Origin of the sequence: Mucilaginibacter sp., assembly GCF_039921305.1 — a bacterium.
In the GTDB taxonomy this organism is placed as follows: domain Bacteria; phylum Bacteroidota; class Bacteroidia; order Sphingobacteriales; family Sphingobacteriaceae; genus Mucilaginibacter.
Map to the genome: position 1 here is coordinate 1 of NZ_JBDSCA010000003.1, position 57,671 is coordinate 57,671.

42 protein-coding genes (1 of these 42 running past the window's edge) are annotated in these 57,671 nt (G+C 42.2%); 29 read left to right on the forward strand and 13 right to left on the reverse strand.

Annotation, left to right across the window (positions count from 1 at the left end):
- Positions 1–535 precede the first annotated feature (535 nt).
- The 18 genes from ABIN91_RS00100 (at position 536) to ABIN91_RS00185 (ending at position 31,329) form a co-directional block, all read left to right on the forward strand.
- A complete protein-coding gene (locus ABIN91_RS00100; RefSeq protein ID WP_348047139.1) occupies positions 536–1,645 on the forward strand; it encodes a Gfo/Idh/MocA family oxidoreductase in 1,110 nt (369 codons plus the stop codon).
- A 10-nt stretch (positions 1,646–1,655) separates the two neighbouring features.
- Positions 1,656–2,573, forward strand: coding sequence for a sugar phosphate isomerase/epimerase (locus ABIN91_RS00105; RefSeq protein WP_348047141.1), 918 nt, complete (start codon positions 1,656–1,658; stop codon positions 2,571–2,573).
- Positions 2,574–2,611: 38 nt separating this feature from the next.
- Positions 2,612–3,442, forward strand: coding sequence for a phytanoyl-CoA dioxygenase family protein (locus tag ABIN91_RS00110; protein WP_348047143.1), 831 nt, complete (start codon positions 2,612–2,614; stop codon positions 3,440–3,442).
- A gap of 26 nt (positions 3,443–3,468) precedes the next feature.
- Positions 3,469–4,299, forward strand: coding sequence for a sugar phosphate isomerase/epimerase (locus ABIN91_RS00115; protein ID WP_348047145.1), 831 nt, complete (start codon positions 3,469–3,471; stop codon positions 4,297–4,299).
- A 212-nt stretch (positions 4,300–4,511) separates the two neighbouring features.
- The gene (locus tag ABIN91_RS00120; protein ID WP_348047147.1) at positions 4,512–6,746 is read left to right on the forward strand and encodes a GH92 family glycosyl hydrolase; all 2,235 of its coding nucleotides are present in this window, start codon (positions 4,512–4,514) and stop codon (positions 6,744–6,746) included.
- A 178-nt stretch (positions 6,747–6,924) separates the two neighbouring features.
- Positions 6,925–9,525, forward strand: coding sequence for a galactose oxidase (locus tag ABIN91_RS00125; RefSeq protein WP_348047149.1), 2,601 nt, complete (start codon positions 6,925–6,927; stop codon positions 9,523–9,525).
- A gap of 508 nt (positions 9,526–10,033) precedes the next feature.
- Complete coding sequence (locus ABIN91_RS00130) at positions 10,034–13,057, forward strand: TonB-dependent receptor (RefSeq protein WP_348047151.1); 3,024 nt, start codon at positions 10,034–10,036, stop codon at positions 13,055–13,057.
- A 10-nt stretch (positions 13,058–13,067) separates the two neighbouring features.
- The gene (locus ABIN91_RS00135; protein WP_348047153.1) at positions 13,068–14,750 is read left to right on the forward strand and encodes a RagB/SusD family nutrient uptake outer membrane protein; all 1,683 of its coding nucleotides are present in this window, start codon (positions 13,068–13,070) and stop codon (positions 14,748–14,750) included.
- A 14-nt stretch (positions 14,751–14,764) separates the two neighbouring features.
- Positions 14,765–17,848, forward strand: a complete 3,084-nt coding sequence (locus tag ABIN91_RS00140) for a TonB-dependent receptor (RefSeq protein WP_348047155.1) — start codon at positions 14,765–14,767, stop codon at positions 17,846–17,848.
- Positions 17,849–17,857: 9 nt separating this feature from the next.
- Positions 17,858–19,603: a RagB/SusD family nutrient uptake outer membrane protein gene (locus tag ABIN91_RS00145; RefSeq protein ID WP_348047157.1), complete on the forward strand. Its 1,746-nt coding sequence runs from the start codon at positions 17,858–17,860 to the stop codon at positions 19,601–19,603.
- Positions 19,603–21,102, forward strand: coding sequence for a BNR-4 repeat-containing protein (locus ABIN91_RS00150; RefSeq protein ID WP_348047159.1), 1,500 nt, complete (start codon positions 19,603–19,605; stop codon positions 21,100–21,102). Before ABIN91_RS00145 ends, ABIN91_RS00150 begins: the two co-directional genes overlap by 1 nt.
- A 13-nt stretch (positions 21,103–21,115) precedes the next feature.
- Positions 21,116–21,709, forward strand: coding sequence for a D-sedoheptulose 7-phosphate isomerase (gene lpcA, locus ABIN91_RS00155; RefSeq protein ID WP_348047161.1), 594 nt, complete (start codon positions 21,116–21,118; stop codon positions 21,707–21,709).
- Between the two features lies 1 nt (position 21,710).
- Entirely contained in the window at positions 21,711–22,685 is a 975-nt protein-coding gene (locus tag ABIN91_RS00160; protein WP_348047163.1) for an ROK family protein, read from the forward strand.
- A 4-nt stretch (positions 22,686–22,689) separates the two neighbouring features.
- A complete protein-coding gene (locus ABIN91_RS00165) occupies positions 22,690–24,102 on the forward strand; it encodes a sugar MFS transporter (protein WP_348047164.1) in 1,413 nt (470 codons plus the stop codon).
- A 105-nt stretch (positions 24,103–24,207) separates the two neighbouring features.
- Positions 24,208–25,632: a glycosyl hydrolase family 28 protein gene (locus tag ABIN91_RS00170; protein WP_348047165.1), complete on the forward strand. Its 1,425-nt coding sequence runs from the start codon at positions 24,208–24,210 to the stop codon at positions 25,630–25,632.
- 19 nt (positions 25,633–25,651) lie between these two features.
- Positions 25,652–27,844, forward strand: coding sequence for a GH92 family glycosyl hydrolase (locus tag ABIN91_RS00175; RefSeq protein ID WP_348047166.1), 2,193 nt, complete (start codon positions 25,652–25,654; stop codon positions 27,842–27,844).
- A 31-nt stretch (positions 27,845–27,875) separates the two neighbouring features.
- A complete protein-coding gene (locus tag ABIN91_RS00180; RefSeq protein WP_348047168.1) occupies positions 27,876–29,321 on the forward strand; it encodes a hypothetical protein in 1,446 nt (481 codons plus the stop codon).
- Positions 29,322–29,331: 10 nt separating this feature from the next.
- On the forward strand, positions 29,332–31,329 hold the full coding sequence (locus ABIN91_RS00185; RefSeq protein WP_348047170.1) for a sialate O-acetylesterase: 1,998 nt from the start codon (positions 29,332–29,334) through the stop codon (positions 31,327–31,329).
- A gap of 85 nt (positions 31,330–31,414) precedes the next feature.
- On the opposite strand, the gene ABIN91_RS00190 is transcribed toward ABIN91_RS00185, so the two are convergent.
- Entirely contained in the window at positions 31,415–33,337 is a 1,923-nt protein-coding gene (locus tag ABIN91_RS00190) for a hypothetical protein (protein WP_348047172.1), read from the reverse strand.
- 385 nt (positions 33,338–33,722) lie between these two features.
- Here ABIN91_RS00190 and ABIN91_RS00195 point away from each other — a divergent pair, with 385 nt between their 5' ends.
- The 5 genes from ABIN91_RS00195 to ABIN91_RS00215 all read left to right on the forward strand — a co-directional run bounded on the left by ABIN91_RS00195 (position 33,723) and on the right by ABIN91_RS00215 (position 39,589).
- The gene (locus tag ABIN91_RS00195; protein WP_348047174.1) at positions 33,723–34,076 is read left to right on the forward strand and encodes a DUF1801 domain-containing protein; all 354 of its coding nucleotides are present in this window, start codon (positions 33,723–33,725) and stop codon (positions 34,074–34,076) included.
- A 190-nt stretch (positions 34,077–34,266) separates the two neighbouring features.
- On the forward strand, positions 34,267–36,483 hold the full coding sequence (locus ABIN91_RS00200) for a glycoside hydrolase family 3 C-terminal domain-containing protein (RefSeq protein ID WP_348047176.1): 2,217 nt from the start codon (positions 34,267–34,269) through the stop codon (positions 36,481–36,483).
- Between the two features lie 99 nt (positions 36,484–36,582).
- On the forward strand, positions 36,583–37,518 hold the full coding sequence (locus ABIN91_RS00205) for an alpha/beta hydrolase (RefSeq protein WP_348047178.1): 936 nt from the start codon (positions 36,583–36,585) through the stop codon (positions 37,516–37,518).
- 8 nt (positions 37,519–37,526) lie between these two features.
- Positions 37,527–38,780, forward strand: coding sequence for a glycosyl hydrolase family 28 protein (locus tag ABIN91_RS00210; protein WP_348047180.1), 1,254 nt, complete (start codon positions 37,527–37,529; stop codon positions 38,778–38,780).
- A 17-nt stretch (positions 38,781–38,797) separates the two neighbouring features.
- A complete protein-coding gene (locus ABIN91_RS00215; RefSeq protein WP_348047182.1) occupies positions 38,798–39,589 on the forward strand; it encodes a rhamnogalacturonan acetylesterase in 792 nt (263 codons plus the stop codon).
- A 25-nt stretch (positions 39,590–39,614) separates the two neighbouring features.
- Here the strand turns inward: ABIN91_RS00215 and ABIN91_RS00220 are convergent, their stop codons facing one another.
- Positions 39,615–41,228, reverse strand: a complete 1,614-nt coding sequence (locus ABIN91_RS00220; RefSeq protein ID WP_348047184.1) for a Na+/H+ antiporter — start codon at positions 41,226–41,228, stop codon at positions 39,615–39,617.
- A gap of 188 nt (positions 41,229–41,416) precedes the next feature.
- Here ABIN91_RS00220 and ABIN91_RS00225 point away from each other — a divergent pair, with 188 nt between their 5' ends.
- Both ABIN91_RS00225 and ABIN91_RS00230 read left to right on the forward strand, forming a co-directional pair.
- Positions 41,417–42,739 (forward strand): glycosyl hydrolase family 28 protein, encoded by a 1,323-nt coding sequence (locus ABIN91_RS00225; protein WP_348047186.1) that lies wholly within the window; start codon positions 41,417–41,419, stop codon positions 42,737–42,739.
- 368 nt (positions 42,740–43,107) lie between these two features.
- Positions 43,108–43,431 (forward strand): hypothetical protein, encoded by a 324-nt coding sequence (locus tag ABIN91_RS00230; RefSeq protein ID WP_348047188.1) that lies wholly within the window; start codon positions 43,108–43,110, stop codon positions 43,429–43,431.
- A gap of 103 nt (positions 43,432–43,534) precedes the next feature.
- Here the strand turns inward: ABIN91_RS00230 and ABIN91_RS00235 are convergent, their stop codons facing one another.
- Positions 43,535–44,080 (reverse strand): hypothetical protein, encoded by a 546-nt coding sequence (locus ABIN91_RS00235; protein ID WP_348047190.1) that lies wholly within the window; start codon positions 44,078–44,080, stop codon positions 43,535–43,537.
- Between the two features lie 28 nt (positions 44,081–44,108).
- A complete protein-coding gene (locus ABIN91_RS00240; RefSeq protein WP_348047192.1) occupies positions 44,109–45,110 on the reverse strand; it encodes a tetratricopeptide repeat protein in 1,002 nt (333 codons plus the stop codon).
- A 134-nt stretch (positions 45,111–45,244) separates the two neighbouring features.
- Here ABIN91_RS00240 and ABIN91_RS00245 point away from each other — a divergent pair, with 134 nt between their 5' ends.
- Positions 45,245–45,430, forward strand: coding sequence for a hypothetical protein (locus ABIN91_RS00245; protein WP_348047194.1), 186 nt, complete (start codon positions 45,245–45,247; stop codon positions 45,428–45,430).
- Positions 45,431–45,468: 38 nt separating this feature from the next.
- On the opposite strand, the gene ABIN91_RS00250 is transcribed toward ABIN91_RS00245, so the two are convergent.
- The gene (locus ABIN91_RS00250; protein WP_348047196.1) at positions 45,469–46,641 is read right to left on the reverse strand and encodes a chondroitinase-B domain-containing protein; all 1,173 of its coding nucleotides are present in this window, start codon (positions 46,639–46,641) and stop codon (positions 45,469–45,471) included.
- Positions 46,642–46,937: 296 nt separating this feature from the next.
- Positions 46,938–47,603 (reverse strand): outer membrane beta-barrel protein, encoded by a 666-nt coding sequence (locus ABIN91_RS00255; protein ID WP_348047198.1) that lies wholly within the window; start codon positions 47,601–47,603, stop codon positions 46,938–46,940.
- Positions 47,604–47,771: 168 nt separating this feature from the next.
- Here ABIN91_RS00255 and ABIN91_RS00260 point away from each other — a divergent pair, with 168 nt between their 5' ends.
- Positions 47,772–49,205 carry a DUF3943 domain-containing protein gene (locus ABIN91_RS00260; protein WP_348047200.1) on the forward strand — a complete coding sequence of 478 codons (1,434 nt, stop codon included), beginning with the start codon at positions 47,772–47,774 and terminating at the stop codon, positions 49,203–49,205.
- Between the two features lie 43 nt (positions 49,206–49,248).
- Here ABIN91_RS00260 and nagB read toward each other — a convergent pair whose 3' ends face one another.
- Complete coding sequence (gene nagB / locus ABIN91_RS00265; RefSeq protein ID WP_348047202.1) at positions 49,249–51,168, reverse strand: glucosamine-6-phosphate deaminase; 1,920 nt, start codon at positions 51,166–51,168, stop codon at positions 49,249–49,251.
- A gap of 130 nt (positions 51,169–51,298) precedes the next feature.
- On the opposite strand from nagB, the gene ABIN91_RS00270 reads away from it, so the two are divergent.
- A complete protein-coding gene (locus tag ABIN91_RS00270; RefSeq protein WP_348047204.1) occupies positions 51,299–51,751 on the forward strand; it encodes a cupin domain-containing protein in 453 nt (150 codons plus the stop codon).
- A 47-nt stretch (positions 51,752–51,798) separates the two neighbouring features.
- Here the strand turns inward: ABIN91_RS00270 and ABIN91_RS00275 are convergent, their stop codons facing one another.
- The 5 genes from ABIN91_RS00275 to ABIN91_RS00295 all read right to left on the reverse strand — a co-directional run bounded on the left by ABIN91_RS00275 (position 51,799) and on the right by ABIN91_RS00295 (position 56,328).
- Positions 51,799–52,833: a PmoA family protein gene (locus ABIN91_RS00275; protein ID WP_348047206.1), complete on the reverse strand. Its 1,035-nt coding sequence runs from the start codon at positions 52,831–52,833 to the stop codon at positions 51,799–51,801.
- 10 nt (positions 52,834–52,843) lie between these two features.
- Positions 52,844–54,199 carry a Gfo/Idh/MocA family oxidoreductase gene (locus ABIN91_RS00280; RefSeq protein WP_348047208.1) on the reverse strand — a complete coding sequence of 452 codons (1,356 nt, stop codon included), beginning with the start codon at positions 54,197–54,199 and terminating at the stop codon, positions 52,844–52,846.
- Positions 54,200–54,224: 25 nt separating this feature from the next.
- The gene (locus ABIN91_RS00285; RefSeq protein ID WP_348047210.1) at positions 54,225–55,586 is read right to left on the reverse strand and encodes a DUF1080 domain-containing protein; all 1,362 of its coding nucleotides are present in this window, start codon (positions 55,584–55,586) and stop codon (positions 54,225–54,227) included.
- A 114-nt stretch (positions 55,587–55,700) separates the two neighbouring features.
- Positions 55,701–56,168, reverse strand: a complete 468-nt coding sequence (locus tag ABIN91_RS00290; protein WP_348047212.1) for a hypothetical protein — start codon at positions 56,166–56,168, stop codon at positions 55,701–55,703.
- Positions 56,155–56,328 (reverse strand): hypothetical protein, encoded by a 174-nt coding sequence (locus ABIN91_RS00295; protein ID WP_348047217.1) that lies wholly within the window; start codon positions 56,326–56,328, stop codon positions 56,155–56,157. The genes ABIN91_RS00290 and ABIN91_RS00295 overlap by 14 nt, the downstream gene beginning before the upstream one ends.
- A gap of 227 nt (positions 56,329–56,555) precedes the next feature.
- Between ABIN91_RS00295 and ABIN91_RS00300 the strand changes: the two genes are divergently transcribed.
- Positions 56,556–56,864 carry a hypothetical protein gene (locus ABIN91_RS00300; protein ID WP_348047219.1) on the forward strand — a complete coding sequence of 103 codons (309 nt, stop codon included), beginning with the start codon at positions 56,556–56,558 and terminating at the stop codon, positions 56,862–56,864.
- Positions 56,865–56,947: 83 nt separating this feature from the next.
- Here ABIN91_RS00300 and ABIN91_RS00305 read toward each other — a convergent pair whose 3' ends face one another.
- Positions 56,948–57,671 carry the 3' portion of an MBL fold metallo-hydrolase gene (locus tag ABIN91_RS00305; RefSeq protein ID WP_348047221.1) on the reverse strand. 332 nt of this gene lie beyond the right edge of the window, so only the last 724 of its 1,056 coding nucleotides appear in the window; its start codon lies off the right edge, out of view — the gene reads right to left on this strand; the stop codon is at positions 56,948–56,950.

Below are 57,671 nucleotides of genomic sequence, written 5' to 3' on the forward strand. Positions count from 1 at the left end.
TACGCATCTGTTGTTTTTTTATAAACACATTTACTATTTGAACCAAAAAATTTATAAGTCTAAATCTGCTATCAGGCGCAAATCAGACAGGAAATGGTTCGAGATTTGTACAGTCGCCACCACAAAACCACCTTTACATATAAGTAAAGGCTGGTTTTGTTTTTTGCGACACTTTTAGTGTCAGTAATTAAAATAGGTTACCTCATCCCGGTTAGTCAATTCAAGCAGATTTGCTAATAAACCACCGGATAACTCAAAATCTTTAGATACAATAACTGGGTAGTATTTTACATTATTATGTAAATATCGTACATCATATGCTTTACCTGTCTGGTTAGCTTTGGTAAACTAACAAAACCAAAATTATAAACACAGCTCTCCAACATCCGGAGGGGTTTAACAAAAAGGTTTATTAAGGCCATTGCTTACTTGGTTATTTAAGGTAATAACTAAGTAAATGCTATGAGGTTATTATAAGCCTTTTTGTGACTCCTAAATAATCAACCTGGTTATTGGAGCTATTTTTAAATGAATTATGGGTGAATTTACATTAGACCTGGAAATAGCGGCGCAAATGCCTTCCCGAAAAGATTGGCGAATTGGAACAATCGGTTCAGGAGCAATTGTAAGGGGGTGCCACCAGGTAGCTTACCGCAATGCCGGTTTTAACTCCTATGGTATTGCATCGGCCAACAGGGCAAACGCACAAGTAGTTGCAACCGAATTCAATATTCCCAATGTTTACGATTCATGGCAGCAATTAATACAAGATAAAAACATCGAGATCATTGATATCGCCGTTCCGCCCGATAAACAGCTGGAAATAGTGCGCGAGGCTGTAAAGCAGAACAGCCATATCAAAGGGATACTTTGCCAAAAACCTCTGGCCATGAACCTTGAGGAAGCCAACGAAATTGTTATCCTGTGCGAGCAGGCTGGTATTAAGTTGGCTGTTAACAGCAATATGCGGTATGATCAATCTATCCGTGCATTAAAAACCCTGCTCAACAATAATTACTTTGGCGATATAGTGCTGGCTACAATTGATATGCGGGCAATCCCGCACTGGCAGGAATTTTTAAAAAAATACGACCGCCTCGAAATGCTTAACATGGGCATCCATCATATAGATACATTCCGTTACCTGTTTGGCGATCCGGAGAAGGTAACGGCAATAACCAGGAGCGACCCGCGAACCAAATTTCATCACATTGATGGTATTACCCAATATACGTTTCAATATACAGGCGGATTAATGGCGACAAGTTTAGACGATGTTTGGGCATGGCAGGGAGAAGGAACTCAAAAAGATATGTACATCAGGTGGCGTGTTGAAGGTACAGAAGGGATGGCTATAGGCGAGATAGGTTGGCCCAAGTTTCCGGAAAAAGGCTTGAGCACATTAAAGTTCACCACCCGTAAATTTCCCAACCAATGGATCGAACCAACCTGGGATACCGTTTGGTTTCCGGATGCGTTTGAAGGGACTATGGCTTCATTGCTCTGCGCTGTTGAGGATGACAAACTACCCGCAATAAATGGCCGCGATAACCTGCACACCATGGCAACGCTTGATGCGCTTTATTTATCAATAAAAGAAGAAAGAACTGTAAAACTATCCGAAACACTACAAAACGTAAAATAACATAAGAGAAATGATATCAGTAGGCATTTTTAATGGATACTATCCATACACCCTGGAGGAAACCATCAGTAAAGTAAAAAAAGACGGTTTCAATTGCATTCAGCTTGATTTGAGTTTTAAAGATTTTGACCTGAACGACCCGCACACCTTACCGCAAACTCTTACTATCGAAAAAGCCCGTACCATACGTAATGCTTTTCGCGATGCCAATATCGAAATTGTAGCCATTTCGGGATATACCAATTTGATCTCTCCCGATCCCGAAAAAAAGCGAAAGAATATTGAATATGTTAAAACATTGCTCCAATTCGCACGCGAATTTGGCACCCCTTACGTGATAAGCGAAACCGGAACTTACGAGCCAAGTAGCGATTGGGTGTTTCACGAAAAAAATGCTACTGAACAAGCTTTCCAGGAAATTAAGGCCGTGATCAAAGAGCTGGCAGAATTTGCCTGGAACCACGATGCCGTATTTTTAGTTGAGAACTATGTAAACAACGTTGTTGGCAGTGTTGATCAATTACTAAGATTATTCCGCGAGGTTGATCACCCGGGGCTTGGCCTTTTGATGGATCCTACCAACTATTTTAACGGCGCTAATATCAAAAATGTTGATGCAGAGCTCTATCGCATATTTGATGCTTTGCAGGATAGGATAAAAATCGCCCATGCCAAAGATATTAAACAAGCCGAAAGCAGTGTAGAAAAGCACGCAGCTATTGATGCGGTAGAATCGCACACATTCCGTGGTGCTGGTGATGTAGAATTGCCGGCGGCGGGTTTGGGCGTGCTCAATTATGAATTGTATTTAAAACTGCTTTCTAAAAAGCACCCCAATATTCCAATTATAATTGAGCACCTGGACGAGGAGGATATTCCGCGCGCTAAACGATTTGTAGATGAAGCCTTAAAAGCAATTGGCGCCTAAATAACCTAACAGAATATTTACCTGAAATATTGAATACCATGAAAGACATGAAATTAAGCGCCGGGCAAAAGGCTGCATACGATAAAGATGGTTACCTTGTTGTAAAAAACTTTTTAACTAAAGAAGAAGTTGGGTTGCTATATGGCATTGCCACAGGCGATGATGTGCTGAAAAATAAAGCTTTCGATTTTAACGACCAAGCCGGAAAGCGTACTAAGCTTACCCTTTGGTTTACACCTGGTGATGATGCTTATGGTTTGTTAACACGTAGTGAAGCTTTGGTACAGTCGGTTCAGGATTTGCTTGGTGAGGGCGAAGTATGCCATTTTCACTCCAAGCTCATGCAAAAAGAGCCGCAGATAGGTGGCGCCTGGGAATGGCATCAGGATTATGGTTATTGGTACAAAAATGGCTTTTTGCTACCAGAAGCTCTGATAAGTGTAATGCTTGCCCTTACCGAAGCAACCGTTAAAAATGGGTGTTTACAGGTGTTAAAAGGCTCGCATAAAACCGGTCGCATCGAGCACAATTTTGCAGGTGAGCAGCAAGGGGCCGATATGGATTTTGTAAACGAAGCGCTTGGCCGATTTGAGCGCATACCTGTAGAATTAGAGCTTGGCGATCTGTTGTTCTTCCACCCAAATATCTTGCACATGTCAGAAGCTAATACATCCGATAAGCCTCGTTGGTCGATGATATCGGCCTATAATCTAAGCTACAATAAACCTTTTAGGGAAAAAAACCTGTCGTGTATTACACCGGTAAAAACTGTACCTAACAATGCTTTTGTATCCCACGGGGCAAAAGGCTTATCTGCAGATAGGGATTTTCTTCAAAAAGAAGATGAAATAACCCTTAAGGTGAAGTGATATTATAGATATTTAGACTGACACAATTGGAAATTAATTTTTTTTGCCCCAGGTGGGGAAATGAACAAATAAGCTGGGATTTGTTTTGCCGAAAAGTAAAGGATGAAGGCTATAACGGCGTGGAATACGGCATTCCGAATGATGTTACGGTGAAGGAGCTTGATGAGGCCTGGAATAATTTTGAAAAATATGATTTGGCAGTTATCCCGCAGCATTATGGTACTTATGATTCGCATTTTGAGAAACATTTTGATAACTATGCAGGCTGGCTCGATATGGTAAAGCCGTATAAGGCGCTCAAGATCGATTCGCAAACGGGTAAAGATTATTTCACTTTCGAGCAAAATAGAAAACTGGTAGAGCGGGCCGATGAGCATTCGCACGCATGCGGAGTGCAAGTACTTCACGAAACGCACCGCAATAAATTTACTTTCGCCGCCCATATTACCTTTGATTACCTGAGCCAGATACCCGGATTGCGTATTACCCTTGATGCATCGCACTGGGTTAACGTAGCCGAATCTTTCCTGGAAGACCAACCGGATGCAATGGATCTGGCAATTAAGCGCACCGAACATATACATGCCCGTGTTGGTTACCCCGAAGGCCCTCAAGTTCCAGACCCCGCAGCACCTGAATGGGCCGAAGCATTGCAGCATCATTTAAACTGGTGGGATAAAGTTATTGAACGCAAACGATCCGAAACCGACGCCCTGGTAACTATCACTCCCGAATTTGGCCCTTATCCGTATATGGTACACCTGCCTTACTCACAAACACCTATTTCCAACCAGTGGGCAAATAATGTTTACATGATGAATTTACTCAAAAAGCGGTATAGTAAACTTTGCAAATAGCAAAGAAAGCTCTACTAAGGTTAATTGGCGCAAATTGAGCCAATTAATTTATAAATTATATATGCTATTAAACGCAGATCATTGTATTTGACGTGTTTTTCTTCTTTTAGCATGATTAAAATAAGGTTTAATTAATTTTTAATCAATTTTTAATTATTGAAAATTTCTTTGCAGCAATAATCTAAATTATAATTCTCTACCAATTATTGCTTATGAACCTTACTATACTACGGGTAGTTGTAAAAAACGGCCTTTACCTTTTTGCTGCATTGTTTTTTTGTTTTCGTGCTGCGGCTCAAACCAATCTATCGTATGTTGACCCAACAATAGGGGGAGTAGGCCTTATCCTCGAACCAACACGGCCAACTATGCAAATACCCAATAGCATGGTCAGGGTATTCCCGTACAGAAAAGATCAGCTTGACGATCAGATCGGCTACTTTCCGTTAACTATCGCATCACATCGTCAGTCTAATTTGTTTGCAATAATGCCTTACAGCGGTGCCATTAGTAATGCCTTATGGGATACCGGTTTTACTTATGATAAAGAGAAAATAACACCATATTCTTACTACTCCACGCTTGAGGATAGTCGCACACAGATCCTTTTTTCGCCGGCTGCCCGTAGTGGTTATTTCAAGTTTATTTACAGTAATAGCCCAAGCCCCCACATCCGCCTGTCAGTGATTAACGATGGGCAAATAAATATTGTTGGGAAGCGTGTGGTTACAGGTATTGAAAACTTTAAAGGCATGAAAGCTTTTTTTTACGCTGAGCTTAACGCGGATATAACCAGTATTCAGTATAAAAATGGAACTGATAAAAAAGGCTTATTAGTAGGCTTTAGTAAAAAGGATACCGTTATAAGTTTTAAGTACGGTATTTCATTCATTAGTATTGATCAGGCTAAAGCTAATCTGGATAAAGAAATTCCCCTTTGGGATATAGAGGAGGTAAGCAATAAGGCAAGTATGGCCTGGCAAAAGGTACTATCGCAAATTAATGTTACCGGCGGTACTACGGCACAAAAAAAGGTTTTCTACACAGCGCTTTACCGTTGTTATGAACGTATGGTTGATATTAATGAATACGGGCAATATTACAGCGCTTATGATCACCAGGTGCACCGGTCGGATTCTGCCTTTTATGCCGATAACTGGATCTGGGATACTTATATAGCGCTTGAGCCTCTGCAAACCATTCTGAACCCGGAAATGGAAACTAATAAGATCAAATCATATATTACCATGTACGAGCAAAGCAGCTGGATACCATCATTTGGTTTGATATATGGCGATGCGGCTTTTATGACGGGTAACCACGCCGCCGCATGGATAGCCGATGCCTGGTTTAAAGGATTGCATGGTTTTGACTTAAATAAAGCCTACGCAGGGCTAAAAAAGAATTCGCTACAAGCTACATTGCTGCCCTGGCGAAATGGCGCCGCTACCGAGCTCGATTCATTTTATAATGCTAATGGATATATGCCGGCTTTGAAGCCTAAAGAAGCAGAAACGTTTACCGCCGTTGATAAATTTGAACGTAGGCAAGCTGTTTCGGTAACTTTAGAGAACAGTTATGATGACTGGTGTGTGGCACAATTAGCAGCCGCAGCAGGTAAAAGGGACGACGAACAGTTGTTTTTGAAACGGGCCGAAAACTATAAAAATGTATTCCGTACCGACAAAGGGTTTATGTGGCCACGGGATAACAAGGGGAAATGGATAGAACCTTTTAACCCTAAACTAGCCGGTGGACAAGGTGGACGCGATTACTTTACCGAAAACAATGCTTACACCTACAACTGGGATGTTAAGCACGACCTGAAAAATCTATTTACATTAATGGGAGGTAGGGATAAAGCGCAGGCTAAACTGGATGATTTGTTCAGAGCCGATATAGGCGCTAATAAATATACCCTGTGGTATTCGTTTCCGGATGCTACGGGTTTGGTTGGCCAGTTTGTAATGGGTAATGAGCCGAGTTTTCATATTCCATATTTATACAATTACTTAGGCGCGCCATGGAAAACCCAAAAACGTATTCGTATGTTATTAGATACCTGGTATACCGATAACCTTTTCGGCATGCCGGGCGATGAAGATGGCGGCGGCATGTCGGCTTTCGTTGTGTTTTCGATGATGGGCTTTTTTCCGGTAACTCCGGGTATTCCTAATTATAATATTGGTAGCCCGGTATTCAATACCATCAACATCAAATTATCTAACGGTAAAACGTTTAGCATAAATGCTCACAATAACTCTAATGATAATAAATACATCCAGCAGGCTAAATTAAACGGAACGGTTTTAAACAAACCATGGTTCACTCACCAGGATCTGATAAACGGCGGCCAACTCGATTTTATAATGAGTGATACACCGAACAAAACCTGGGGGAGCAACGAGGCAGACTCACCGCCTTCATCTATTCTTTTTAAACCTTGAACAAAAACCTGATCATAAATACGCTATTCAACTACAGCACGGCAAGCAATATTAATGAGCTTGTTTTTAAAAACGGAATGGATTATATAATAACAATTCTTAATATTGAGGAAGCAATCAATTAAGATCTATTTACTATATTGGGGTATTCTGATAATTACAGGCTGTTATGAAGTGTATGGGACATAGAACTGTTATTTCTTATTTCTTTTTTTTATTTACATTTTATTCACAACAAGCCTACTCACAAAATTATGGTCTCCGTTTCTTAGGTCAGGATATTGCAGTGCAGGATAACCGCACCTCACTTGATCTTAGTCCCGATAATCCGCTATGTTTTAAACAGGATTTTGAACTGTCTTTTAAGATTAACTTTTTTAGCAATAGCAAGGCGTATTTTGGTTACATTATTCGCATTATTGATAATCATTCGCAGAATATCGACCTCATGATCTATGATCAGGAAGGTACACGATCAAAGGATTTCAAGATCATCATTGGTGAAAAATTTTCGGGTATATCTTTTAGGTTAGATAGCAATCAGCTTTTTAACCAATGGAATACATTTAAATTACGCTTTGATAAAGCCCATAACAGTTTAATATTTTACGCCAATAACAAGGTATTGGTTGAAAAAAATGCCGGTATTACTAATGCTGATTGCTTTAAAATGTTGTTTGGCGCTAATCACTATAATAAGTTTAAAACAATTGACCTGCCTGCCATGCGTATCAAAGATATCCGGATAGCAGAAGGAGGCAAACCCACCCATTTATGGCCACTTGATGAAGTTAGAGGAAATACAGCTACAGATGTGATCCAAAAAGTAAAAGCAAACGCTACAAACCCCAGGTGGATCAGATCTATGCATTATAACTGGGAGCAAACAAATAGTTTTTTGGTAAACGGCAATGCAAGTGTGGGCTTTAACCCCAAAACCGAGAGCTTATATATTATAAGTAGCAACGCACTATATACTTATTCGGTATTAAGTAATGGTTTGCAAACAACAGATTATAAAAGTGGCGAATATACCTTACTACAAGGCAACCAATCAATATACGATACGCTAACAAATAAGCTGATCAACTTGAATATTGATAAAAAGAAGATAGCCTCATTTAATTTTACCACTAAAAAATGGGATGATAAATTTGGTGAAAACGAGCGGATCACGAAATATTGGCACGCTAATAAATTTATATCTGATGTTGACAGATCACTGTATATATTGGGTGGCTATGGCGAACTGAAGTATAAAAACCTGTTGCAGAGATATGATTTTGCCAGCAAAGCATGGGCTGTATTGCCGGTTGATAGTAATGCCTATAGGCCACGTTATCTGGCTGCACTTGGTGTAAGCCCACACACTGGCAATACTTATATTGTTGGTGGCTATGGTAGTTTATCCGGTTCGCAAATGCTTAACCCAAGTAACTATTACGATCTGGTAAAGTTTAATGTTAGGGACAATACTTTCAAGGTAATGTATAAGTTTAAATACCCTGAAAATGATTTTACATTTGCTAACTCGTTGATTATTAATCAAAAATCAAATGAGTTTTATGGCCTTATATTTCCTAATCAAAAGTTTAATTCTCACCTGCAACTTATCAAAGGTTCGTTAACTACACCTGATTATCAGCTTGTAGGGAATAAGATACCGTACCAGTTTTATGATATCCGTTCTTTTGCCGATCTGTATTATTGTCCGGCAAGCAAAAAACTGCTTGCTGTAACGTTATATCGAAAAACCGATAAGCAAACCGAAGTAAAAATATATACCATAGATTTTCCGCCTAATATGCTGAATGCCGAACCAGAGAAAGCTGCCGTAAGCGAGCGTTCGGTCGGTTATGCCTATTATGGTATTGTGGTAATTGTATTGTTAGGTGGTTTGTATCTTATCCGCCTCTTGTTTAAAAATAAATCAGGGAAGGCATCTAAACCCATTTCTCCAGTTATTGTACCGGCATCCGGAATATTAAAAGAAGAAACGCCTGATATCAAGTCCGTTAATTTAATGAACGATGAGCGCGAAGATAAGGGGCTGGCTCAAAAAAACTCTATTTTTCTGTTTGGTAACCTACAAGTATTTGATGCCGAAGCCAACAATATATCCCGTTTGTTTACACCGGTGCCTAAAGAACTTTTTTTACTTATTCTTATTTACAGCATCAGGCGAAAAACGGGCGTGTCTTCCGAAAAATTGAACGAGATATTATGGTTCGATAAATCAAAAAAAGATGCTTTAAATAATCGCTCGGTTAATATTGCCCGGTTAAAAACGATACTCGAAAAAATTGACTTCTGTCAGCTATCGAAAACCACAGGTTATTGGAAAATTGAGATCGACTATAGTAAGGTACATGTTGATTATCAGGAATACTTAGATATTGTGAGCACCAAACAGGTACTTGATAAAGAAAAAATAGAACGGCTTTTTGCCCTTATTCAACGTGGTTCTATTTTATTGGATACCGATTATGAATGGCTCGACGAATTTAAAACCGAGGTAACCAACGAAATTATAGATAGACTGCTGTTGTTTGCAAGATCAGTTGATATGGCGGGCGATCCTGAAATTCTGATCCAGACAACCAACCATATTTTTCACTTCGACCCGGTTAATGAGGATGCGATGCAAATTCAATGTAAGGTGTTGGCCTCGTTAGGCAAGCACTCGGTGTCAAAGCATGTTTATGAGAAATTTTGTAAAGAATATAAGAGCATTTATAACGAAGACTACAATAAATCTTTTAATTCTATTATTGAATAAGCCCGGTGTTTAAATAAATGTTGGTTTAAAAACTGCATTACTATTATTACGGTAGTTTATTCAAATACACTGCCCATGTGTACCCTGTTTCTGCCTATTACCAAAAATGGCATGTGTTTTTATTAAGTAGTTTTTCATTTTTAATTCTATAATACCTCCTTTTTAGGCTATTTCTGATAAAATTTGGAAGCTTTTTCGATTTTATCAGCCTGTAATCTTTTTTTAATTTTTTTTTAATTGCTCTCCGTTTGATTTGTGATACCAATTTATTATTAACCAAACTTATGTTCAGTATCATGAAGAAACTTTCTTATTCACTTTCTTATTTTTTGTTGCGGTACGCTAATTTATCAAGTGCCGGTTAAGGCATGTTAGTACGCGCCTGATTAAACCAAGTATTGTATAGTGATGGGTACCTCCATTCATTTACAAACAACACCAATTATGTAACCGATTGACCTGATCTGAGAGACAGGTTTTTTAAAATTTTATTGTTTAAAGCTAAATTATGAAAAGATCTCTACCCGGAGAACCCGAGGTGTATTCCTTTAAGTTGAAGCGTATCCTCATGACTTTGCTTTTGCTCACAACCATTTGCTCCTTTACTAAAGCAGGCGCATACACTTTTAAATTGCAGCAAAGTACCGAAGTTTCAGGACGTATAACTGATAGATATGGAAAAGCCCTTGTAGATGTTAACGTGCAAAACCTAACCGCACAAAAAGCTACCATAACCAGTATTGATGGCCAATATAAAATTGATGCCAATAAAGGCGATACCTTGGTTTTAACATTAAAAGGATTTGCAACACAACAATTTATTATTGCCGATAAATTTGAATTGAATGTGGTTATGAACGAAGCCAGATCTGCATTGGATACTAACTACAATGTTTTATACCAATCGCAAAAAAGAGCATTATCGGTTCAGGCAGTAAGCCAGATAGGTAGTGAAGAACTTCAAAAAAGCACGTCGCCATCTTTCAATGGTTTATTAGCTGGTAGGATAGCGGGATTGTATTCATCACAATTAACCGGAGAGCCAGGTAATGATAACGTGACATTATCACTTCGTGGTGTATCGCCTTTGGTTTTGATAGATGGTGTTCCGCAAAACTTTACCTATATCAACCCCGAAATGGTTGAATCGGTAACGGTATTAAAAGATGCTTTATCTACCGCTATGTTGGGTATCCGTGGAAGTGGCGGCGCTATCCAGATCACTACAAAACGCGGTGCCGAAGGGCCGCAACGTATTTCGTTTACTGCAACATCAGGCGTGCAGCAAGCCATCAAAAGGCCACAGTTTCTTAACGCTTATAATTATGCATCGTTGTATAACGAAGCTTTGGTTAACGATGGTAAGGCCCCTGTATATACGCAACAGGACCTTGACCTTTACAAAAACGGTACAGATCCATTAGGTCATCCGGATATTGACTGGCAAAACCAGGTGCTTAACAAGCAATCGCCATATCAACGTTACGATCTTGCCATTACCGGCGGACGTAAAGCGGCACGTTATTTTGTTAACCTGGATTACATGAACCAGGAGGGCCCTTTTAAAACCGAATCGTTCAATACCTACAATACCAACAGTGGTTTACAACGGTACACATTAAGCTCAAATATTGATATCGACTTTAATAAGTACCTATCAACCAGCTTACACCTTTACGGGCAAATACTAAACGGTAACGATCCCGGCGCTACGGCGGTAAGTATTTTTAGTAATCTAATAGCTACACCTAACGGCGCTTATCCGGTTAAAAATCCTGACGGATCGTTGGCAGGTACAGAAGATTATCAATCAAATATTTACGGCCAAACTGTTCTTACCGGTTACCGCCCTTATACAAGCTCAAACTTTAATGTCGATCTTTCTTTAAAAGGCAACCTTGATCCGGTTTTAAAAGGCTTATGGGTTAAAGGCTTAGCTGCCCTATCGAACAAATTGTTGGAGAGTATCAATCGTAGCAAATCGCCACTTGTATATCAATTGTCTGGCGTAAATACCACGGGGCAAAACGTGTACTCGCAATATGGCACCATTTCCGACCAGGTAAATACAACAGCTTACAGCGGACGCCAGCGGTTGTTTTATACAGAGTTATCTGCCGGTTACAGCTACAAAATGAAAAATAGTGGTATTGATGCTTTGGTGCTTACCAGTGATGATAGTCGTATGATTGATGATCAATTGGTATCAAACCTTGTAGGCGTATCAGGCAGATTATCATACAACTACAAAGAAAAATACCTGGCCGAAGTTGCTGTTGGATATAATGGCAGCGAACGTTATCCTGAAAATCATCGCTATGGATTTTTTCCGGCTGTAGGTTTAGGTTGGGTGATATCTAAAGAAGATTTTTTAAAGTCAACCACTTGGCTTAATAATTTAAAGCTGCGGGCATCTTACGGTAAAACCGGAAATTCTAATGCCGGGTACTTTGATTATAATCAATATTACGAAACAGGCACGGCTTACAACTTTGGTAATACCAGCAGTTCGGCCCCGGCAATAAGGCGTAGCGACATAGCTAACGCCGACCTGAGTTGGGAAAAAGCCAATAAACTTAATATTGGTATTGATGCAACTTTATTCAATAACACATTATCGGTTACTGCCGAATACTACAATAACAAGTATTACGACCTATTACTAACACCCGGCTATGCCACTGCTGTAGCGGGGTTCACCTACCCGCTAAAAAACATAGGTGTTAACCGCAACACTGGTTTTGAATTGCAGTTGATGTACCAAAATAAAGCGGGCAGCTTTAATTACTTTATCGCGCCAAATATTGCCTTCTCGCAATCGAAAGTTATTTTCCAGGATGAGGTTTATCGCCCTTATGCTTACATGCTACGTACAGGTATGCCGGTTGGCCAACAGTTTGGTTACATCGCTGATGGCCTTTTCCAATCTAACGCCGAAGCCAAATCAAGCCCGGTACCTGTTGGTGCAAACCCAATTGCAGGTGATATTAAATACCGCGATTTAAATGGCGATGGTAAAATTGACCAAAATGATCAAACCGCTATTGGCAGCACATCACCAATAGTGTTTTATGGCTTGTACCTGGGTTTTAACGTTAAGGGGTTTGACTTAAGCGCACTTTTACAAGGCGTAGAGAACCGCAACCTAATGCTAACCGGCAATACGCAATGGGAATTTCAAGCTAATGGCAGAGGGCAGGCTTATGCAAATAATCTAAACCGGTGGACGCCTCAAACTGCCGCGACTGCAACTTATCCAAGGGTATCTATAGGTGCTAATTACAACAACCAGCAAACCTCATCATACTGGTTGCATTCCGGCGATTATATGAGGCTTAAAAATGTGGAGATAGGTTACACCTTACCGGTATTACTTACCAAAAAAGTTGGTTTGGCATCATTCAGAATATTTGTGAACGGTACCAATATACTAACCCGCTCTGATGTGAAAAACGTTGATCCGGAAGGATATGACCTGAGTTTGTACCCGGTTCAAAAAACGTTCATAGCAGGTGTTAATGTTAAATTTTAATGTAGCGATAATGAAAAAAATAATCTATATCATATTATTCTTCACCTTGTTTGTAGCAGCGTGCAAAAAGGGTTTGGAAACCGAACCGCTTGATCTTTTAACTGAAGACAGGATATTTGACCCTGTAGATACCAGTGGAACTTATGCGCAACAATACTTAAACGATATTTATGCCAATTTACCAACCGGCTTTAATCGTATTGGTGGTAATTTGCTTGATGCCGCTACAGACGACGCGATTCCATCTCAGGATGGTACCAGTATCGAAAACTTAGGAAAGGGCCAGATCAACAGTGGCACCAATCCGGATGATGCCTGGAGTAAAAATTATACCAGCATTCAAAAGGTTAACCTGTTTCTGTCAAAAATAGATATTGTTCCACGCGATGTGGCTACCAAAACACTTTGGAAAGCCGATGCCAGGTTTTTAAGGGTGCTATCGTACTTTGAATTACTAAAACGTTACGGCGGTGTGCCTTTAGTTGGCGATTCTGTTTTTAAAGCTACCGATAACATCCAGATAAAGCGTAACACCTTTGAAGAGTGTGTGAACTATATTGTAAAAGAATGTGATGCTATTAAAACCATTGAACGCCCTGACCCGGTATCATCTTCCGATTGGGGGCGCATATCAAGGGGCATTGTTTATACGCTTAGAGCTAAAGTATTATTATATGCCGCCAGCCCATTATTTAACGGTGGTAGCGGATCATCAAATGGTTTGCAAGGTTACCCCGCTTACGATAAAGAACGCTGGAACTTAGCCGTGCAAGCCGCCAAAGATGTAATAAACCTGAATGTATATGGACTGGAAACCAGTTATACTACAATATTTACAACACGCCGCAGCGCGCTTGCTAAACCAGAAGTAATATTGGCCTACCTACGGGCAGTAACAACCGATGTTGAAGCCAATAATGGCCCTATTGGTTTTACCAACGCCGCCGAAGGCGACGGAAAAACCAGCCCAACGCAAGATCTGGTAGATGCTTTCCCCATGTTAAATGGAAAGGCTATTACTGATGCTACTTCGGGTTACAACGCAGCCGCGCCATACACCGGTCGTGACAAGCGATTGGATAATACGGTGCTGTACAATGGGGTAACATGGTTGAGTAAACCCTTAGAAACTTTTGTAGGGGGTATCAGCAATCCTACCCGTAATGTGGTTAAAACTAAAACGGGTTACTACATGCGTAAGTTTATGGCCGATTTTTCTGCCGCGACGCAATATGCTAATAAGGATCACAACTTTGTGATATTTAGATATGCCGATGTAATGCTAATGAACGCCGAGGCCCTTAACGAATACAACGCCAGCCCAACTGCCGAAGTTTACCAGGTTTTAAAGGATATACGCAAACGTGCAGGTATTACTGTTGGTACCGATGGCTTGTACGGCCTTAAAGCTAATATGACACAGTTAGAAATGCGTGATGCTATTCGGAATGAGCGCCGTATAGAAATGGCCTTTGAAGAGCAACGCTTTTGGGATCTGCGCCGTTGGAAAATTGCCGAAACGGCATTAAACAAAAGTTTATCTGGTATGAAGATCACCAAAACAGGTACCGTGTTTACTTACGAAACAGTAGTTGCCGGACAAGTAATATTCCCCACAAGGATGTATTTATATCCTATACCATACAGCGAGTTATCAAAAAATAGAAGCCTTATTCAAAACAGCGGTTGGTAATAAAAAAACTAAAAATGAAAAAACTTTTATCCATAATTATAATACTATCCATGTGCGTGCTTACCGCTGTTGCACAGCAGAATACTACGATACAAGGTGTTGTAAGCGACAAGAGCGGCCCGCTTCCGGGTGCTGTTATTATTGAGAAGGACGTACCCGGCAATGGTACGTCAGCAAACATCGATGGTAAATTTACATTGACCTTTAAAGGTAAAAGCCATATTATTACTGTCCGTTCGGTAGGTTACACCAGCCAGGATATCAAGGTGGTGGGTACCGGTGTTCAAAATATAAAACTACAGGAAGATATTAAGGGACTTGAAGAGGTTGTAATTGTTGGTTACGGCACACAAAAAAAGATAACCAATACAGGCGCCATCAGTTCAATTACTGGTGATGAGATCAGGCAGAGCCCATCGGCCAGTATTCAGAATACTTTAATGGGCCGGTTACCTGGCGTAGTTACCCAACAACAGTCTGGCCGCCCAGGTCAGGATGGAGCGCTTATCCGCATACGCGGACTTTCAACATTTGTTGGTGACGGAGATGCCAGTAGCGGGATACCCCTTGTAGTGGTTGATGATATTGAATTCAGAGGCGCTTTAAGTGATATTGATCCCGATCAGGTTGAAAGTCTTACCATATTAAAGGATGCAGCTACCACAGCGGTTTATGGTGTAAAAGGTGCCAATGGCGTAATTGTAATTACAACCCGCAGAGGCAAATTGGGCAAGCCTTCTGTTACTGTTAAAACGGAAACCGCCTTGCAATCGCCCGTTATTAAGCCTAAGTATCTGGATTCTTACCAAACGGTGCTATTGCGTAATCAATCTGTTATTAACGATAATCCGGCGGCTACACCTATATGGAATGCGGCGGATGTGGAAGCTTTTAGAACAGGAGCCGACCCATACGGGCATCCCAATGTTGATTGGTATAAAGAGTTGATTCGTCCATCATCGTTACAAAGCAGAACCAATTTGAATATTTCGGGCGGCGTAGATAAGGTAAAATACTTTATATCGGCTGGCTATTTATGGCAAAACGGCTTGATCAAAGATTTTAGCAGTAACACATCCGAGGTAAACTCAAATTACTACTATAAAAGGTACAATTTCCGGTCTAATTTAGATATACAGGCCACTAAAACATTAAGTTTAAGTTTAGATGCTACCGGTACCTTTGGCGAAGAAAATCAACCTAACATAGTTGGGCGCGGTGGCTACAATAGTATATTTTACGAATTGGCAGATTACCAGGCACTTCCGCCATATGCTTATGCCATTTACAATCCTAATGTCAGTTATGGTGCGCCATTGCCAAAGAGCCAACTATCGTCGCAAGGAACAAATATAGTTGGCCGTTTAGGTTTGGGTGGCTATCTGCGCAGCTTTAGTAACGAATTATCCATTAACTTAAAAGGCAAGCAGGTATTAGATGTTATTACCAAAGGCTTATCTGTAAGAGGTACCTTAGCTTACAATAACATTAACTCGTTTACACGGAACCTTACCCGTACAGATTTTCCTTCTTATCAATACGATGCAGCAACGGATACTTACAGAGCATTAACACCGGGCTTATACCGTTTACCAAAACTTGTGCTGGCTTACTCAAACGCGGGGATGATAAAGCGTATTAACTTACAGGGTTCAATAAATTACGACCGCACATTTAATACTCATCACGTTTACGCTTTGGCTTTGTATAATCAATACACCAATAGCCAGGGTTCCGGTACTCCCGAAAACTTCCGTGGTTTTACCGGCCGTGTGGGGTATGATTATAAACAGAAATACTTGTTTGAGTTAAATGCCGCATATAACGGTACCGACCGTTTCCAGGCAAGTAAACGTTATGGCTTTTTCCCGGCAGCTTCCATTGGCTATAATTTGGCCGAGGAGCCCTTCTTTAAAAACACCTTTAAGTTTATTAACGTGTTTAAATTAAGAGGTTCATACGGTTTGGTGGGTAGCGATAAGGTAGGTAGCGCGTTTGCATATGTTTATAAGCAAATTTATACCACTAACGGTACTTATTCGCTGGGCGATGTTAGCCGTAATGTTACCAATATTGCCGAAGGTCAGTTACCTAACGAGGATGTACGATGGGAAAAAGAAAAATCAACCGACGTAGGTTTGGATGCGACCATGTTTGGCGGTCACATTAACCTCACGGCAGATTATTTTTATAAATACAGGTACGATATTTTAACTACCCGCGAAGGGGTGTCAACAGTTATTGGCGCTGCCTTGCCGCCTGTAAATTTAGGTATTGTTGATAACAGAGGTTATGAGGTAAGTTTAACTTATAAAGGTAGTGCCAAAGGATTAACATATTCTGTAAATGGAAATATCTCTGTAGCAAAAAACAAGATCATATTTAGGGATGAAGCTGCCCCGGCTTATCCATGGCTGGCTAAAACAGGAGGGGCCATTGGCCGTGTTAATGGCTATATTTTTGACGGCTTTTATACCGATGCCGCTGATATAGCTAACAGCGCACAACCGGTTACAGGTGTAATTAAGCCCGGCGATATTAAATATAAAGACTTAAATGCTGATGGTATAATTGATGCCAATGATACGCGTGTGTTAGATTACTCCAACATTCCGAACACTATTTATGGCTTTAACGCTTCTTTATCTTACAAAAATTTCAGCCTGAGCGTAACCTTACAGGCTGCTACAAATTTCACCTTTAACTCTGGCGGCGATTTTGCGTCAAGAGGTGGTAACTATCGCGAAGTTAATTTGGATACATGGTCGCCTACTAATCAAAATCCATCGTTACCACGCCTAAGTGATATCAGTACAAATAATGACCCTAGCGTATCTTTCTCAAATTTTTGGTCAAAACGGCTTGATTATCTCAGGCTAAAGAATGTTGAGCTTAGCTACCGTTTAAAAACTAAATGGCTTGGCAGGGCCGGTATTAATGATATACGTTTTTATGGAAACGGATACAACCTGTTTACCTGGATGCTAAAGGATAAAAACATTTATGATATTGATCCTGAAACGGCATCTACAGCTGGTCCAGCAGGGTATTATCCACAGCAAAAGATCTACAATTTTGGTTTACAATTATCTTTTTAATTTAAAACGATGAGAAATTTAGCATTCATTTTTTTAGCCATGTTATTTATAACTGGCATATACTCTTGTAAAAAGAGTGGCGACCTGTTGGATGCCAAGATCAACACTGAGTTGAACGAAGAAACTGTTTTTTCGGACAGTACGCGTACCATGGGCTTCTTGTTCAATATTTATACCGATATGGCCTTTAGCTTTACCTATTCGCGTTGGAACACCGCGAGCGGTACACCAGGCTTATCCGAAGCTTGCGACGAATCTGTTCACCGTTTAAGCTCCGCTAAACAAAGGTGGATCATTGTGGCCCTGGGTTCGGTAAACGCTTCTGATGGAACCCCATATTTAAACGAGTGGACAACATCTTACAAGAATATCAGAAAGGTTAATTTATATATGCAGAAAGTGAATGGCGCTCCCTTATCTGCTGGTTTAAAAAAACAATCTGCCGCCGAAGCCCGCTTTTTGAGGGCGTGGTACTATTCTATACTGTTACGGAATTTTGGAGGTGTACCCATTGTTAGAGATACCGTTTATCAAATTGCCGATCAGATAGATGGCCCCCGGAACTCTTACGAAGAATGTGTGAACTACATAATAGGCGAATGTGATGCTGCCGCTAATGATCTGCCCTTATCTTACGATGCTTTAAATTATGGCCGGGTTACCAAGGGCGCATGTTTAGCCCTTAAAAGCAGGGTTTTATTGGCCGCCGCCAGTCCGTTATTTAATGGAGGTAATTACGGTACTAATGATGCCCAAAAAAGGGTAGTTGGGTATTCATCATACGATGTTAACCGATGGACGCTGGCTGCCAAAGCTGCACAAGATTTGATAGACTTAAATGTTTACAGTTTATATGAAGATAACGTAACTGCGCCAGGCTATGGCTTTTCAAGAGTTTTTCTGATGCGAAAAAACTCGGAATTTATTTTAGAGAAGATGGACGTAGCCAACAAAACAATGGAACAGGCATTTGGCACACCGAGTACGGGTTCAACCACAACCAACGCCGTGCCTTCACAAAATTTAACCGAAGCTTTTGGTATGATCAACGGGAAACCTATTACCGATGCAACTTCAGGTTTTGTTGATCAGGATCCTTATAAAAATCGCGACCCACGTTTTAATTATACTATTATGTATAACGGTACACCCTGGTACACCAGTAAAACCGGAACTAAAACGCCTATCAATACCACTTATCTGGCGCCGTTAGATGGTTATGGAATAAATACTTACCATACAGGATACTTTTTCCGCAAAATGCTGGATGATAATACCGCTTTTAATGGCGGCCCTAACACTGAACGGTGTCGTGGGATAATCCGGTATGCAGAAATACTGTTGAATTATGCCGAAGCGATTAACGAAACTGGTCAAACACAACTGGCTTATCCTAAATTAATACAGATACGTAAACGTGCCGGTATTTTGCCGGGAAGCGATGGCCTGTATGGCTTAAAAGCAAATATGAGTGTTGATGAAATGCGCAAGGTTATTATGAACGAAAGGCAAGTTGAGCTAGCTGTAGAAGATCACCGTTTTTGGGATGTACGCCGCTGGAAGACCGCGCCTGCCAATCAAAATGTAATTATTAATGGTATGAAGATAACCAAGGTTGGGACAACTTTTAAATATGAAATATTACCCATACCTCAAAATCCACAGCACGTGTTTTTTGATAGGATGTATCTTTTCCCTATTCATCAATCGCAATTAGGCAGTAATCCTAATTTGATTCAAAACCCCGGCTATTAATGTTTAAAAATGCCATTACATATCTAATTACCGTTATCGGTATTATCGGGCTTCCTGCCGGCGCTTTGGCTTTGCAGGAAGCCGATACGGTTAATATAACGCATGCACCGGCGCTAAAACTCATCAATAAAAAAGATGATGGTTTTAGGGGGATATGGTACAGCATTGGTAAAACTAACACGGTTTATAAGATAAAGTATGGCGGCGGCTTAGGGACTTATCCGGCCAACCATTATCCTTTCTCCGTTTACGTAGCTAAAGTCAACAAAACTTTTTTTTGTTATGGCGGAACAGACAAGACGGGAAAAATGCTATACCACGAAATCTCCTATTTTGATCATAATACCGGCTTAGTTGCCCAGCCTACTATTTTGCTGGATAAGTTAACAGACGATGCCCACGATAACCCGGTGATACAAGTTGACAAGCAAGGTTATATCTGGATCTTTTCCACTTCACACGGTATCCAACGCCCATCCTGTATCAGTCGTAGTATTAAGCCTTATAATATTGATAGTTTTAAAATCGTGCCGACAACAAAAATAGAGGACGGAAAGAAAGTACCACTCAATAATTTTTCATATCTGCAAATTCATTACAGCGCAACAACAGGTTTTATTGGACTGTTTACACACTACGAAGTGCGCGAACTAAAGTTCGGTAAAAAGAATTGTAGAATTACGGCCTATATGACAAGCAAGGATGGTATCAGTTGGTCGCCATGGAATGACCTGGCTAAAATTGAAGAAGGGCAATATCAATCCAGTTCGAAATGGAAAAATAGGGTAGGCACCGCATTTAATTACCATCCAAATGTGAAAACTGGCGCCGGCTTAGACCATAGGACCAATTTATATTACTTGTATACCGATGACAATGGTAAAACCTGGCGCGATGCAGCAGGGCGGGTGCAACAATTGCCCTTAACAACTATCGGTAACCAAGCCCTTGTGCGTAATTATGCTGCTTTAGACTCTACTGTTTATATTAACGATGTGAACTTTGATCACAGGGGTAACCCTGTGATTATGTACCTCACCAGCACCGGGCCGGAACCAGGACCTGAAAGCGGCCCGAAAAAATGGTTTACTGCAAGGTGGACCGGCAAAAAATGGCTGATATTACCAGTTACTATATCTGATAATAATTACGATATGGGTTCTTTATATATCGAGGCCGACGGCACCTGGCGAATTATTGCACCTACAGCTAATGGTCCGCAGGCATATAACACAGGTGGCGAAATAGTTGCCTGGATAAGCAATGACAGGGGACTTAGTTGGAAAATGGAAAAACAACTGACAGTACATAGCGCAAAAAATCAGTCCTATCCGCGCAGGCCAGTAAACGCTCACCCCGGCTTTTATGCTTTTTGGGCCGATGGCAATGGCCGTGAGTTTTCAACTTCGGATTTCTATTTTTCTAACAAGGCAGGAGATGTTTTTCGGTTGCCCAATCATATTGATGCCACAATGGGCAGGCCCATCTTAATTAAATAATCAAATATCTTAAATGAATTTTAAGCAAGCTATATTAAACGATTTATACGAAGCGCAACAAGTACTGGCTGATTTTATCGATGTAGATGAAAATATCGAGTTAATAGCACAAGCCGCTGCCTTAATGTCCGGCGCTATTAAAAACGGCAATAAAATAATTAGCTGCGGCAATGGTGGTTCGCATTGCGATGCGATGCACTTTGCTGAGGAACTTACCGGCCGCTACCGTAACAACAGGGAACCGCTGGCAGCTATCGCGATATCCGATCCATCGTACCTGTCGTGCGTTGGTAACGATTTTGGTTACGAGCAGGTGTTCAGTCGCTTTATAACAGGCTTAGGTAAACCGGGCGATGTGTTATTGGCTATCAGCACCAGTGGGCAGTCAGAGAGTATTGTAAACGCTATTATCGCTGCAAAGCAAAAAGGGGTAACTACGGTGATACTCACCGGTAAAGACGGCGGAAAACTCAAGGGTATGGGCGATATAGAAATTTGCATAAACCACTTTGGCTATGCCGATCGCATTCAGGAGATGCATATCAAAATTATTCATATCATGATAATGCTGATAGAAAAGCAATTAGGTTTTGACCAACTATCGTAGTATGGCAGACAATCAACATTTGATAGGAATAGATATTGGCGGCACAAAATGCGCGGTTGTTTTAGGTAAATATAATGGGGAAGAGATCAATATTATCAATAAAATAACTTTCCCAACCCAAATAGCAAAAGGGCCTGAATATATCCTGAATGAAATTAAGGCTGCTGTTCATGATCTGATCAAAGATATTTCTAAATCGGCTATAGCCGGAATAGGTATCAGTTGTGGCGGACCATTGAACAGTAAAACAGGCACCATTCTATCGCCGCCTAATTTAATTGGTTGGGACAGCATTAAAGTAGTTGAACTATTTGAAAAGGAGTTTGGTATCAAAACCTATTTGCAAAACGATGCCAATGCCTGCGCCCTGGCCGAGTGGCGTTTTGGTGCCGGGCGGGGATTAGAAAACGTGATCTTTTTAACCTTCGGTACAGGCATGGGAGCGGGCCTGATATTAAATGGCAAACTTTACAGCGGAACCAATGATATGGCCGGCGAAGTAGGGCATATCCGTATGGCGGGCTTTGGCCCGGTTGGGTATGGAAAGGCTGGCTCTTTCGAGGGTTTTTGTAGTGGGGGCGGTATCAGGCAACTGGCTATAACCAAAGCTTTGGAAAGATTGCAAATGGGTGAGTTGGTAAGTTTTTGCAATAATATTAATGATCTGGAAAGTATCACAGCAAAAACTGTATCCGATGCCGCTTTCGCGGGAGATGAATTGGCTAAAAGTATCTATGAAATAAGCGGCGAATATTTAGGTAAGGGCCTCGCGATAATGATAGATATGCTGAACCCGGAGGCCATCATTATTGGCAGTATTTTTACCCGCAGCCGCGATCTGTTATGGCCGGCCGCCGAGAGGGTGATCAAAGCCGAAAGCCTGAGCTATAGTAATGCCGTTTGTAAAATACTCCCCGCACAACTTGACGAATACATTGGCGATTATGCAGCTCTTGCGGTCGCCCTAAATAATTGAATATATGGCAACACCAATAACATCAACCATAACAATTGATGAGCAACCAACTACCGATAAACGGTACGGCTTTTCGTTCGCCGTAATAACCATCCTGTTTTTTATGTGGGGATTTATGACCGTTTTGAATGATATCCTGATCCCTTATCTCAAAAAGCTTTTTGTATTGAACTATCTTGAGGCAACTTTGGTTCAGTTCGTTTTTTTTGGCGCGTACTTCATCGGTTCGTTGGTTTACTTTTTAGCTTCGCTTTACATAGGCGATCTGATAGCCAAAATAGGTTACAAAAATGGCATCATCAGCGGGTTATTGTTATCCGCGTTCGGCTGTTTCCTGTTCTTTCCGGCAGCAGCCTACCAGGTTTATGGCCTGTTTTTAGCCGCTTTGTTTTGTTTGGGTTTAGGTTTTACCATGCTGCAAATTGCCGCTAACCCGTATGTAGCTATTTTGGGTAAACCCGAGGGGGCGTCAAGCAGGCTAAATTTGGCGCAGGGTTTTAATTCGGTAGGTACAACCATCGCGCCCATAATTGGTGCGCAATTGATATTTGGTAGTATTCATACCGAACAATTAGGAACCAATATTCTTCAAAAAATGTACGTGCTGTTCGCTTTAGTATTTGTGGTTATGGCAATCATCATCAAAATAATAAAACTGCCCGAGTTTAAAGGCGATGATACTATAGAACGCAACGCCGGAGCATTACGTTACCCCAATTTAGTAATGGGCGTAATAGCCATATTTATGTACGTAGGCGGCGAAGTAAGCGTAGGTAGCTTGATGATAAACTATTTAAAGCTCCCCAAAATTGCTGGTTTGAGCGAGCACGCGGCCAGTCATTATCTCGCGTTTTATTGGGGTGGGGTAATGATAGGTCGGTTTTTAGGTGCCATATCTTTAAGCGAAGGGCTATCGGCAACCAAACGTTATTCGCTAATGTTGTTTACGGCTTTATTATCACTCGTCATTATCGGTTTAGTTTCCGATTGGAATACGGCAGCTATCTACACCATAATTTTAGCTGTAAACCTGACGGCTTTTTATTGGGGACGCTCGTTACCCGCTTTAACATTGGGCATATTTTCCATCATTATTGCCGCTTTAATATTGGTTGCCGTTACAGGTAGCGGGCCGGTGGCTATGTGGAGCTTGATAGGTGTTGGCTTATTTAACTCCATTATGTGGTCCAATATTTTTACGCTGGCCATAAAAGGTTTGGGTAAGTATACAGGGCAAGGTTCGTCACTGTTAATTATGGCCATTTTGGGTGCCGCGGTTGTTCCGGTTATTCAGGGCGCTGTGGCCGATAGGGCTGGTTTGCAAATTTCTTTTTTGGTTACGTTTTGCTGCTACCTGTACCTAATATACTATGGTTTTGTGGGTTACAAAGAACGAACTAAACCGACTTATGATTAACCTGATATTATTCTGTATTCATTACCACATTAATCTTTTTTTAACTTTTTTGTAAGTGAACACACCGTATTTGGTGCTACCAATTATTACCGAAATTATACCTGTATGAGATTATTTACTATCGTACTACTTTCCATTTGCTCATTAACCACCTTTGCCCAGGATTATAACATTAAAACCTTTGGCGCTAAAGCGGATGATAAAACATTAAACACTGTCGCCATCCAAAAAGCTATTGATCAATGCAGCAAAACCGGTGGGCGGGTTATAATCCCGGAAGGTACATTCCTATCCGGAACTTTATATTTAAAAGATAATGTGAATTTACACCTGATGGCTGGCGCTCTATTAAAAGGAAGTACACAGTTTAAAGATTACCCGGATAATGCTGTGCCGGGCAGTTCAAAAACCAACCATGCCTTTTTATATGCCTTTAATGTTAACCGCATTGCCATAACGGGGCAGGGCACTATTAATGGCAATGGCCAGTCTGCCGAGTTTCAATTGGGAGATGATAGTGGGCCAAAGGGCAATGGCGGTCGCCCGGTATTGGTACTGATGAAAGGCTGCAAGTATGTTGATGTGATGGATGTGCGTTTAGAAAACTCCGCCTTTTGGATGCAGAACTATGTGGATTGCGAAAATCTGCATGTTAAAGGCATCACCGTTTATAACCATGTTAATTTTAATAATGATGGTATTGATATAGACAGTAAAAACGTACTGATTGAAGATTGTATAATCGACTCAGACGATGACGCCCTATGTTTAAAAAGCCATGACGCCGACCGCACCTGCGAGAACGTGACCATCCGTAACTGTGTGATCTCATCCAACTGTAACGGTATCAAATTCGGTACGGCATCTTTGGGTGGTTTCAGAAATATCAATATCAGTAATGTGAGAATCCATAATGCACCGGTTGACAGGATCAGGCATTGGTTGGAGAATATGAAATTTATCGGTCAAGCCAAAACTGTGATCTCGGGTATCGCTATCGAAAATGTTGACGGTGGTATAACGGATAACATCAACATCAGCAATATTTACATGCAGGATGTGCAAACACCAATTTTTATTAAACTGGGTAACCGGGGTTCAACTTTGAAACCGGCTGCAAAAAATCCGGGCCATTTACGTAATGTAACCATAAGCAACGTAACTGCCGAAAGCTACAGCAAAATGACATCGCACATTACCGGTTTACCAGGATATGATGTGGAGAACGTTCAGCTCAATAATATCCGCATTAACTCGATGGGTACAGGCACCAAAGATGATGCGCAGATCAAGTTGCCTGAAAATGTAACCACCTACCCCGAAAACCGGATGTTTGGCTACATAATACCCGCGGGCGGTTTATTTGCGCGCCACGTGACCGGCCTTGTAGTTCAAAATTGCAGCTGGACAACCCGTGCTAAAGACGAACGCCCGGTTGTGATACTGGACGATGTTAAACAATCATCGCTCACCCTGTTACGCGCCGAAGGTTTCGACGATGTAAAAGATCTGATCAAGAGAGTAAACTGATTTGCTGATATATCCATTTATGAAAAGAATCTCAAAATATCTTGTCGCTATACTACTTGTTGTAGCGTTTTTTAACTGTCGGCAAGGCATCGCGCAAAGTGTTGATTATACCAAATATGTTAATACGTTTATCGGCTCTGGCGCTACAGGGCACACGTTTCCGGGCCCGGTTATGCCTTACGGTTTGATACAATTAAGTCCGGAAACTGGTAACTACGATTGGAGCTATTGCTCAGGTTATCGTTATACGGATAGCACCATAAACGGCTTTGCCCACACACATTTAAATGGAACAGGCGTGCCCGATCTGGGCGATATATTGATCTTCCCCTTTTCGGGGATTAAAAACCGCACGGTGTTTAAAAGCAAATTCGCAAAAGCTACAGAACATGCAAGCCCCGGCTATTACACTGTTGTATTAGGTAAGGGCGATGTAAAAGCCGAGCTAACGGCTACACAACGTGTAGGCGTCCACCGTTACACTTTTAATAAGGCAGGCGAAAACCATATCCTGATAGATTTTCAGAGCGGATTAGTTGATGATATTAAAGAACTGGCCGATCGGGTTTTGGAAAGCGATATCCGGGTAGAAAATAAAACGACCATCAGCGGTTTTATACGCACCAAAAAATGGGTGGAGAAAACAACGTTCTTTTACATCGTATTTGATAAACCTTTTAACCAAAGCAGTTTTATTGATGGCAAGCTAAAACGCAAATTAATGCTCGATATGGCTACCAAAAGGGGGGATAAAGTAGGTATTAAAGTGGCCATATCCACAGTAAGTGTTGCCGGTGCTAAAAAGAACATGGTTGAAGCCACAGGTAAAACCTTTGATGCCATAAGGCAAAATGCCAAAACCGTATGGAACCAATATTTGGCCAAAGTAGCTATTGAAGGTACTGCCGAGCAAAAAGAAAACTTTTACACCTGTATGTATCACCTGTTTTCGCAGCCGGCTAATATTGCCGATGTGGACGGGCAATACCGTGGTGCCGATGATAAAGTGAAGTTATCGGCCAGCAAGGCGTATTACTCTACGCTTTCGTTATGGGATACTTACCGCTCGGCGCAGCCGCTGTATACCATTTTAGATCCCGCTAAGGATGCCGCAATTGTAGCTTCGATGGTGCAGCACTTTGATGCCGTGGGTACCTTACCCGTTTGGACCTTATGGGGAAAAGAGAATTTTTGTATGATAGGCAACCACTCGGTACCAGTAATAGTTGATGCTTACCTAAAAGGTTTAAAGGGCTTTGAAGCCGAACATGCTTACAAGGCCATTAAGACTACCTTAACCCACAACGGTAACCCTAAGTACGATTGGAGCATATTGGATAAATACGGCTACCTGCCATCAGATCTGGTCAAAGTAGAATCCGTTTCTAGAACTATGGAAGCCAGTTATGATGATTGGTGCGCGGCGCAGATGGCTAAGGCGCTGCATAAAACGGAAGATTATCAATTCTTTATGAAGCGGTCTGGTTACTACGCTAACATGTTTGACCCATCAACCGGTTTAATGCGCGGCAAAAAGGCCGATGGCAGCTGGGTTACTCCGTTCGATAAACTGAAGATCTCACATGCCGATTCAAAAGGTGGCGATTATACCGAGGGTAACGCCTGGCAATACACCTGGTCGGTGCAACAAGATATTCCGGGGTTGATCAAATTATTAGGAGGTAAAGAAAAATTCGCTATCAAACTGGATTCACTGTTCAGTATGGATTCTAAAGTGTATGGCGATGGGTGGACGCTTGATGTAACCGGTTTGATAGGCCAATACGCTCACGGTAACGAGGTGAGCCACCACGTAGCTTACCTGTATAATTACGCAGGGCAACCCTGGAAAACCCAAAAGCTGATCCCGCGTATCCTGAAAGAAGAATACAAAAATAACCCCGAAGGTTTAAGTGGTAATGATGATTGCGGACAAATGAGCGCATGGTATGTATTTAGCGCATTGGGTTTTTACCCGGTTAACCCGGTAGGTGGCGAGTATGTTTTGAATGCGCCATTCTACAAAAAAGCAAGCATCAACTTAGGTGGCAAACAATTTACAGTTGAGGTCCCTAACCTAAGCGATAGCAATATTTATGTGCAAAAAATAACGCTGAACGGCATAGAAAATACCAGCGGGTTTTTATCGCACAAAGATATTATGAAGGGCGGCAAATTGGTGTTCACCATGAGTAGTAAACCTAAAATGTGATTGTAAAATATAAAATCTGATATAGATAAATATGAAAAAAAGTAACTTATTAATGTTGTGTTTAGCGGCACAGTTTACCTACACGGCTAAGAGTATCGCGCAAGCCAAAACCGAACCTAAAAACCAGCATTTTGGCACTTGCGTGCACTTTAATCAAGGATGGGATTATACCAAGGTTTTACCGTTGGTTCAGGATTTGGGCGTGGCCTGGATACGTGATGATCTGAACTGGCGCAATGTTGAAAAAACCAAAGGCGTGTACGTTGTCCCCGAAAAAACAATGACCTGGATTAAAGCCGCGCACCAGTACGGTTTAAAACTGATACTGATATTGAACAGGGAAAACAAAATTTACGAAGACTCTTATGACCCTGATGCATACGCCGCTTTTTGCAAGGCCATGGCCGTGCAGCTAAAGGATGATGTTGATGCCTTCGAGATATTGAATGAGCCAGCAAATTTTGGTTTCAGAAAGCAATATGGCGGTACCTGGAATGGCTTAGAGCCCGATGGTAAATCTATTGGTCCATGGGTAGGTAAATATGTAACCTTTATTAATAAAGCTGCCGAAGCTATTAAATCGGTAAACAAAAAAATGAAGGTTATTGGTTTGGGATCTGTGCCACCGGTAAATTTCAGGCAGTTGGCTATGGGTATCTCACCATCGGTTGATGGGATTGTTGATCACCCGTATAGCTATCGTTCCGTGCCCGAGATCATCTCTTTCCCCAGTTCAGAAGCTGGTTTAAAACGCGATGGTATTGCTACGGCTGATACCAGGGGTACGCTAACATCAATGGTGGATATGTACCGCAAACAATCCGAAAAATATAATGGCCCTAAAGAGTTATGGTTTACCGAATCGGGTTACCCTACCTTTCAACCTTTGAGTGATAAAATTTTAAATGCCGGTATAACCGAGGGTGCGCAGGCAACCTATATTCAGCGGCGGTTTATACAATATCTGGGTATGGATATTGATGTTGCACTACAGTATGATCTGAAAAACGACGGTACCGACCCTCACGAATTGGAACATAATTACGGCATCGTACATGCCGATTATACGCCCAAGCCAGCTTACTACGCTTATCAGCGTGTGGCAAAAAGCACCATTGGGCTTGTCCATAAAAATATGGTGGTTAACATAACACCAGGCCCGGGCCGGGTTGATCCGTACCCCATGATCTGGGAAGGTACTAAAATGCCTTCGCCAAATGATATTCCTGTTTATACCTTTGTGAACCAAAAAGGGCAGGAGGTTGTAACGCTATGGTCTGCCGAGCGGGCCAATAATGAATTTCAACCCCGTGTTGCCGATATTGAATTTAAAACAGAGAAAAAGGTATCAAAAATAACGGTAATGGATATGCTGACAGGTGTTACCAGTAATGTGCCATTTAAAGCTACGGAGGGCGGTGCAATGCTTAAAACCTATTCGGTGCCCGATCATGTATTGATGTTTACTATTGACTAAATAATACAGAATGCATAAAGTATTAATTACAGCGCAAAGGCTCATGGCAGCCTCTGCGCTTATTTTGTTTTCGACCGAGGGCAGTAGTGCGAAGGTTATATTGCCAGATATGTTGAGCAGCAATATGGTGCTACAGCAAAAAGCGCAAACCCGGCTGTGGGGTAAAGCTGCGGTAAATAAAACTGTTATGATCATCACATCGTGGAACAAAAAGAAGTATAGCGCTAAAGCGGATGCTAACGGCGATTGGAAGATCAAAATTTCGACACCTGTAGCCGGCGGGCCTTATACTATTGACCTGAGTGATGGTGAATTACTTACCTTAAACAATATTTTAATTGGCGAAGTATGGATGTGCTCCGGTCAATCCAATATGGAAATGCCCTTGGCGGGATGGGGCAAGGTAAATAATTACGAACAGGAAGTAGCCAATGCCAATTATCCCGAAATACGTTTACTACAGGTAAAGCGTATCCCAAGCTCGTTCCCTTTAACCGAGGCTAATGTTACAGATGGTGGCTGGCAGCCCTGTTCGCCACAAAGTGTGCCCGATTTTTCGTCGGTAGCATATTTTTTCGCCCGCAAAATTTATCAGGAAAAGCATATCCCGATAGGACTCATTAATTCGACATGGGGTGGAACCGTTGCCGAAGCCTGGACAGGTGGTGAGTCGCTAAAAACGATGTCTGATTTTGCCACAGCTACCACTAAAATTGAGCATTTACCGCATGACCCTGCTCTGCAACGACAGCAGTTTCAGCAGCAATCGGCAAAATTTGATAGCATTCGTATCTCTAAAGATGCAGGTTATAAAAACGGAAAACCCTATTTTACCCGGCCAGATATTGATGTATCTGATTGGAAGATAATGAATTTGCCCACCTATTGGGAAGTTGCCGGCTTGCCCGATTTTGATGGCATAGTTTGGTTCCGTAAAAAGATAACCATTCCGCAAACCTGGGTAGGGCATGATATTACACTGAATTTGGGGACTATTAATGATGATGATGTTACCTTTTTTAATGGTACCGAAGTTGGTAAAACCAATGGCTGGAGCAAGGTAAGAACATACGCTATACCCGCGGCGTTGGTTAAAGAAGGAGACAACACCATAGTTGTTAGGGTGAACGACGGGAACGGTTCCGGAGGTATATATGGCAAGCCAGAAGGTATGTTTGCCGCTTATGCAGCAGAAAAGATAGACCTATCGGGGCAATGGGTTTACAAAGTTGGCGTATCAAAATCTGAATTACCCGAAGGACCTACGCCTATTGATGGGCCAAATCGCACAACAGTGTTATATAACGCAATGATCAACCCGTTTACACAAATAGCCATAAAGGGCGTGATATGGTATCAGGGCGAAACAAATTCCGACAGGGCATATCAATATCGTACGCTGTTCCCACTGCTAATTACCGACTGGCGTAAAAGGTGGGGCATAGGCGACTTCCCGTTTTATTTTGTACAATTAGCCAACTGGACACCCAGCAAAATTACTCCAGCAGAATCTGCCTGGGCCGAGTTACGCGAAGCGCAATTGAAAACTTTAGCGTTGCCCAACACAGGCATGGCCGTGACTGTTGATGTTGGCGACGAAAAAAATATACATTACAAAAACAAGCAGGAGGTAGGGCGCAGGCTTGCTTTAGTTGCTTTAGCCAAAAGCTATGGCGATACAACAGAATACTCGGGCCCGTTATTTAAAGCTGCTCAGGTGGAAGCAAATCAGGTTCGTATATCGTTTTCGCATGGTAATGGTTTAAAGGCAGCTAATGGCGATTTAAAAGGCTTTGCAATAGCAGGTAACGATAAAAAATACTACTGGGCCACAGCCAAAATAGAAAATAACCAGGTGGTTGTTTCCGCACCCGAAGTACCTCAACCTTTATTTGTGCGTTATGCCTGGGATACTAACCCGGTATGTAACCTTTATAATGCATCCGGTTTACCGGCATCACCTTTCCGTACAGATGATTTTCCGGCAATCACATTTGGGAAAAGGTAGCTTCTTTAGTTATTTGATCGTAATAAAAAGGCGGCCTTGTGTTATTACAGGGCCGCCTTTTTATCGTAATGAAGTTAACCTGATTTTAAGGCGCTATCTTGGTAAAGGTAAAGTAATCAAAGGCCAGGCCATACTTAAACGGATCTGCACTTGATGCATTTGCACCTGTTACCGTAAATTTAAAGTATTTGGTAGTGCTTGTTCCTACTTTCCATTTGCCAAGGTTGGCGTCAATATACTCGGGGGTTGGGTTATACTCGTCATACGGTGCACCAATATCTGAGCCGCCGGCACCCGTAATACCTGCTTTAAACTGGAATATTCCGCGCGACGAGTAGCGTTTTACTTTTGCACTCACATAGTAAGTACCCGGGCCAACGGTTGGTATGGTGTACGATACAAAATCGCCAATGGCATTATCATCTATAATACTTCCGGCGCCACCGCTTGCCGCAGGATCTGCGAAAACACGTACCACATCGCCACTCGAGTACGAGTCTATAGCTAATGATTCGGCTTCGTAAATTGTTGATTGATGCTTACTTCCAAGGGTTATAGCGTAGCTATCCCTGGCATCTGTACCCCAGTCAAAAACAAGCGTTAACTGATGGCTTGCCGATACAGTGTAGGTACCTTGTAAAACAGTATCGGTTTTAGTTACCTCACCACCGTTGGCCCAAGGTATTTTTTCGATGGTAACAAATACACCTTTACCTTCCATAGCGTATGATTTATCGAGGTTGTTTAACTGTACAGCTATTGGGCCTGTAAGTCCGCTGCGGTTACCTAATACAATTTTGGCCAGGCTGCTATCAACGTCTTTACCCGCTATCAGGTCTATATTAGCGCTTGGGGTGGTACTAACTTTGTGGCCTGTAATGTTACCGTATTTCATAAACCACCACCATTCGCCCTTGCGTTTCCATTCGTTGTTTTCTCTAAAAATCATGTTATCCATTTGATTCTCAGGGCCCGAAAATTGGGCATGTACAGAGCCAACAATACCCGCCCTTTCGTGTTGGGCGGCTAACCAACCTACTTTACCAGGGTTTGCATGTAATGAGGTGCCGACATTCGAAATAAATTCATTAATAATAATTAGGGGAGCGGCTAAGCCCCTGGCGGCGTACATGCCCCTCACATCGTCAATTTCTTGTGATGGCGTTTTTGCAGTTAGGGTGTTAGAACTGCCCGGAAAATGCCATGCTAGATAATCAGGTAAAGCTGTATTGGCTTTAGCCGAATCAAGCCACCGGCTAAAAAAAGGATAATCAATGATATCGGGAACTACCGGATTTTTATATTTTATTATTGACAGACTTGGCCCCTCAATAACAATTTGCCTGCCCAGATTTGCAGCCAATGCTTTTAACTTTTTGAAGGCATGTACATAGGTTTCGCAAAAGCGCCTTCTGTTGGTGTCGATCATTGCTGCCGTAGCATTTGTAACTGCACGTGCACCTGCCGGATCCCAAAATTGTATCCCGTCGGCCTCGTTCCAAATGTCAAAGTGGAGCTTATTATCGGCGTAGCCATAACTTATTGCCTGGTTATACTCGTTGGTTAAAAAGGTATCGTATTCTGTCCAGTTGCCTCCGTCTCCGGGCCAGCTTCCCCGGTGATAGCCCCAATCGTCGGATAGTACGAGTATCGTTGTTAAGCCTAAAGCATCGTGACGGGGTTTTAACGGGCCTAAATAGCTCATTTTAACACGATGGAATTGCGGCTTTGTGGGTACTACCAAATAGTCTGGTGGCGAGGCGTTAACTATTGGCACCAGACCGGCTAAAAGGCCACTTGCCCGATACGTCATGGCGCCCTGGTCAACATTAAAATCAACACTTACAGTTTCTGAGGGTACCAAGGCAGGGAAATTACTTGCAGTGGTTTGTTTACTCAGAGCCGTTGCGTCTGGATCGGATTGCTGGATGCTTCCGGGCTTCTTGCACGAAAACAAAGCGAGGAGCAACATGGCTGTTACTCCGGGTTTGATACTTGTTACTTTCATAATTTAAAAATTTATTGGTTAATAATTTGTAGTACTGGTATGCTTAATTGGCTTATTATTAAGTATCCAAATGGCCTGTACAACAAGCACCTATTGGCGAGGCACTGTAACTTAGTTGCAGAGTAAGCGGGCAGTAAATGGTTATTTAATAATTGGTACTACAAGTAAAATAACCAACACTTACAAAAAGATTAAAAAGATATTAAACTATAATTAAAAGCCTTGATATAGTATTAATATATTGATTTATAGGTTTTTATGAAGGTTTTTTTGTGGATGAAATATTTACCAGGTGAAAAACATTATCTAATAGGTAATAATGAGTTATATCTTTATTTGGCTAAAAAACATTAAATTTCATTATCTTAACTTATTGGGGTAACTGATGGAGAAGCGCGCTACACTGGAATCTTATTATCTATCTAAACCGGAGCCTTATCAAAGCTGTTTGCTGGCGCTAAGAGATATTATTTTGCGTACTAATCCTGGCATTTGTCACGAACGCAAGTTTCAGATACCTTTCTTTACTTATAAAGGAAAAAAATTGGGCTATTTATGGCTTAACCGCAAAAAATTGATGCTCGGTTTTTGCCTGGATAAAAGTTTGCAGATATCAACAGAGGGAATTAGGCCAAAGGATAAATATGAATCGATGCAGATAGACCCTAATGCCGACCTGCCAGTGGATGCTATTCTGCAAAGACTGGCTTATTATCTCGCGCTTATTGATAGGCGATAAGTATTTCGTTTTTCTTCAGTCAATTTTAAACCAAGCTGCTTTAGGTAATTGATATTACTTTATTTTCTCAAATAAATGCGGGCTTAATCTTTTTTTAAATCGGTTGCATAATAAATTTTTGTTCTATATTTATTCGTCGTTAGATAGCCATTACCTAAATTACATTAACCAATATCTAACAATTATAACAATGAAGAAAAAAATTATACTTGGATCATTCGCTCTTCTTTTAACAGTTACACTGTTTCTTTCTTTTAAGCCTCAAAACAAAGGTTATACATATAGATTTCAGGACCCATCTTTAAGCATAGAGAATAGGGTTAGTGATCTTATTGCAAAAATGACTTTGGAAGAAAAGGTAGGTCAAATGCTTAATTCTGCCCCTGCCATAGCAAGACTGGGTGTACCGGCTTATGATTGGTGGAACGAGTGTTTGCATGGTGTAGCCCGCACCCCTTATAAAGTGACCGTATACCCGCAGGCTATTGCAATGGCGGCTACCTGGGATAAGGGGTCGATCCATACCATGGGCGATTATACTGCGGAGGAGGGACGTGCAGTATATAACGAAAGCATTAAAAACGACAAACACGGAATTTACCTGGGGCTTACCTATTGGACGCCTAATATTAACATCTTCAGAGACCCAAGGTGGGGTCGTGGCCAGGAAACCTATGGGGAAGATCCGTTTTTAACAGGGGAGATGGGTAGCGCTTTTGTTAGTGGCTTGCAGGGAGATGATCCGAAATATTTAAAAGCAGCGGGCTGTGCAAAACACTACGCCGTACACTCCGGGCCCGAAGATGTAAGGCATAAATTTAACACCGATATTAGTGATTATGATTTGTGGGATACCTACCTGCCGGCATTCCGTAAGCTTGTTGTTGATGCCAAGGTAGCGGGGGTGATGTGCGCTTATAACGCATTCAAGGGCCAGCCATGCTGCGGAAGCGACCTGTTAATGAATAATATTTTGCATAACAAATGGAATTTTACCGGCTATGTTACATCTGATTGCGGTGGTATAGATGATTTTTATAGAAAAAAAGGACATGAGACACATCCGGATGCCGAGAGCGCGGCAGCCGATGCTGTACTTCATGGAACAGATGTTGAATGCGGCAAGGTTACCTATAAATCATTAGTGCAAGCGGTTAAAGATGGCAAGCTTAGTGAAAGTCAGATCGATCAGTCGCTTAAGCGGTTATTTACTGTACGCTTTAGGCTGGGCATGTTTGACGCGCCAGAAGCTAATAAATATAACCGGATTGGAAAGGAAGCACTTGAAGCGCCGGCTCACACCGCGCAGGCTTTAAAAATGGCCCATCAATCTATCGTATTGCTTAAAAACGATGGTCAGATTCTTCCTTTGAGCAAAAGTTTGAAAAAGATCGCTATCCTGGGGCCGAATGCCGATAATGCGGTTAGTGTACTGGGTAATTACAACGGTACGCCTTCGCATGTTGTAACAGCGCTGGAAGGTATTAAAAACAAATTGGCGCCTGGTACCGAAGTTACCTACGAAAAGGCTGTAGATTATGTTGGTGATTCGGTTACGCGTTATGATTATGCTGCTACAGCAGCCAAGGTAAAAGATGCGGACGCGATCATCTATATCGGCGGTATATCGCCACAATTGGAGGGTGAGGAAATGAAGGTGAATAAGCAGGGCTTTCATGGGGGCGACCGTACCTCTATTTTATTGCCCGGTGTACAAACAGAACTGCTTAAAGCCCTTAAGGCTACAGGCAAACCCGTAATATTTGTGATGATGACCGGATCGGCAATAGCCACGCCCTGGGAGGCAAAAAATATGCCTGCAATAGTGAATGCCTGGTATGGCGGACAAGCGGCAGGAACGGCCATCGCCGATGTGCTTTTTGGCGATTATAATCCGGCCGGACGCCTTCCGGTAACTTTTTATGCAAGCGATAATGATCTTCCTGCTTTCACAGATTATTCGATGAATAACCGCACTTATCGTTATTTTAAAGGCAAGCCATTATATGGATTCGGCTATGGTTTAAGCTATTCTAATTTTGCATATAGCGGCCTGAGGGCTCCGTTAACCATAAAGAAAAACGGTAGCGTGACGGTTCATGTTAAAGTAAGCAATACCAGTAAAAAAGATGGCGAGGAAGTTACTGAATTATACCTGTCGCATATCGGATTAAAACAAAAAACGGCGATAAGATCGTTGAAAGGATTTGAACGGACATTCATCAAGGCTGGTGAAACAAAGGATATTGCATTTAAGATCTCCTCAAATGACTTATCGGTAACTGATTCAAATGGTAACCTGGTACTATTGCCAGGCAAGGTAGAGATCAGTATCGGGGGAAGTCAACCTGATAAGAGCACTGTCTTATCAAAAAAGACGGTTTCGAAGGTGTTGGAGATCATCTAACCATGATTAGGTGCAGGTTGATGGGGTTACACAATAACTTTGCCTGTTCTGTGTAATTAATATGTTAAGGCGGGGGCATTGGATACCGCAAATTATGAGATGATGAAAATTAAGGTAATTGTATTGCTGCTATTTAGCCTAATTGCTAATACGGCTTTGGGTCAGGAATTTATAACAATATGGCCAAAGGATAACATACCTAACTCAAGGCATTTAAAACTGCAAGACAGTGTAGCCCGTGAACGGATATTTAGGGTTATGTTGCCAGGTATGTATGCATTTTTCCCCGGAACCCAGGAAAACAAGGGGGCCGCTGTGGTGATTTGCCCGGGTGGCGGCTATGAGCGGCTGGCTTATGTGATTAGCGGTTTGCAGTTGGCTAAATGGTTTAATACTATTGGTGTAACCGCGTTTGTGCTCAATTACCGGTTGCCAAACTCGCCGGACCTGTTGCAACGTGAAAACGGGCCTTTGATGGATGCGCAGCGAGCCATACGCTACATCCGTGCTCATGCCGGTGAATGGGGGATAAACCCGGATAAGATCGGTATTATGGGATCATCATCGGGCGGGCATTTGGCTGCTTCTGCCAGTACGATCAATGATGATGTATCTGCTATTAAAGATAGTTTGGATAAAGTATCTTTCAAACCCAATTTTACCATACTGGTTTCGCCGGTAATTGATCTGAGTACCAGTTATGCCCATGCGGGGAGCGTAAAGAACTTGCTGGGGCCCAAACCTACGGATGAATTGAAACGAAAATTCTCGTTACAATTACGGGTGACGGCGGCTACGCCACCATGCTTTATTGCCGATGCTATTAATGATAAAACGGTTAACCCGATGAATAGCTTGTTGTTTTACCAGGCATTGCTTCAAAACGCGGTATCTGCAAGTTTTCATGCTTTCCCGCAAGGAGGGCATGCTATTGCCTTGCGAAATAATCCGGGATCGACAGAATTGTGGACCAAGTTGTGCGAAATGTGGCTGATAGAAATGAATATCATACCAGAAAAATTGACTGCCAAATAAACCGACCAATGAAGTTAACCTTAACTATAGGTATTTGCCTTTTAGTATTAAATACAGCTATTGCGCAACATACGCAATTACCTAAAATACCGGCAACCAGTTACAATGTTAAAGATTATGGCGCCCTGCCGGATGGGAAAACATTAAACACGCAGGCCATTCAAAAAGCGCTTGAGCTTGCCAAAGTTACCGGCGGAAAAGTAATTATCCCGGAAGGAACTTATTTATGCGGGCCATTAACCATGTATAGTAAAACCGAATTGGTGCTTTCAAAAAACGCTGTGCTTAGGTTGAGTAATGATATTGCCACTTTTCCGGTAGTTAATGCGCGTTGCCTTAATTTTATTGATGTTTCTAAAGCATCGGATATCAAAATATCGGGCGAAGGTACGCTTGATGGGCAGGGCTTGGTTTGGTGGGAGGCCACTGATGCCGGGACACTTAAAAACCGCCGCCCGCAAATGGTGTATATTGCAGGTAGTGAAAGAATTGAGATCACGGGGATCATGTTTTTAAATCCCCCGAATACTCATTTATCCCTTAAAGATGCATTGGAGGTTTATATTCATGATATTACGATCAAGGCCCCGGCAAACTCACATAATACAGATGGTATCAATATCTCGGCACGTAATTGTACCATCGATCATTGTACGATCAATACCGGCGATGATAACATCGCTATCAATTTCGGCAATAAGCAACAGAACAGGCAGGAGCCTGAATGTAAAAATATTGTTGTTAGTAATTGTACTTTCGGTTATGGGCACGGATTGTCTATAGGCAGTTATACGTCGGGTAGTTTAAGTAACCTGCAGGTGATAAAATGTACTTTTGATGGTACTACGTCGGCTATTCGCATTAAAACAGCACGCGGACGGGGAGGGGTGCTTGATCATATCAGTTATACCGATATTGATATCAAAAATTCGCGCTGGCCGATATTTATTTCGGAGTATTACCCCCGTGAACCGAAAACACCGCAGGAAGATACTACTTCTCAAAAAAGTGCTTATACACCAGTATACCGTGATATTCTGCTTAAGAATATTACGGTGAGCAATGCGCAGGAAGCGATCAAGATATGGGGTTTGCCCGAATCGCCCATTGGGCATATCAGGTTTGAGAACGTGAATATCAGCGCGAAGACGGGTGCGTTGATCTATAATGCTGACCAGGTGGAATTTGACCACTCATCTATACGTGTAGAAAAGGGTGAACGGCTCACTACTTATAAAGCTAATGTTACAGGATTTAATTAAGCTAACCATAATATCATATGAAAGATAAGAAACTCTTCCGGGGCATTAGAACGAGTGTTGCTTTAGTGATGGCGCTGATGTTGTTTATGAGTCTAAAACAACAGGATAAACCTGTATTGTATATTATTGGCGATTCTACGGTGCAGAATAATGATGGTAATGGTAAAAATGATTATTGGGGATGGGGCAGTCTGCTTTATCCATATCTGGATACAAACGGCGTGGCTATCCGGAACCATGCTAAATCTGGCACAAGCACCCGTACTTTTATTTTAGACGGGAGGTGGGATAAGATACTCGCGACACTAAAGAAGGGTGATTTCGTTATCATGCAGTTTGGACATAATGACCATGCCGGGGTAGATGATAGCACTAAGCAGAAAGGTTCATTATTGGGTATTAGTGACTCTACCCGGGAGATCATCAGTATTCGTACACATCAAAAAGAGATGGTTCATACTTATGGCTGGTATATACAGAAATTTATTACCGAGGCAAAAGCGAAAGGTGCCATACCTATTGTTTGTTCACTTGTGCCGCGCAATAAATGGGATAAAGGAGAAGTTGTGAAGGAAGCAGAATATCCGGAATGGGCCGAGGCTGAAGCTAAAAAGAATGGTGCCTATTATATAAATCTGAACAGGATCATCGCAAGGCATTGGAAAGAATTGGGGCAGGTAGAAGTGAAAAAGTTTTTCCCCGGCGATGGTACACATACCAGCATCAATGGGGCGCAATTAAATGCCGGTTGTGTGATCGAGGGGTTGAAATTGCTAACTGATTGTCCGCTTCAGCGATACCTGAAATAGAGTTGCTATTAATTGAGCGCAATACTTAATCATTAGCTTCAAAATGCTGGCGCAGCTTTTCTTCTTCCAGATCAAGTAATTCAAATTGCTGTTTCACCAGATCGTCGCTAATGTTCTCTTTTTTATTGAGGGTGAGTAATAGAGCGCGTTGTTCTTTTAAAAGGTGGGCCATAATATGCCTATAGTCTTTATAAAATTCTTCAGCGCGTTTTTCGTTACCATCTTTGTCCCAATCCTTCAGCAACTCCATATCGGCGTGATAGCGGAGCTTGAGGGCTTTTACCATTTCGTTGTTTTTGGTGAGATCGTTGTACTTTTCGTTGAGTATAGTTAGTGATAGGTGGGCAAGCTTTTTGCGTACCAATTGCCTTTGCTGTTCTATTGTGATGGTGAGATCAGGATCGGGCATGTTTACCCACTTTATTATTACCGGCAGTGTTAAACCTTGCAATACCAATGTAACCAATATCACTGTGAAGGTAATAAAGAGGATCATGTCCCGGTTAGGGAAGGGGTGGCCTGAGTTGAGCATCAGTGGGATACTTAACGCCGCGGCGAGGGATACAACACCCCGCATACCCGCCCAGCCGAATAAGGCAGGGGCTTTCCATCCCGGATTGGGATCGGCTACGGTGATGATCTTGCTCATTATTATGGTGACTATGACAGCGCCATAAGTACATATAAAACGGGTCACTATCAATACTCCTGTGATGATCAAACTGTATGTAATAGCATGTGTAAGAGCTTCGCGACCGAGGTTTTTTATGATGACGGGGAACTCCAGTCCAATCAAAATGAATACGATGCCGTTAAGTAAAAAGGCTACGGCTTCCCAAACGTTGATGCCTTGCAGGCGGCTGCGGTTTGATAAGAATTGGTGGCGCCTTGCCGAGAGGAAAAGCCCGCCGCTTACTACGGCCAGAACACCCGAAAAATGAAACTCTTCGGCCAACATATACATGGCATAAGGCGTGATAAAGGTAAGCACTACATCCATATTGGTGGTAGTGGGCAGCCAGCGGTGCACGGCGTAAAACAAAAGCGCTACGGCTATGCCGGTAACGATACCCATTACAATTACCAATACAAAATCGGTAGCGGCTACTCTGAAAACAAAAGAGCCGGTGAGCACTGCCGCCAATGCAAACCTAAATACTACCAAACTGGAAGCATCATTCAGCAAACTCTCACCCTCAACAATGGTAACGAAACGTTTGGGTACTTTTACGGTTTTTAAGAGGGCGCTGGCCGAAACGGCATCGGGCGGTGAAACGATGCCGCCTAATAAAAAACCGGTAGCCAACGTAAAACCGGGAATTATAGCAGTTGATACGAAGGCCACTACGCAGGATGTGAGGATAACTACCGGGAAGGCAAAGCTGCTGATAACACGCCGCCATTTCCAAAAATCTTTCCAGGAGGTATTCCATGCGGCTTCGTAAAGCAGGGGTGGCAGGAAGATCACGAAGATTAGTTCGGGTTGTATTTCTATGCCGCGTAAAAAGGGTACAAAGCCTAATGGAAGCCCAACCAGTACCAGTAGAATAGGGTAGGCAACCCTGATCTTCTGCGCAAGCATAACTACAAAAAGAATGATGACCAGTAGGCAGGTATATTGTATTACGGCGTGATGCATGCACCTAAAATACAATATTTAGGTGGTTATTGGTGTAAGAGAATTGTTATCACAAGCAGAAACTTGCGGGGGCCGCCTATTCTGTTCAGTAACAACAATATTTCAACTTTTCGCTGACTTATAATTGTTAAGTTGATATTTAATTGCGTTTTTTACCGTTAGTAAAAGCTACAGTAAAAACCTTAAGAATGAATACTAAATTATTTGCTACCCTGCTGTTAATGGCGCCCTTGCTGGGGAGTGTTACAATAGCAGGTGCGCATGCAAAGCCTGCCGGATTGGTGATGGCAGCTGCGCCCTTTAAAGTAAAGAGCTATAACATTGCCGAGCACGGTGCCGTTGGCGATGCTACTAAGCTCAATACCAAAACTATTCAAACTGTGATTAATGGTTGCGCCAAGAATGGTGGCGGTACCGTAGTGATACCTAAAGGGGTGTTTTTGAGCGGGGCCATATTTTTGAAGCCGGGTGTGAACCTGGAGATACAGGAAGGTGGGGTTTTAAAAGGATCGACCAATATTGAGGATTACCCCAAAGGGATGACCCGGATAGAAGGCCACTTTGAGCCGTGGCGTGCAGCATTGGTGAATGGTGATAAGGTAGATCATCTTGTTATTAGTGGCAAAGGCACACTGGATGGCAGCGGCGAGCCGTTTTGGAAGTTGTTTTATGGTAAGCGTAAAGAGAACCCGAAAACTACCAATTTAAATGTGGAGCGGCCAAGGTTGGCTTATATTATCAATTCGAAAGATGTGAAGATAAGTGGGATCAGGTTCCTTAATTCCGGGTTCTGGAATTTACACTTGTACCGTGATCAGGGCGTATTAGTTGAGAATTGCCGTTTTGAGGCTCCGAGCGGTTCGGTACCCGATAACCATGCACCAAGTTCTGACGGGATAGATGTGGATAGCTCGCAGGATATCACGATCAGCAAATGTTATTTTTCGGTAGGGGATGATGATATCGCGTTGAAGGGCTCAAAGGGGCCGTTCGCGATGGATGATAAGGATAGCCCGCCGGTTGAGCATATCCGCATTATGGATTGCGTATTTGAAGGCGGAGGTGGTATTATGACCTGCGGTAGCGAGGCTACCATTGTGCGCGATGTGAAAATTGAACGCTGTACCGCCCGTGGCGTTAATGTACTACGTTTAAAACTACGCCCCGATACCCCACAGCAATATGAAAATATCAGTTTAAACGATATTACGATAGATGGTTCGGCAACGTTGTTGAGTATTGCACCGTGGTCGCAGTATTTTGATTTGAAAGGGCAGGCGCCACCAAAGTCGCTGGTTCGGAATATCAGCATCAGTAATGTAAAAGGTTCGGGCTCATCATTAGGGAATCTGAAAGGAAACCCGGGTACAACTTTTGGCAGCTTCAGCATCAAAAATGTAAATATACAGGTTAAGAATGCCAACTTTACACCGCCTGCTTTTGATGGATTCAAATTGGAAAATGTAGTGGTGAATGGTAAACCGGTAACGGTGGAAGCACCTGCGAAGTAATAGTTTGCTGAGTGTGCCCCCGCTTGAACGGGCGATAACGTAAAAGGAAAAGCCTTGTAAGAAATTACAGGGCTTTTCCTTTTTGTAGTGCCTGCATAAAGTTGAGCCTAAGGATATATGGTTTAGTAATCAGCTAATTAAAAACACTGTTTGAAGGATAATTAAAATTAGTTTTATCATGAAAGCGATAGTTTATCCTTTTAAACAGAGTGGCCGAAAATCTTTAAAAGAGTAGGGGAACCTAAATTTTAAGCCTATAGAAACATTCATTTAATTATCCCTTATGAGATGATAGGTATCTCACTATTCACGGAACCATAGCGTGAGTAAAAACCAACATTTTTCTTAAACCAAATTATTTACCAATTATGAAAAAGTTACTATTTGTTTTATTGTTATCTTTTGCCAGCTCAGGTCTATTCGCTCAGCAGGTAAAAGCAAATCAGCCAAGCGATATAAAATACTCTAATGGCGATTCTTATGGATTTTATGTTGACGATGTGCCGGGGGCTGTTTCGTATGATTGGTGGGTTGAAGCGGGGGTTACCCAAGCTACTATATGGCCTGCCTGGGACACTGCAATCGACCTCACATTCTCTCATGCGGGTTATTGTATTGTTCATTGTACTATTACAATGAGCAGCGGTACGCCGATAGATATGCCGCTTGTTGTGGATGTTTATGATGAATAAAAAAAGAGAGCCTGCTATTATGTGATAGCAGGCTCTAATATTATATTGCAAAGTAGACGATTAATTTCTGTAAGCGAGCGTGGTACCAAGCCAGAAAATGATGTTATTTGATTAGTTTGTTTTGCTCGGCTTTTAATTTAATATATCCTTTTTCAACATCATCTTTTATATCGTCAGGATAATTTAGCAATGCCACATGCTCTGTATAATCTTTAGTTTCCCATTTTTTTAAAACAGGCCTATAGGTTTCAACATGGGCACATAATTTCCAAAAGGAATCCGGGAATTTATCTTCAATAATCAAATCGCCGTTTTTGAGTATTACATCATATATTTTTTCATTTATTGGAACAAATACAGTTTGCATCCAGTTTCTCCAGATTTCTTTTTCTTCTTCGGATGGTGGTTTAATTGTATCAAAATAAGAGGGGATATCCTTCCTGTTAAATTCTCGGAACTTCGTCCATGATGCTTTTGAAGACGAAGTTAAACTTAAGAGAGGTCCATAAACTTCTTTAAGTTGCCGGTTAATCCTTTCTAGTTTGTCTTTCCTATTGGCTATTTTAATATCATTTATATACTTAGCCAAGTAACCCATTACGGCTACACCAATAGTAATGAGAGTTGTTATTAAGGTTTTTTGGTCCATATTTATTTTCTATAATAGTAACTAAATGTTAGAATTTCCTTTCTGTACTTTTCAACCATTCACTCATCGCCGTGATTTGATCGGTATGCTCTTTGGCCCACTTGGCATTATCTATGGTTTTATCGGTTAGGGTTATAGTATGGGTAAAGGCGGGCATGTTATTGCTTTGGGATAGTTTGTAGAAGTAAGCGGCAAAAAAATTATCGAAAAAGGATTTGTCGGTTTTCTTTGCGGATAACTCCCCGATAAGAGCGAAAATGGATTTGAACAGATCAATTCCCTTTAGATTTTTTGTTTTGGCTGATAGCACGGCCATGGATATGCCCAAGTTAAGTGTGTTGGTTTCTTTTTGATCGGTAGCGGAAAGCACGATGGTGTTTTTTCCTTTATCGTCAGTTAACACACCGCCCTGAATGATGTGCTGAATATTACCATAGGCTTCGGCGGCGCGGGGGCCGGTTGGTTCTAACAATAAAAAACTGCACAAACCCAATAAAGCATTTGCCCGTTTGTTTTGATGGAATGTTACCAGTGCATATAAACGCTGACTGCCCGGGTGCTTCGGGTTTTTCTTAATGGCTTCTATGGCGCTGTTTTCGGCATCGGCATAATCCCTGTTGCCAAATTGCGCTATGGCTAAGTTATAATAGATCTGCGGGTAATCGGGGTTGATCTGGATGGCGGTATTGTATATTTCGATGGCTTTTTTATGATCGTTAGCCTCATCGTAAATACTGGCCTGCAGACAGTAGGCCGCTACACTTAACGATTTATTATCGGACCTAACCGCCTTATCCAGATAGGGAGTGGCTTCTTTAGCCCGCTTCGCGGCATATAGTGAAAACGCTACTTCATAGTTGGCATAGGGGTTTTCAGGGTCAGTTTTTAGTACTTCGTTAAATTTATCAATGGCTTCGGTGTATTTGCCCTTGTTATGTAAATCAACACCTTGTTTAATCAAATCGTTGCTTTGCGCTGATGCCGAAAAGTTGATTGTGAAGAGCAGGGTTAGGAGGATGAAGTATTTCATGAATTGAAAATACGGAAATGCGATCGGAATGCGTAAATAATTTTTGGTTTACGGCTGTTGGAAACTTCGAACAGCCAAAACAATAGAAACTTATTTTGATCAGCGTTGTTAAGCTAATATCAAAACATTATCCTATGAAAACTTTAACAGTCCCCGGCGATCCACATTCAGTAACCGCAATCGTGTTACCTAAAACAGAGGAGTTCCATGATCATGAAATAGTACGTATCAATTCATCTGACGGTAGCCAAACTGTAGAAAAGAAAATCTTTCGCATTGTAGATGGCGGAGAAGATAAATGGGAATTGCAGTTTGAATAATTCCGATTTATTTTCATAAATCCGACGTAAGCCTTATATTATTGTTCGATAACATTCTTACCAACCCCTATAAAAACATTATCTCCCAGGGTATTATTATAGGGTGCTACATCCTGCATTACACGTGATGGGTAGCGGTTGGTGTCAAATTTGCCTGTCCAGTCGGCGTTTTTGCTATCACCGATCAGGATGCCTGTTGTACAGTTTTCGATGTGGTTGTTTTTGATAACGCAATCGCTGGCTGCTATGTAGAAACCTATTTCGGCTTTGCCTTTGGCCATGCCGTACATTAAACGGATGCCGGTTTTAACATTGCTGATGTTATTGTGGGTGATGGTGTGGCCTGTTCCGTTCACACGGATACCGCAGGAGCTGCCTTTGATGGTGTTGCTATCTATCAAACAATCGTGCCCGCCGCGCATTACCAGTTCGCCTTCGCAATCTTCAAAGTAATTTTTGGCGATGATGTTCTGGCTGCTTTTGTTGCTGATCACTTCGGGTTCGCCATTGCAACGGATGAAGGTGTTTTCGCGCACGGTGGTTTTAGAAATTGATAGGCCAAGTAAAATTGGATCCTGGCCTATCTGCACACATTCGCCTCCGTTAAAGTTTTTCCATGATACATGGTCCTTGTTTTTAAATATGTTGTTGTTCACCATTGAGTATTGTGGCGAAGATTGTTTAAGGATCCTGATCTGCACTTCCTGATTATCAATGTTCTCGCAGAAAGTGCAATGGTCAACCTGGTTATACTCGCCCGTGCCGGATATCATTACAATAGGCATAAATTGCGATTTTGCAGTATTTTTTGTGAAGGTGCAATTGGTTAGGCGGCAATGTTTGCTGTTGAACAGATCAACCAATACGCCTTCTTTTTTATCTGCTTTGAGGATGTTGCATCCCGTAAAGGTAATACCGCTTAAAACGGTATAAGCGCCTGTTAGCTGGAATATGGGATGATCTGTATCGCCGGTAAAGGTTACTTTGCCTACGGTTTGGGCTTGAATGGTTATGGGTTTGGCAGCTGTTCCGGCAGTGTTAATGGTAATGGACCATGGGGTGTATATACCGTTGGCGATGGTTACATTATCGCCGGCTTTAAGTTGCGCGCTAATGGTGTTAAACTCCTGTTCGTTATGGATAAGATAGTTTTTGCAAATGGCAGCATTAGCGCCCAGTATTAATAGTGCAGTTATGAATAGCTTTTTCATGAAGAGTGGTTAGTCCGCAGGTTTATAATGGTTAAAGTTAAGGGCTTTGTGAGTATGATAGTTGGTGTTTAATAAGCATATTATGAAGCAAAATTGGTATATTTGTAAGAGAGGCAGAATCAGGAATCAAGATGCAATCTGCCTGTCGGCAGACAGGTAATCAAGATAAATGATTGAAAAAAATCTTACTTTATCCCCCCTTAGGGTGATGGAAGATGTATCAGGTAAGATGCCTGCCTGTCGGCAGACAGGGAAGATGTGGAGAGAAAACCTACTTTATCCCCCCTTGTTTTATGTTACTTAAAAAAGTACCCTATATTAATACTCCCAGTGGCGTTTTTAGCACTGAAGTTGGGTTGATTAGACAGGTTTTGCAAGCCCAAGCCGTAGGCAATACCCAGCTCCAGACCGTTATTAAAGCGGAAACCGCCTAAAACGTTTATGCCATAATCAAACCTTTGCAAATCGTTTACACCGCTGCCGAAAGTGACATCGGTTGTTGAGCTTTTTGTAACAGTGCCTGAATTGGATGTGCTTGTGAAGGTTTCGGATTTACCCACTACAGCATAAGCTACATATGGCCCCGCGCCTATAAAAAACTTACCGGCTTTAATTGGGATGTTGTAGAGAGCGTTTACGGGTAATTCGATATAATGAAGCCTTAATACCTGATCATAAAATGTGGCAGTACCGGTACTTGTAGAGTAGGTATAGCTACTGCCCCCACCACCGCCTTTTAAAAAGTACGCAAGCCCCGGCTGAACTGTAAAATTGCCAAATTTGATATCCGCATAAGCACCAATATCTACATTGTTAATACCGCCAGTGCTACTGGTTGTACCATTGTAGTTTTCGAGTAATATGGAATTGCTTATACCTAATTTAAGGCCGAAATTTACTTGTTGAGCGAACGTTAGGTTTGCTGATATGATGATGAGGAGTATTAATAGCGGTTTTTTCATGAATGTGATAGGTTGAGTTGTAAATATGCTATTTATTTTCAACTTATATAGGTAAAGTATTTTAAATATATGGTATGTAGTAAAACTAAATGCCGCAATACTGGTTCTAATATCATTATATACCGATACCAAATTGGGTTATTAACCGCCCTGATTTATTGTTGAAATATGAGTTCAACCCTCCCTGATCTGAATTTTGGCTTGTGCCTTAAAGCACTGTTGGTTTTATTAGTGATAGATATGCTTGCTCCTCCATTGCAGGTTAAGGCACAATTACCTTTTGAAACACAAAAGCTTAGTCAGGCTAAATTGCGCCGGATTGCCAGACGCGATAGTTTGATGGATAAAAAGCATTTCGGGAGGGCCGCGATAGAGCTTGGCGTTGATGAGGTTTTTGTGTGGAGTTTAGACCGGTATATCCGGAATGAAGATTATGCTAAAATATCATTTAAAACAGTAGGCTATAATTTGAACCCGGCGCATTGGGAATGGGATAACGACCCTTTTCAAACTAACCAGTTTGGGCACCCTTACCATGGGAGTTATTATTTCAGCTCGTTCCGTACTAATGGTTATACGTTTTGGGAATCGGTACCGGCGGCATTTGTAGGAAGCTATCTTTGGGAAACCTTCGCTGAAGTGCAGGCACCCGCGCCTAACGATTTTATCAATACCAGCTTTGGCGGGATAGTTTTGGGTGAGATGACATACCGCTTATCCAATAAAATTGTAAACAACCGCAGCCGTGGATTTAAGCGGCAATTAAGTGAGGTATGTGCCTTGCTGGTTAACCCAACTAATGGCTTGAACAGGATAATGGATGGTAAGTGGGGAAAGGTAATGCGCAACTCTAACGAGCGGGATTCGTCAAAAGTAGCCTTTAACATTGATATTGGTGCACGGCGTTTTGGTGTGAATAATACGAACGGAAGTTTTGGCTGGTATGGGCACGCGAGTTTGTTATATGGTACCCCTTATGAAGATTATAAAAAGGCGTTCAGCAATATTATGATCAATGTGGAGATGGGTAAGGATGACAGTTCGAATGTGAATACCGTGAGTGTGTACGGATCATTAGTAGGATGGGAATTGAGCAGGGATAGCAGTATGAAACACCTGGCTATTTTATCAGCAAATTATGATTTTATACGTAACGCGGCCTTTTTTTACAGCGCGCAAAGTGTTAAGATGAACCTGATATCGCAGTTTGTTTTGAGCCGTAAAATTAAGTTTAATACCAATGTTGGCGTTGGGCCTATCCTATTAGCTGCCGTGCCCGATAAGTATCTTTACAAAGGCCGTGATTATGATTATGGTTCGGGGTTATCTGTTAACGGGAGCGGTGGGATCAATTTAGGCGACGCGTTTTTTTATACCATTAATTACCGTGGCGGCTGGGTGAAAACCATTAATGGGAACAATTCGCATTACTTTTTGCACACCGTATCAAACGAGGTTAGGTACGCATTTAATAAGAATTTTGCTTTGGGTGTTGAGCCGGGTTATTTTATACTGAAGGGGCATTATAAAGAACACCCGGAGGTGAATAATACTTACCCTTATGTAAGGGCATCGGTACGGTATAGCGTGACTTTAAAGTAGTGCCCCCGGTGATTTAATTAACCACCGGTGACACTGAGTTTTATTAGAACTTATATCTTACAAAAGCTTCCATGGCTTCGTATTCTGAAAGGCCAAGCTTATCGTAGCGTAGGGCTGTTTCGCGGTTACGATCTTCGGCCCTAACCCAAAATTCACGTGCATCATCTCCCGGGAAAACCGGTAAGTCTTTTTGCGATTGATGCTTGAATATGGCGTTGCGTTTGCGGGTAACCTCTTGCGGTGACAGGGGTACGGCCATTTCAATTTCGTGGGTAGCAAACTCGTGCCATGCGCCGCGGTACATCCATAACCAGCAATCTTTAACCCAGTCTTCGGTAAGCTGTAACCTTTTCAGGGCCGCTAAAATGATGTTGAAGCAAACAATATGCGTACCATGCGGATCGGCAAAATCGCCAGCGGCGAAAATCTGGTGAGGTTTTATAGCCTGGAGCAGATCAATAGTTTGCTGTATATCGGCTTCGTCAACTTTGGCCTTTTGGGTTTTACCGGTTTCGTAAAAAGGTAATGCCATAAAGTGGATATGATCATCGTGCAAACCGGCATAGCGCGCGCCTGATATGGCCTCGCTTTTGCGGATGAAGCCTTTTACATCGCGCACTTCGGGCGTATCAACCTGGTTAGGTTGTTTGGTTAAGAAGAACTTGCGCATGTCTTCGTAAATGCCTTTTAAATGAGTTACATCGTCGCCAATACTGTTGTTAAAGTCTATAGCGAACTCCATGTAGCGGAGTACATCATCATCCCAAACGGCGGTATTGCCTGATGTTTGGTAAGCCACATGCACATCGTGGCCCTGATCAACCAACCTGATAAAAGTACCGCCCATTGATATCACATCATCATCCGGGTGGGGCGAGAATACGATGGAGCGTTTTTTAGCAGGGTTTGCACGCTCTGGCCGCTGGCTGTCATCCGCATTTGGCTTACCTCCGGGCCAACCGGTAATGGTATGTTGGATCTGGTTAAAAATATCGATGTTGATATCGTAAGCCGGACCCTGTTCTACGGCAAGCTGGGCCATGCCGTGGTTGTTATAATCGTCTTCGGTGAGTTTTAGGATGGGTTTATTAACCGCTCCGGCAAGCCAGATAACGGCTTTCTTTTTAAGCGAGTTGGTCCATTCGCAATCCTTAACTAACCAAGGGGTATCAAAGCGGGTTAGGGCCGATGCTGCACCTTCGTCCAGGATAAACTCAACATGATCTGACAGTTGCAGATAGGTAGCAGGTACTTCGCCGGATATTTCACCTTCAACTGCTTTTTTGATAATTGGCGCCTTTTTTTGGCTCCAGGCCATCAGGATAATTTCGCGGGCCTTGAATATGGTGCCTACACCCATGGTAATGGCTTTGGTAGGAACCTTTTCTTTACCACCGAAATCGCGTGAAGCATCGTTACGGGTCAAATCATCCAAAGTAACCAGGCGTGTGCCTGAGTTTGGCGCTGAGCCGGGCTCGTTAAAGCCGATGTGACCGGTACGGCCGATACCCAGGATCTGCATATCCAAGCCACCTAAAGCGGTTATTTTTTGTTCGTACTCGTAGCAATAAGCTTGTATATACTCCTGCTTTAAAGTACCATCCGGAACGTGGATGTTATTTTTATTGATATCGATATGGTTGAATAAGTTCTCGTTCATGAAAGTAACGTAGCTTTGGGCCGCGGTAGGTTTCATGGGGTAGTATTCGTCCAGGTTAAAGGTGATCACGTTTTGGAAGCTCAGGCCTTCTTCTTTGTGTAAGCGTACCAGTTCGGCATATACCGCTATGGGGGTTACACCGGTGGCCAGGCCTAATACAGTTTTTTCGCCTTTTTGCTGCTTGGCGCGGATGAGATCAGCAATGCGTTTTGCTACCGTTACTGAGGCTGTTTTTTGATCGGGGTAAACTTTAACAGCTAATTTTTCAAAACGTGTTTCTTCTAATAAATTTAACCTGGCCATATAATATGATGATGTGCTAAATAAATTTTAAAGGTAGATATTTCAAAATTTAAAACTGCAAACAAACGCATAATTTAAATTATTTATAATATTGAATAAATGTTATCTTAAACCCAAACCCACCGAAGTCATGACTCGCAGAGAAATTTACTTAGTTGCCATAACGGCTTTAATTATGTGTATACCAATGGCTATGATAGCTGGCTACAAGCAACAGGCAGAGATGCCATCAGCGGTATTTGATTGGAATGACATTAAAGTAACTAAAACCAAAACAGGCGAAAAACGGCAATTTTTTGATTCGCCGACAAAAACTCTGAATAACCTGGAGTGCCATGTGAGCACACTTAATGTAGGCGAAATTGCACACCCGCCACATCAGCATCCCGAAGAAGAACTCACCATTGTAAAGGAAGGAACTGTTGAGGTTTTAGTAAATGGAGAATTGAAACGTGCCGGAGCAGGTTCGGTCATTTTCCAGGCGGCTAATACTTTGCATAATATTAAGAATGTAGGTGCAGGTACCGCAACCTATTATGCTTTGAAATGGAGGACGGATAAAACGGAGAAAGTGGTTAAATAATCATGTCATTTCAAACGAAGTACGAAATGACATGATTATTTGATGTGTTATTTCAAAGCAAACTGAACCGCGTATTGCGTTAGCTGCCCACCAGTTGTGGTGTGTGGGCTATTGGCTACAACTATACGATATTTAAATGTTGCCGATTCGCCGATATTTAGGTGCAGATTTTTAACTGATTTTCCCTTGGTGAATATTTGCTCACCTAAAGGGTTGGCGGCAAACAGGCCATAGCCGCGTGCATGCCAAAAGGTTGGATAATTGGTGTTTCCGGGATGGTCGATAATGCTGATACTTATTGAATCTTTACCCATTTTACCGTATACCTTGCACCATACTGCACGGCTCGACCAGGCATCGTTACCATGTTTACCTGCGCTGGTGATGTAATTGCCATTGGCTACATGATCTGTACCAGCTTTTACTATGGTTACATTGCCTTTGTTATCGGTAAACTTCTGATCTTCGGTGGCGGGCATTTGCAGGGCATGGGCCAATCGCAAGCCTAAAAGTCCATCTTTAGCATCGAAGAATGTGGCATCTTTAACAGCCTTTAAAACCGTTACGCGATCTATAACCCGCTCATTTTCGTTGCCGCTAAATTCGAGATGTGTGGTTTCTTTCAGTATCACGTTGTTTTGCTGATCTGTCCAGTTGGCATGGTAGGTTAGTTTACCGGTTGTGCCATCAGCGGTTTCCAGTATCTTATCGGTTTTTACCCAGCCGTAATCTTTCTTTTTCTCAGGCTTAATGGCGTAAGAGTTATTCCAGAAATCAAGCTTATTCAGGTTTTCATAGTTGAACCAGATACCGATGTGGTGCGGGTGATCAGTCGGGTCGCCGGGCTGTGGGTTTAATGGGAAGCCACGGGTAACCACGGTTCCGTTTGCCGCATGCACAGGATATAGTACCGGTTTCTCTAAACTATCGGGATACAAAAAACTGGTGAAGGGCTTGCCGCCGATCAAGATATCGATTTTGTTTTGATTCTTTTGCTTAATCACTTTTACCTGCTGCGGCTTTTGAGCCATTACGCCAGTGACTGCTATAATGCTTATTAATCCGGTTAAATTTAGTTTCATTATCGTAATATTAAAATTTAAACACTTTGCCATCGGCCATTACTTCCTGTGTTTTTTCGTCGAAGGTAACTTTGGCTCCGGTATGAACGGCGGCATTGGTCATGATGGTGGCGATGGAGTGGCTGTAACCTGCTTCAACTGGGGCATGTGGTTGTTTGCGGCTGCGGACGCATTCCATCCAGTTGCGCACGTGGTTTGATGTGAGCTTATCGCCGCCAGTGTTGGCCGATACTACGGCTGCTTCGGTGTTACTTAGCGCAACCTCGGGTAATAAATTAGCTTTCATATCCATGGCTTTTGCCATTTTATCCGTAAGGCCACCTTTTGGAGATACCATGTTGGTATTGAGGTTCAGCTCGCCTCCGTTTGAATAATAGATCTCGGCCGGGTGCTCATCGCCATTATGCATGCGTGAGCCGAATGTCACCTGGAAACCATTTGAAGCATCGTCCAACGGGCCATAATCAAATACTGCCGAAATGGTATCCCAGTTTTTACGGCCATCTTTCCAGGCGTAAATGCCGCCATTGGCTACTACGCTGCGCGGATGTTTAAGGCCGCTGAACCAGTGTACAGTATCAATCTGGTGACTCATCCATTGTCCCGGCAAACCGGATGAATAGGGCCAAAACAAACGGAACTCCAAGTACTTCCTCGGGTCAAACGTATCGTTAGGGCGGTTGATCAAAAATCGCTTCCAATCGGTATCGGCTTCTTTTAACATCGGCACAACATCGGGCCTGCGCCAGCGGCCGGGCTGGTTCACGTTCCAGCTAAGTTCTACCATCGTAATGGGCCCAAACTTTCCTGATTTAATAAACTCCTCGGCGGCCATATAGTTTGAGCCGCTTCGCCTTTGCGAGCCAATTTGTACGATCCTGTCGCTCGCTTTAATTACTTTGAACGCATAGCGATTATCTTCCATGGTTTCGGCAAAGGGTTTTTCTACGTAAGCGTCGCAACCCGCTTTAACGGCTTCGGCGGCATGGTAAGCATGCTGAAAATCGGCGGTACTGATAAAAACAGCATCCACCAGCTTTTTGCTATAGAGTTCATCGTTGTTGCGGCAGGCTACGATATCGTGGCCCATTTTTTCTTTCCACGCGGCGGCGCCTTCTTCGCGGCGGCGGTTCCAGATGTCGGATACGGCTACCACATCAAAGTTCAATTCTTTGTAGTGGTTCATAAAGCAGGGGATGTGTGTGCTTTTATGCCTGTCGGAAAAACCGACCACTCCTACGCGTACCCTATCGTTTGCACCCATAATACGGCTGTAACTTTTGGCCGACCAGCTAACCTTTGATGCCAACAAACCGGCAGTAACCAGTGCCGATTGCTTAATGAATTTGCGACGAGAATCTTCCATTAGAATAGATTTTTAATGAGGTTTATTATTTCAATTCTTTGATTTTGATGCTGCGGTAGGTAACCTGGTTGCCATGATCCTGAAAAAGCAAATGGCCTTGTTTAGCTAAACCGAAGTTGGGCCAAATTTTGTATTTGCTTATCGCTACGGCATCATTAAACGTTTTAGAGCCGCGCGTGTACTCCAATACTTTAACGCCGTTTAAATAATGCTCAACCCGGTTATCCGGGTACACTACCACGCGGCCGGTATTCCATTGGCCAATGGGGTGTATAAAGCGTTTGGGTTTGGTGGATGGAAAAAGATCATAGAGGGATGCCAGTGTACGATCGCCGTTAAGGCCCAATTTGGCATCGGGGTGCAGTTCATCATCTAAAACCTGATACTCTAAACCAATGCTTGATCCTTCTGTTTTATCAGCCAGGGTTACAAAATATTTTACACCGCTGTTGGCTCCGGGTGTAAGTTTAAATTCGAACGAAAGATCAAACGCGCCGAACTGTTTTGTGGTTACAATATCACCGCCGTTTTGGGCTTCTTTACCCTCGGAGGCTAAAACCATTAAGGTACCGTTGCCTATTTGCCAGCCTTTGGCGGGGAAGGCTGTTCCTTTGGCGCTGATCCAGCCGGTTGAGGATTTGCCATCGAACAATAAATTCCAGCCGTGCTGTTTTTCGTAGTTGCTGAGATAATTGGATACATTGTTAACCACGTAAATATTTGCCGGGAACGGCGTTGATTTTAAGTTGGTGGTTTGTATTTTGATGTTTTTGAAATATACCTTTTTGCCCTCCTGCTCTTTTGTGGTAACGGCGTGTACTTGTAAGCCGATAAAGCCGGTTTTATCAACAGTGTCAATCACGTAAGCAACGGGGATGTTGTTGATCCAGGTTTTCATTTCGCGGCCAATGCATTCTATTTTGATGTGGTTGTATTCGCCTACTTTGAATGCTGTTTTTGCTTGGGGGTTCAAGTCTAATGGGTATAACCAATCGCGGCGCGCTTCATCATAGATACCACCAGACCATGCACGTTCTGATGGGTCAATTTCTACCTGGCGACCATAAACTTTGCCGGTATGCCCATTAGTGTTGAAATGACTGCGGGTTTGTATACCTGAATTGCTGAGTGTACTTTCTATTTTGGCATCCAGTTCTAAAACAAAATCGCCGTATTCTTTTTCGGTAACCAGGAATGAATTGCCAGAGTTCATTACGGTTGCACCTACAATGGTGCCGTCCTCGGCTTTGTAATCGGCTTTGCCGGCCAATTGTTTCCAACCGTTCAGTGTTTTACCATCGAACAGGCTTTTCCAGGTTTGGGCATGTAATTGAGAGGATAGGGCGCACAATAAAATGCATAGCACAACAAGGTTGCTTTTTTTCATAACAAGGCAGATAAATTTGAAGAATAACTTAGGTAAGTAAATGTAATAAATACTTAATTAAATGCTTGTTAACGCAACACTTTATTTATCAGTGTTATTTACATCATTGTATTCTTAATTGTCGGTTTTTTTAGGCTTTGGTGAAGATAGCCTGTAAAAGGGTTTGTCCTTTTTGGGGGAAAATTTTTGAACCAAAGTATTGGGCAGTATGTCTTTTACTTTATCCCAAAGGGTACTTACTGTTTTATCGTTCACGAGGCCAGATGCCTTATGGGAAAGTAAACCAATCAAAGACTTAACAAGGAAACTTGATTTGCGGAACAGTGTTTTATTGAGTGTGAGGGGCAATAGAAATTTGGAGAGCCAGGCGGTAATGTCTTTTCCCGGCAAGGTAAGAGTGCCGGCATTTTTACCTTTGAATAGTGAAGTAATAGTCCCCAAGATGGCTCGGGGACTATTGAAGCGTTGTTTGATACTCGTTTCCTGTTGGGATGTGATGCCCTTTAACCTAACGATTTCGAGCTTCAGATCCGTTTGATTTTTGATCGTAACATCCATAGTAATGGTATTATTGCTTGCCACCCGTAAACATGGAAAAGATCCAGAAGATAATACCTATAACCACTAATATGGCTATTATACCAACAACGGCACCGGCTTTAAATATACCTGTGATAACAGAACAACTGCTTAGAACTACCATAAGCAGGAGCATTAAGGGCACTATGTGTAATTTTTTCATGTTGAAATTTATTAGTTTTAAAAGTGATAAAGATACCGGGAAGGGTATTTGTTGAATTTATTTTCCCCGATAATTTCATATAGATATAAAAGCAGTATTTGGTATGGATTGTTTTAGTTGAATAAAATTTTAACTCAAACAGAAATAGGAGAGAGTGGCTCATTAAATAGATAGTTTTTTTTGATAAATAATGTAAACATATATTGTTAATGAGATGTTAACCCAATATGAGCGATGAGGTATATCTTTTATTGACTGGGGCAGATGGATCGCCGGATATTATATTTTCGCGCAATACGGAGCTGAAGATAAAAGTGTTTTGCCTTAACAATATCAAATATGAAGCCGAACCTAATGAGATACAGCTTTATGGATACATTAAAGGTGCGCTGATGGTTTTTGAAACGGTAAACATTAAGGCTGATGACGCTTTGGATATGATACACGCTATTAGATGGTACGCCAATTACATGGGATACCCGGAAATGGAGATATTACCCGATGACCCCAGCGTTGATAGGGAGATTGCGGTTTGATAAATACCGAACACTGAATTATAAGATTGGATATTCGAAATTCAGTATTCGATATTAGTATTTACCCTTCTGTTTAAAAACTCTTACATAAATGCTTCCCACCATTTATTGATATAGCCTTTGCCATTGTAGGTGTAGGTTTCGCCCGGAGCGGGTAATAGTAAATCGATATTCTTTTCCGTTGCGCAATCTATAACACGTTCGGCGGGATATGTCCAGGTGTGGAAAGCTAAGTTGAATGTTCCCCAGTGGATGGGCATCATGATGGTTGATTTGAGTGCCAGTTGGGCATCGGTAGCATTATCGGGTCCCATGTGAATGTCCTGCCAAAGATCATTATAAGCGCCTACTTCAAGCATGCTGATATCAAAGGGTCCAAGCTTTTCTCCGATCTCTTTGAATAGCGGGTGGATGCCCGAATCGGCACCGTAATACACGTTGTGTATGGGGCCCTTGATGGCGTATGATGCCCAAAGGGTTTGGTTGCGGTTAAACATGCTCCGGCCCGAAAAGTGGCGTGCTGGCGCCGCGGTTATTTTAAAGCCATCGCCTAAATCCAGCTCCTGCCACCAATCAAACTCTGTGATCTGTTGTTTGGGGATTCCCCATTTTTCCAGTATCGGGCCAACGCCTAACGATGTGTAAAATGGAGTTCCCTTTTTGGACAGCTCAATCACGGTTTTATCATCGAGGTGATCGTAATGATCGTGCGAGATAATGATCCCGTCAAGGTGCGGCATCTTATCCAGTGGAATTGGCGCGGAGAAAAAGCGTTTCGGCCCGGCAAATTGCACGGGTGATGCAGCG

Excerpts from the sequence above, each read along its gene's own strand:
- ABIN91_RS00100 (WP_348047139.1), top strand. The coding sequence starts at position 536 with ATGGGTGAATTTACATTAGACCTGGAAATAGCGGCGCAAATGCCTTCC.
- ABIN91_RS00105 (WP_348047141.1), top strand. The coding sequence starts at position 1,656 with ATGATATCAGTAGGCATTTTTAATGGATACTATCCATACACCCTGGAG.
- ABIN91_RS00110 (WP_348047143.1), top strand. The coding sequence starts at position 2,612 with ATGAAAGACATGAAATTAAGCGCCGGGCAAAAGGCTGCATACGATAAA.
- ABIN91_RS00120 (WP_348047147.1), top strand. The coding sequence starts at position 4,512 with ATGAACCTTACTATACTACGGGTAGTTGTAAAAAACGGCCTTTACCTT.
- ABIN91_RS00125 (WP_348047149.1), top strand. The coding sequence starts at position 6,925 with ATGGGACATAGAACTGTTATTTCTTATTTCTTTTTTTTATTTACATTT.
- ABIN91_RS00130 (WP_348047151.1), top strand. The coding sequence starts at position 10,034 with ATGAAAAGATCTCTACCCGGAGAACCCGAGGTGTATTCCTTTAAGTTG.
- ABIN91_RS00135 (WP_348047153.1), top strand. The coding sequence starts at position 13,068 with ATGAAAAAAATAATCTATATCATATTATTCTTCACCTTGTTTGTAGCA.
- ABIN91_RS00140 (WP_348047155.1), top strand. The coding sequence starts at position 14,765 with ATGAAAAAACTTTTATCCATAATTATAATACTATCCATGTGCGTGCTT.
- ABIN91_RS00145 (WP_348047157.1), top strand. The coding sequence starts at position 17,858 with ATGAGAAATTTAGCATTCATTTTTTTAGCCATGTTATTTATAACTGGC.
- ABIN91_RS00150 (WP_348047159.1), top strand. The coding sequence starts at position 19,603 with ATGTTTAAAAATGCCATTACATATCTAATTACCGTTATCGGTATTATC.
- lpcA (WP_348047161.1), top strand. The coding sequence starts at position 21,116 with ATGAATTTTAAGCAAGCTATATTAAACGATTTATACGAAGCGCAACAA.
- ABIN91_RS00160 (WP_348047163.1), top strand. The coding sequence starts at position 21,711 with ATGGCAGACAATCAACATTTGATAGGAATAGATATTGGCGGCACAAAA.
- ABIN91_RS00165 (WP_348047164.1), top strand. The coding sequence starts at position 22,690 with ATGGCAACACCAATAACATCAACCATAACAATTGATGAGCAACCAACT.
- ABIN91_RS00170 (WP_348047165.1), top strand. The coding sequence starts at position 24,208 with ATGAGATTATTTACTATCGTACTACTTTCCATTTGCTCATTAACCACC.
- ABIN91_RS00175 (WP_348047166.1), top strand. The coding sequence starts at position 25,652 with ATGAAAAGAATCTCAAAATATCTTGTCGCTATACTACTTGTTGTAGCG.
- ABIN91_RS00180 (WP_348047168.1), top strand. The coding sequence starts at position 27,876 with ATGAAAAAAAGTAACTTATTAATGTTGTGTTTAGCGGCACAGTTTACC.
- ABIN91_RS00185 (WP_348047170.1), top strand. The coding sequence starts at position 29,332 with ATGCATAAAGTATTAATTACAGCGCAAAGGCTCATGGCAGCCTCTGCG.
- ABIN91_RS00190 (WP_348047172.1), bottom strand. The coding sequence starts at position 33,337 with ATGAAAGTAACAAGTATCAAACCCGGAGTAACAGCCATGTTGCTCCTC.
- ABIN91_RS00195 (WP_348047174.1), top strand. The coding sequence starts at position 33,723 with ATGGAGAAGCGCGCTACACTGGAATCTTATTATCTATCTAAACCGGAG.
- ABIN91_RS00200 (WP_348047176.1), top strand. The coding sequence starts at position 34,267 with ATGAAGAAAAAAATTATACTTGGATCATTCGCTCTTCTTTTAACAGTT.
- ABIN91_RS00205 (WP_348047178.1), top strand. The coding sequence starts at position 36,583 with ATGATGAAAATTAAGGTAATTGTATTGCTGCTATTTAGCCTAATTGCT.
- ABIN91_RS00210 (WP_348047180.1), top strand. The coding sequence starts at position 37,527 with ATGAAGTTAACCTTAACTATAGGTATTTGCCTTTTAGTATTAAATACA.
- ABIN91_RS00215 (WP_348047182.1), top strand. The coding sequence starts at position 38,798 with ATGAAAGATAAGAAACTCTTCCGGGGCATTAGAACGAGTGTTGCTTTA.
- ABIN91_RS00220 (WP_348047184.1), bottom strand. The coding sequence starts at position 41,228 with ATGCATCACGCCGTAATACAATATACCTGCCTACTGGTCATCATTCTT.
- ABIN91_RS00225 (WP_348047186.1), top strand. The coding sequence starts at position 41,417 with ATGAATACTAAATTATTTGCTACCCTGCTGTTAATGGCGCCCTTGCTG.
- ABIN91_RS00230 (WP_348047188.1), top strand. The coding sequence starts at position 43,108 with ATGAAAAAGTTACTATTTGTTTTATTGTTATCTTTTGCCAGCTCAGGT.
- ABIN91_RS00235 (WP_348047190.1), bottom strand. The coding sequence starts at position 44,080 with ATGGACCAAAAAACCTTAATAACAACTCTCATTACTATTGGTGTAGCC.
- ABIN91_RS00240 (WP_348047192.1), bottom strand. The coding sequence starts at position 45,110 with ATGAAATACTTCATCCTCCTAACCCTGCTCTTCACAATCAACTTTTCG.
- ABIN91_RS00245 (WP_348047194.1), top strand. The coding sequence starts at position 45,245 with ATGAAAACTTTAACAGTCCCCGGCGATCCACATTCAGTAACCGCAATC.
- ABIN91_RS00250 (WP_348047196.1), bottom strand. The coding sequence starts at position 46,641 with ATGAAAAAGCTATTCATAACTGCACTATTAATACTGGGCGCTAATGCT.
- ABIN91_RS00255 (WP_348047198.1), bottom strand. The coding sequence starts at position 47,603 with ATGAAAAAACCGCTATTAATACTCCTCATCATCATATCAGCAAACCTA.
- ABIN91_RS00260 (WP_348047200.1), top strand. The coding sequence starts at position 47,772 with ATGAGTTCAACCCTCCCTGATCTGAATTTTGGCTTGTGCCTTAAAGCA.
- nagB (WP_348047202.1), bottom strand. The coding sequence starts at position 51,168 with ATGGCCAGGTTAAATTTATTAGAAGAAACACGTTTTGAAAAATTAGCT.
- ABIN91_RS00270 (WP_348047204.1), top strand. The coding sequence starts at position 51,299 with ATGACTCGCAGAGAAATTTACTTAGTTGCCATAACGGCTTTAATTATG.
- ABIN91_RS00275 (WP_348047206.1), bottom strand. The coding sequence starts at position 52,833 with ATGAAACTAAATTTAACCGGATTAATAAGCATTATAGCAGTCACTGGC.
- ABIN91_RS00280 (WP_348047208.1), bottom strand. The coding sequence starts at position 54,199 with ATGGAAGATTCTCGTCGCAAATTCATTAAGCAATCGGCACTGGTTACT.
- ABIN91_RS00285 (WP_348047210.1), bottom strand. The coding sequence starts at position 55,586 with ATGAAAAAAAGCAACCTTGTTGTGCTATGCATTTTATTGTGCGCCCTA.
- ABIN91_RS00295 (WP_348047217.1), bottom strand. The coding sequence starts at position 56,328 with ATGAAAAAATTACACATAGTGCCCTTAATGCTCCTGCTTATGGTAGTT.
- ABIN91_RS00300 (WP_348047219.1), top strand. The coding sequence starts at position 56,556 with ATGAGCGATGAGGTATATCTTTTATTGACTGGGGCAGATGGATCGCCG.